At 46.7% G+C, this 56,200-nt stretch carries 62 protein-coding genes and 1 pseudogene (2 of these 63 running past the window's edge); 32 read left to right on the top strand and 31 right to left on the bottom strand.

All coding sequences use genetic code 11. The annotated features are described in order from the left end of the window. The 6 genes in view from QL223_RS03855 to QL223_RS03830 are tightly spaced (at most 24 nt apart) and all read left to right on the top strand, a layout consistent with a single transcriptional unit that may run on beyond the window. A protein-coding gene (locus tag QL223_RS03855; RefSeq protein ID WP_281543964.1) for an FAD-dependent oxidoreductase crosses the window boundary here: on the top strand, positions 1–508 show its final stretch. It extends 785 nt beyond the left edge of the window; 508 of the gene's 1,293 nt are visible here — the last part of the coding sequence; its start codon lies off the left edge, out of view; it ends in the stop codon at positions 506–508. After that, entirely contained in the window at positions 505–1,242 is a 738-nt protein-coding gene (locus QL223_RS03850) for a DUF1365 family protein (protein ID WP_281543963.1), read from the top strand. Before QL223_RS03855 ends, QL223_RS03850 begins: the two co-directional genes overlap by 4 nt. A 2-nt stretch (positions 1,243–1,244) precedes the next feature. After that, entirely contained in the window at positions 1,245–2,483 is a 1,239-nt protein-coding gene (locus QL223_RS03845; RefSeq protein ID WP_281543962.1) for a cyclopropane-fatty-acyl-phospholipid synthase family protein, read from the top strand. A gap of 24 nt (positions 2,484–2,507) precedes the next feature. Then, entirely contained in the window at positions 2,508–3,044 is a 537-nt protein-coding gene (locus QL223_RS03840; RefSeq protein ID WP_281543961.1) for a DUF2878 domain-containing protein, read from the top strand. Beyond that, positions 2,990–3,586, top strand: coding sequence for a chalcone isomerase family protein (locus QL223_RS03835; RefSeq protein ID WP_281543960.1), 597 nt, complete (start codon positions 2,990–2,992; stop codon positions 3,584–3,586). Before QL223_RS03840 ends, QL223_RS03835 begins: the two co-directional genes overlap by 55 nt. Then, complete coding sequence (locus QL223_RS03830; RefSeq protein ID WP_002535829.1) at positions 3,583–4,107, top strand: DUF3833 domain-containing protein; 525 nt, start codon at positions 3,583–3,585, stop codon at positions 4,105–4,107. The genes QL223_RS03835 and QL223_RS03830 overlap by 4 nt, the downstream gene beginning before the upstream one ends. On the opposite strand, the gene QL223_RS03825 is transcribed toward QL223_RS03830, so the two are convergent. Then, positions 4,104–5,735, bottom strand: coding sequence for a DUF2813 domain-containing protein (locus QL223_RS03825; RefSeq protein ID WP_002535830.1), 1,632 nt, complete (start codon positions 5,733–5,735; stop codon positions 4,104–4,106). The two genes, QL223_RS03830 and QL223_RS03825, sit on opposite strands and share 4 nt — an antisense overlap. Positions 5,736–5,977: 242 nt before the next feature. Between QL223_RS03825 and QL223_RS03820 the strand changes: the two genes are divergently transcribed. Continuing rightward, positions 5,978–6,883 (top strand): LysR family transcriptional regulator, encoded by a 906-nt coding sequence (locus QL223_RS03820; protein ID WP_002535831.1) that lies wholly within the window; start codon positions 5,978–5,980, stop codon positions 6,881–6,883. 65 nt (positions 6,884–6,948) lie between these two features. Beyond that, entirely contained in the window at positions 6,949–7,251 is a 303-nt protein-coding gene (locus tag QL223_RS03815; protein ID WP_002535832.1) for a Dabb family protein, read from the top strand. A gap of 73 nt (positions 7,252–7,324) precedes the next feature. On the opposite strand, the gene QL223_RS03810 is transcribed toward QL223_RS03815, so the two are convergent. Then, on the bottom strand, positions 7,325–10,006 hold the full coding sequence (locus tag QL223_RS03810; RefSeq protein WP_281543959.1) for a bifunctional acetate--CoA ligase family protein/GNAT family N-acetyltransferase: 2,682 nt from the start codon (positions 10,004–10,006) through the stop codon (positions 7,325–7,327). Further along, positions 9,981–10,238, bottom strand: a complete 258-nt coding sequence (locus tag QL223_RS03805; RefSeq protein ID WP_281543958.1) for a hypothetical protein — start codon at positions 10,236–10,238, stop codon at positions 9,981–9,983. The genes QL223_RS03810 and QL223_RS03805 overlap by 26 nt, the downstream gene beginning before the upstream one ends. Between QL223_RS03805 and QL223_RS03800 the strand changes: the two genes are divergently transcribed. Next, on the top strand, positions 10,237–10,785 hold the full coding sequence (locus QL223_RS03800) for an SPOR domain-containing protein (RefSeq protein WP_002535834.1): 549 nt from the start codon (positions 10,237–10,239) through the stop codon (positions 10,783–10,785). The two genes, QL223_RS03805 and QL223_RS03800, sit on opposite strands and share 2 nt — an antisense overlap. A 259-nt stretch (positions 10,786–11,044) precedes the next feature. After that, on the top strand, positions 11,045–12,046 hold the full coding sequence (locus QL223_RS03795; protein WP_281543957.1) for a D-alanine--D-alanine ligase: 1,002 nt from the start codon (positions 11,045–11,047) through the stop codon (positions 12,044–12,046). A 12-nt stretch (positions 12,047–12,058) separates the two neighbouring features. Here the strand turns inward: QL223_RS03795 and QL223_RS03790 are convergent, their stop codons facing one another. After that, entirely contained in the window at positions 12,059–13,021 is a 963-nt protein-coding gene (locus QL223_RS03790; RefSeq protein WP_281543956.1) for a tyrosine-type recombinase/integrase, read from the bottom strand. A gap of 264 nt (positions 13,022–13,285) precedes the next feature. On the opposite strand from QL223_RS03790, the gene QL223_RS03785 reads away from it, so the two are divergent. From QL223_RS03785 to yciH, 3 genes and pseudogenes are all read left to right on the top strand, one after another. Then, positions 13,286–13,639, top strand: a complete 354-nt coding sequence (locus QL223_RS03785; RefSeq protein ID WP_281543955.1) for a DUF3319 domain-containing protein — start codon at positions 13,286–13,288, stop codon at positions 13,637–13,639. Positions 13,640–13,833: 194 nt separating this feature from the next. Beyond that, a pseudogene (locus QL223_RS03780) lies at positions 13,834–14,055 on the top strand (DUF3319 domain-containing protein); the annotation flags it as partial. A gap of 192 nt (positions 14,056–14,247) precedes the next feature. Next, positions 14,248–14,574 carry a stress response translation initiation inhibitor YciH gene (yciH, locus tag QL223_RS03775; RefSeq protein ID WP_002535840.1) on the top strand — a complete coding sequence of 109 codons (327 nt, stop codon included), beginning with the start codon at positions 14,248–14,250 and terminating at the stop codon, positions 14,572–14,574. A gap of 76 nt (positions 14,575–14,650) precedes the next feature. On the opposite strand, the gene QL223_RS03770 is transcribed toward yciH, so the two are convergent. Next, the gene (locus QL223_RS03770) at positions 14,651–16,162 is read right to left on the bottom strand and encodes an alanine/glycine:cation symporter family protein (RefSeq protein ID WP_002535841.1); all 1,512 of its coding nucleotides are present in this window, start codon (positions 16,160–16,162) and stop codon (positions 14,651–14,653) included. Between the two features lie 675 nt (positions 16,163–16,837). On the opposite strand from QL223_RS03770, the gene QL223_RS03765 reads away from it, so the two are divergent. Then, positions 16,838–17,377 carry a hypothetical protein gene (locus QL223_RS03765; protein WP_281543954.1) on the top strand — a complete coding sequence of 180 codons (540 nt, stop codon included), beginning with the start codon at positions 16,838–16,840 and terminating at the stop codon, positions 17,375–17,377. A gap of 32 nt (positions 17,378–17,409) precedes the next feature. Here the strand turns inward: QL223_RS03765 and QL223_RS03760 are convergent, their stop codons facing one another. Further along, entirely contained in the window at positions 17,410–19,221 is a 1,812-nt protein-coding gene (locus QL223_RS03760) for a PLP-dependent transferase (RefSeq protein ID WP_281543953.1), read from the bottom strand. Positions 19,222–19,381: 160 nt separating this feature from the next. Between QL223_RS03760 and QL223_RS03755 the strand changes: the two genes are divergently transcribed. Next, complete coding sequence (locus tag QL223_RS03755; protein WP_281543952.1) at positions 19,382–19,846, top strand: Lrp/AsnC family transcriptional regulator; 465 nt, start codon at positions 19,382–19,384, stop codon at positions 19,844–19,846. On the opposite strand, the gene QL223_RS03750 is transcribed toward QL223_RS03755, so the two are convergent. Further along, on the bottom strand, positions 19,835–20,707 hold the full coding sequence (locus QL223_RS03750) for a LysR family transcriptional regulator (RefSeq protein WP_281543951.1): 873 nt from the start codon (positions 20,705–20,707) through the stop codon (positions 19,835–19,837). The two genes, QL223_RS03755 and QL223_RS03750, sit on opposite strands and share 12 nt — an antisense overlap. A gap of 449 nt (positions 20,708–21,156) precedes the next feature. On the opposite strand from QL223_RS03750, the gene QL223_RS03745 reads away from it, so the two are divergent. From QL223_RS03745 to QL223_RS03735, 3 genes are all read left to right on the top strand, one after another. Further along, the gene (locus QL223_RS03745) at positions 21,157–21,579 is read left to right on the top strand and encodes an antitoxin Xre/MbcA/ParS toxin-binding domain-containing protein (RefSeq protein ID WP_002535846.1); all 423 of its coding nucleotides are present in this window, start codon (positions 21,157–21,159) and stop codon (positions 21,577–21,579) included. Further along, positions 21,579–22,040 (top strand): RES family NAD+ phosphorylase, encoded by a 462-nt coding sequence (locus tag QL223_RS03740; RefSeq protein WP_281543950.1) that lies wholly within the window; start codon positions 21,579–21,581, stop codon positions 22,038–22,040. The genes QL223_RS03745 and QL223_RS03740 overlap by 1 nt, the downstream gene beginning before the upstream one ends. A gap of 641 nt (positions 22,041–22,681) precedes the next feature. Further along, positions 22,682–23,539, top strand: coding sequence for a delta-class carbonic anhydrase (locus tag QL223_RS03735; protein ID WP_281543949.1), 858 nt, complete (start codon positions 22,682–22,684; stop codon positions 23,537–23,539). Positions 23,540–23,642: 103 nt separating this feature from the next. Here the strand turns inward: QL223_RS03735 and QL223_RS03730 are convergent, their stop codons facing one another. Then, positions 23,643–24,029 (bottom strand): VOC family protein, encoded by a 387-nt coding sequence (locus QL223_RS03730; protein WP_002535850.1) that lies wholly within the window; start codon positions 24,027–24,029, stop codon positions 23,643–23,645. 44 nt (positions 24,030–24,073) lie between these two features. Next, on the bottom strand, positions 24,074–24,292 hold the full coding sequence (locus QL223_RS03725; RefSeq protein WP_002535851.1) for a DUF6500 family protein: 219 nt from the start codon (positions 24,290–24,292) through the stop codon (positions 24,074–24,076). A 440-nt stretch (positions 24,293–24,732) separates the two neighbouring features. Between QL223_RS03725 and QL223_RS03720 the strand changes: the two genes are divergently transcribed. After that, entirely contained in the window at positions 24,733–25,128 is a 396-nt protein-coding gene (locus QL223_RS03720; RefSeq protein WP_281543948.1) for an ACT domain-containing protein, read from the top strand. A 52-nt stretch (positions 25,129–25,180) separates the two neighbouring features. On the opposite strand, the gene QL223_RS03715 is transcribed toward QL223_RS03720, so the two are convergent. From QL223_RS03715 to QL223_RS03705, 3 genes are all read right to left on the bottom strand, one after another. Further along, positions 25,181–26,002 (bottom strand): hypothetical protein, encoded by an 822-nt coding sequence (locus QL223_RS03715; RefSeq protein WP_281543947.1) that lies wholly within the window; start codon positions 26,000–26,002, stop codon positions 25,181–25,183. A 151-nt stretch (positions 26,003–26,153) separates the two neighbouring features. Beyond that, the gene (locus QL223_RS03710; protein ID WP_039849546.1) at positions 26,154–26,465 is read right to left on the bottom strand and encodes a hypothetical protein; all 312 of its coding nucleotides are present in this window, start codon (positions 26,463–26,465) and stop codon (positions 26,154–26,156) included. A 175-nt stretch (positions 26,466–26,640) separates the two neighbouring features. Then, on the bottom strand, positions 26,641–27,129 hold the full coding sequence (locus QL223_RS03705) for a hypothetical protein (protein ID WP_002535855.1): 489 nt from the start codon (positions 27,127–27,129) through the stop codon (positions 26,641–26,643). Positions 27,130–27,431: 302 nt separating this feature from the next. Between QL223_RS03705 and QL223_RS03700 the strand changes: the two genes are divergently transcribed. Continuing rightward, positions 27,432–27,701: a hypothetical protein gene (locus QL223_RS03700; RefSeq protein ID WP_281543946.1), complete on the top strand. Its 270-nt coding sequence runs from the start codon at positions 27,432–27,434 to the stop codon at positions 27,699–27,701. 65 nt (positions 27,702–27,766) lie between these two features. Here the strand turns inward: QL223_RS03700 and QL223_RS03695 are convergent, their stop codons facing one another. The 3 genes from QL223_RS03695 to QL223_RS03685 all read right to left on the bottom strand — a co-directional run bounded on the left by QL223_RS03695 (position 27,767) and on the right by QL223_RS03685 (position 29,419). After that, positions 27,767–27,973, bottom strand: coding sequence for a hypothetical protein (locus QL223_RS03695; protein ID WP_165011552.1), 207 nt, complete (start codon positions 27,971–27,973; stop codon positions 27,767–27,769). 223 nt (positions 27,974–28,196) lie between these two features. Next, positions 28,197–28,823, bottom strand: coding sequence for an OmpA family protein (locus QL223_RS03690; protein WP_281543945.1), 627 nt, complete (start codon positions 28,821–28,823; stop codon positions 28,197–28,199). Between the two features lie 374 nt (positions 28,824–29,197). Further along, on the bottom strand, positions 29,198–29,419 hold the full coding sequence (locus tag QL223_RS03685; RefSeq protein WP_002535858.1) for a hypothetical protein: 222 nt from the start codon (positions 29,417–29,419) through the stop codon (positions 29,198–29,200). Positions 29,420–29,653: 234 nt separating this feature from the next. Between QL223_RS03685 and QL223_RS03680 the strand changes: the two genes are divergently transcribed. Next, positions 29,654–29,992: a cupin domain-containing protein gene (locus QL223_RS03680; RefSeq protein WP_039849581.1), complete on the top strand. Its 339-nt coding sequence runs from the start codon at positions 29,654–29,656 to the stop codon at positions 29,990–29,992. On the opposite strand, the gene QL223_RS03675 is transcribed toward QL223_RS03680, so the two are convergent. Continuing rightward, positions 29,993–30,211, bottom strand: coding sequence for a GDCCVxC domain-containing (seleno)protein (locus QL223_RS03675; RefSeq protein ID WP_082111363.1), 219 nt, complete (start codon positions 30,209–30,211; stop codon positions 29,993–29,995). Between the two features lie 292 nt (positions 30,212–30,503). Between QL223_RS03675 and QL223_RS03670 the strand changes: the two genes are divergently transcribed. Then, on the top strand, positions 30,504–31,898 hold the full coding sequence (locus tag QL223_RS03670) for a family 1 glycosylhydrolase (RefSeq protein WP_281543944.1): 1,395 nt from the start codon (positions 30,504–30,506) through the stop codon (positions 31,896–31,898). 67 nt (positions 31,899–31,965) lie between these two features. Here QL223_RS03670 and QL223_RS03665 read toward each other — a convergent pair whose 3' ends face one another. From QL223_RS03665 to hutW, 5 genes are all read right to left on the bottom strand, one after another. After that, positions 31,966–33,765 carry an ABC transporter ATP-binding protein gene (locus QL223_RS03665; protein ID WP_281543943.1) on the bottom strand — a complete coding sequence of 600 codons (1,800 nt, stop codon included), beginning with the start codon at positions 33,763–33,765 and terminating at the stop codon, positions 31,966–31,968. 119 nt (positions 33,766–33,884) lie between these two features. Then, positions 33,885–36,077, bottom strand: a complete 2,193-nt coding sequence (locus QL223_RS03660) for a TonB-dependent hemoglobin/transferrin/lactoferrin family receptor (protein WP_281543942.1) — start codon at positions 36,075–36,077, stop codon at positions 33,885–33,887. 142 nt (positions 36,078–36,219) lie between these two features. Beyond that, positions 36,220–36,753, bottom strand: coding sequence for a heme utilization protein HutZ (gene hutZ / locus QL223_RS03655; RefSeq protein WP_281543941.1), 534 nt, complete (start codon positions 36,751–36,753; stop codon positions 36,220–36,222). Continuing rightward, positions 36,750–37,274, bottom strand: a complete 525-nt coding sequence (gene hutX, locus QL223_RS03650) for a heme utilization cystosolic carrier protein HutX (protein WP_281543940.1) — start codon at positions 37,272–37,274, stop codon at positions 36,750–36,752. Before hutX ends, hutZ begins: the two co-directional genes overlap by 4 nt. 13 nt (positions 37,275–37,287) lie before the next feature. Continuing rightward, the gene (gene hutW, locus QL223_RS03645) at positions 37,288–38,679 is read right to left on the bottom strand and encodes a heme anaerobic degradation radical SAM methyltransferase ChuW/HutW (RefSeq protein WP_281543939.1); all 1,392 of its coding nucleotides are present in this window, start codon (positions 38,677–38,679) and stop codon (positions 37,288–37,290) included. A 165-nt stretch (positions 38,680–38,844) separates the two neighbouring features. On the opposite strand from hutW, the gene QL223_RS03640 reads away from it, so the two are divergent. The 7 genes from QL223_RS03640 (at position 38,845) to QL223_RS03610 (ending at position 44,536) form a co-directional block, all read left to right on the top strand. Further along, positions 38,845–39,612 carry an energy transducer TonB gene (locus QL223_RS03640; RefSeq protein ID WP_281543938.1) on the top strand — a complete coding sequence of 256 codons (768 nt, stop codon included), beginning with the start codon at positions 38,845–38,847 and terminating at the stop codon, positions 39,610–39,612. A 2-nt stretch (positions 39,613–39,614) separates the two neighbouring features. Beyond that, positions 39,615–40,331, top strand: a complete 717-nt coding sequence (locus QL223_RS03635; RefSeq protein ID WP_281543937.1) for a MotA/TolQ/ExbB proton channel family protein — start codon at positions 39,615–39,617, stop codon at positions 40,329–40,331. Continuing rightward, positions 40,328–40,744, top strand: coding sequence for a biopolymer transporter ExbD (locus QL223_RS03630; RefSeq protein WP_281543936.1), 417 nt, complete (start codon positions 40,328–40,330; stop codon positions 40,742–40,744). Before QL223_RS03635 ends, QL223_RS03630 begins: the two co-directional genes overlap by 4 nt. Beyond that, positions 40,741–41,595: an ABC transporter substrate-binding protein gene (locus QL223_RS03625; protein ID WP_281543935.1), complete on the top strand. Its 855-nt coding sequence runs from the start codon at positions 40,741–40,743 to the stop codon at positions 41,593–41,595. Before QL223_RS03630 ends, QL223_RS03625 begins: the two co-directional genes overlap by 4 nt. 9 nt (positions 41,596–41,604) lie before the next feature. After that, the gene (locus QL223_RS03620; RefSeq protein WP_281543934.1) at positions 41,605–42,648 is read left to right on the top strand and encodes an iron ABC transporter permease; all 1,044 of its coding nucleotides are present in this window, start codon (positions 41,605–41,607) and stop codon (positions 42,646–42,648) included. Next, entirely contained in the window at positions 42,648–43,412 is a 765-nt protein-coding gene (locus QL223_RS03615; RefSeq protein ID WP_281543933.1) for a heme ABC transporter ATP-binding protein, read from the top strand. Before QL223_RS03620 ends, QL223_RS03615 begins: the two co-directional genes overlap by 1 nt. 95 nt (positions 43,413–43,507) lie before the next feature. Then, on the top strand, positions 43,508–44,536 hold the full coding sequence (locus QL223_RS03610) for a Gfo/Idh/MocA family oxidoreductase (RefSeq protein ID WP_281543932.1): 1,029 nt from the start codon (positions 43,508–43,510) through the stop codon (positions 44,534–44,536). A gap of 230 nt (positions 44,537–44,766) precedes the next feature. Here QL223_RS03610 and chrA read toward each other — a convergent pair whose 3' ends face one another. Then, positions 44,767–45,915 carry a chromate efflux transporter gene (chrA, locus tag QL223_RS03605; protein WP_281543931.1) on the bottom strand — a complete coding sequence of 383 codons (1,149 nt, stop codon included), beginning with the start codon at positions 45,913–45,915 and terminating at the stop codon, positions 44,767–44,769. 637 nt (positions 45,916–46,552) lie between these two features. Here chrA and QL223_RS03600 point away from each other — a divergent pair. After that, positions 46,553–47,449 (top strand): LysR family transcriptional regulator, encoded by an 897-nt coding sequence (locus QL223_RS03600; RefSeq protein ID WP_281543930.1) that lies wholly within the window; start codon positions 46,553–46,555, stop codon positions 47,447–47,449. 61 nt (positions 47,450–47,510) lie between these two features. On the opposite strand, the gene QL223_RS03595 is transcribed toward QL223_RS03600, so the two are convergent. Further along, positions 47,511–48,623, bottom strand: a complete 1,113-nt coding sequence (locus QL223_RS03595) for a 1-acyl-sn-glycerol-3-phosphate acyltransferase (protein WP_002535885.1) — start codon at positions 48,621–48,623, stop codon at positions 47,511–47,513. Between the two features lie 232 nt (positions 48,624–48,855). Between QL223_RS03595 and QL223_RS03590 the strand changes: the two genes are divergently transcribed. Further along, entirely contained in the window at positions 48,856–49,506 is a 651-nt protein-coding gene (locus QL223_RS03590; RefSeq protein ID WP_281543929.1) for a hypothetical protein, read from the top strand. Here the strand turns inward: QL223_RS03590 and QL223_RS03585 are convergent. Next, positions 49,499–49,963 (bottom strand): hypothetical protein, encoded by a 465-nt coding sequence (locus QL223_RS03585; protein ID WP_002535887.1) that lies wholly within the window; start codon positions 49,961–49,963, stop codon positions 49,499–49,501. The genes QL223_RS03590 and QL223_RS03585 overlap by 8 nt on opposite strands. 107 nt (positions 49,964–50,070) lie before the next feature. Beyond that, the gene (locus QL223_RS03580; protein WP_281543997.1) at positions 50,071–50,604 is read right to left on the bottom strand and encodes a nicotinate-nicotinamide nucleotide adenylyltransferase; all 534 of its coding nucleotides are present in this window, start codon (positions 50,602–50,604) and stop codon (positions 50,071–50,073) included. A gap of 266 nt (positions 50,605–50,870) precedes the next feature. Here QL223_RS03580 and nadE point away from each other — a divergent pair, with 266 nt between their 5' ends. Beyond that, positions 50,871–51,707, top strand: coding sequence for an ammonia-dependent NAD(+) synthetase (gene nadE, locus QL223_RS03575; protein ID WP_281543928.1), 837 nt, complete (start codon positions 50,871–50,873; stop codon positions 51,705–51,707). Positions 51,708–51,935: 228 nt separating this feature from the next. On the opposite strand, the gene QL223_RS03570 is transcribed toward nadE, so the two are convergent. The 6 genes from QL223_RS03570 to QL223_RS03545 form a co-directional block, all read right to left on the bottom strand. Further along, on the bottom strand, positions 51,936–52,460 hold the full coding sequence (locus tag QL223_RS03570) for an HD domain-containing protein (RefSeq protein ID WP_002535890.1): 525 nt from the start codon (positions 52,458–52,460) through the stop codon (positions 51,936–51,938). Positions 52,461–52,572: 112 nt separating this feature from the next. Continuing rightward, a complete protein-coding gene (locus QL223_RS03565) occupies positions 52,573–52,725 on the bottom strand; it encodes a YoaH family protein (protein WP_002535891.1) in 153 nt (50 codons plus the stop codon). Between the two features lie 55 nt (positions 52,726–52,780). Then, positions 52,781–53,956, bottom strand: a complete 1,176-nt coding sequence (gene traF, locus QL223_RS03560) for a conjugal transfer protein TraF (protein ID WP_281543927.1) — start codon at positions 53,954–53,956, stop codon at positions 52,781–52,783. A gap of 199 nt (positions 53,957–54,155) precedes the next feature. After that, positions 54,156–55,040: a DUF2861 family protein gene (locus tag QL223_RS03555; RefSeq protein ID WP_281543926.1), complete on the bottom strand. Its 885-nt coding sequence runs from the start codon at positions 55,038–55,040 to the stop codon at positions 54,156–54,158. After that, a complete protein-coding gene (locus QL223_RS03550; protein WP_165011527.1) occupies positions 55,040–55,711 on the bottom strand; it encodes a response regulator transcription factor in 672 nt (223 codons plus the stop codon). Before QL223_RS03550 ends, QL223_RS03555 begins: the two co-directional genes overlap by 1 nt. Beyond that, on the bottom strand, positions 55,680–56,200 hold the end of the coding sequence (locus QL223_RS03545; RefSeq protein ID WP_002535895.1) for a DUF3404 domain-containing protein. The gene runs 922 nt beyond the window's last position; the window shows 521 of its 1,443 coding nt (coding positions 923–1,443); its start codon lies off the right edge, out of view; it ends in the stop codon at positions 55,680–55,682. Before QL223_RS03545 ends, QL223_RS03550 begins: the two co-directional genes overlap by 32 nt.

Genomic DNA, 56,200 nt, shown 5'->3' with positions numbered 1-56,200 from the left:
CTGCCACAGTGATCAGGCGCTTGCACTTCTGGCTGACCCAAGCAAATACGAAAAAGAGGTGCTTGGAGACATCGATTACCAGGACAATGATGTTGTTCTGCATACCGATGAAAAAATGCTGCCAGAACGTAAAGCTGCATGGGCGAGCTGGAACTATCACCTTGGCAAGAATGACGGACGCGAATCCCGCGCCGCTGCGCTGACCTACAACATGAATATCCTTCAGGGCATCAAGTCTCCTGAAACCTTCTGCGTGACGCTCAACCAAACCGATCACATCGACGAATCCAAGATCCTGAGAAGGTTCGTATATGCCCATCCGGTGTTTGACCAGAAATGTATCGCGGCACAGAAAAAACGCGAATTAGTTTCCGGTGTAAATAACACCTGGTTCTGCGGCGCATACTGGTACAACGGATTCCATGAAGATGGCGTTCGAAGTGCACTCGACGTTGTGGCAGGCATTAACATGAATGTTGAGCCAATGCCACTTCGGAGTGCGTCATGAGTGGTGACTCTCTCAGCGGCCTATTCGTCGGCAGTGTTCGTCACCGCCGATTTACGCCGGTAGAGCATGTATTTTCGTACCCGATGTTTATGCCCATGATTGATTTGGATGAAGTCGACTCGCTCACTAAATCGGTCAGGGGGTTCACAACCAAAAAATGGGGAATGGCGTCGTTTCACAGGCCTGACTACATGGAAGGTCGGGAGGATACGAAGAAAGCGGTTCAAGACAAAATCTACACGCTGACGGGGAAACGCTACAACGGCAAGGTATTAGCGCTTTGCCATCTCCGATACTTTGGCTTGTACTTCAGCCCAGTGAATTTCTATTACCTCTATGACGAGGAAGATCGTTGGACTTATATGCTTGCAGAAGTCAGCAATACGCCGTGGAACCAGCGACATTACTACGCGGTTCCTGCGGGTAGACATTGGGAGAACAATAAGGCATTTCACGTCTCTCCCTTTAACCCGATAGATCAAAAGTACGTTTGGAAGCTGCGTCCTGTTGGTAAAACAGCCTTTGTTCATCTCGAAACACATCGGGAAGGCCGGGAGTTTGACGCCACACTTGCCATGTCGAAGAAGCCATTCACTTCGTCTGAGCTCACCAAACTTATCGCAAAAACGCCCGTGATGACGATAAAGGTCGTGTTTTCGATCTACTGGCAAGCGCTAAAACTCTGGATAAAAGGCGCGCCGTTTTACGGACATCCTGAACAGGCAAAGGAGTAATTATGTATTCAAGCAATATCGAATCATCAGCCTGGCCAGTCACGAAGAAGGATACCTTCGCAAGAAGCATGTTGGTTTCCACGTTTGGCTACCTTGAAGGCGCTTCATTGACACTGGTCGATTTCGACGGGCAGACTCAAAAGCTGGGCGATCCTAATGCTGATCTTCATGCAGAAGTGATTATCCGCCACCCAGGATTTTACCGTCGTGTGCTGACAGGCGGCAGCATTGGCGCGGCTGAGGCATATATCGACGGTTGGTGGGATTCTCCCGATTTAACTGCTGTCATCCGTGCTGTGTGCAGAAACCTGCCGGCATTGGATCGACTCGAAAGCAAAGTGGGTTGGATTGCCAACATTGCAACCAAATTTGCGCACTGGAAAAACCGCAATACCAAAGAGAATTCGCGCTCCAATATCTCTGCGCATTACGATTTGGGCAACGATCTATATGAACGTTTCCTGGATCAGGAGATGCTTTATTCCAGCGGTATTTATGAAAGCGACACCGATACGCTCGAACGTGCGCAGTTCCTCAAAATGGATCGTTTGTGCCGACAGCTTAAACTGACGCCTTCTGACCACCTTTTAGAAATTGGCACCGGCTGGGGCGGTATGGCCATTCACGCGGCTAAACACTACGGTTGCCGCGTGACGACAACGACGATTTCCAACGAGCAATATGAATGGGCGAAAAGTTGTGTTGAGCAAGAAGGCCTAAGCGATCGGATCACGCTTCTAAAAGAAGATTATCGTGACTTGGAAGGGCAATACGACAAGCTCGTTTCTATTGAAATGATAGAAGCGGTTGGCAAACAGTTCCTGATGACCTACATCAAGAAGTGTGAATCTCTGTTAAAGCCAAACGGCCTGATGGCCATTCAGGCTATCACCATTGCTGATCAACGTTACGAGCACTACAGCAGCAATGTGGACTTTATTCAAAAACACATATTCCCAGGTGGTTTCCTGCCTTCCGTTAGCGTGTTGCTGGACCAATTTACCCGCCAGAGTGACCTTGTGGTGCGTGACTTGAAGGACATTGGCCTAGATTATGCCAAGACCCTTGAAGAGTGGCACCGGCGCTTCAACGACAACCTGACAGAGCTGGCCGAATTGGGTTATGACGAGCGTTTCGCCCGTTTGTGGCGTTATTACTTCTGTTACTGCGAAGGCGGATTCAGAGAGCGTACCATCAGCACTGTCCAGCTGGTGCTAAGCCGTCCTGATTGGCGCGAGTAGTTTTGATGTAAGTAAGGAGGAAGTATGCGAGTTGTCTTGATATCACTGGCGTTCAATGCTTATTGGTTCGCTGCTGTGCTGGGTCAAAACAGCATGCTTCCTTTCCTGGTGCTTGTCCTTATCGGTGCTGTGTTGCTCGATAGAGGCGTGTTGTTTGCGACGCCGCTTTTTACGCTGATCGGTGTGGCAGGCGACAGCGTATTAACCCACTTACAAGTGTTGAATTTCGACACCTCCTACATGCCTTTATGGCTTGGGCTCCTTTGGGCAGGATTTGGAACGTACATCTGGCTGGTTCGTGATTGGCTGATGGAAAAGCCGCTCTGGCTATTAGCCATTGTTGGTGCTGTCGGCGGTGCAGGGAGCTACTTAGGGGGAGAGCGCCTTGGAGCGGTTGAATTCTCAATGACGCTTGTAAACACTGCCCTTGTCCTTGCTGCTGCTTGGTTCATCTACAGTGTTGTTTTCCTTGTCATCTTAAAACGTCTTTCAGGGAAGGGGGAGGCATGTTCAAAATCACATCTTTCCATGACGGAAAAGTCGCTGGCCGAAAAAGAATAGCGGCACTTTTTTCTACGTTCGTCATAGCGTTCACGCTGTCTACACCAATCACAGCCAGCCCCACAGGTATGCAAACCTCAGAAGATTGGGCTTGGTGGAAACCTGTTGGCGCGGCATCTCTGACTTGGGGATTCTGGAAAATTTATGACAGCGAACTCCGCACGCCAAGTGGTCAGTTCGAACCCGCCAATGGTGATCCGCTAGCGCTTGTTATTACATACAGCCGCGACATTGATGCGGACGATCTTCTCGATGCAACAGTAGAACAGTGGGAACACCTTGGATTCAGTCAACAGCAGATTGAAGCATGGTTGCCGAACATGGAGGGTGTCTGGCCAGACGTCAAAGAGGGGGACAGACTGATCTATGTGCTTTCTCAGGACAAAGGCCAGTTTTTCTATCAACCCAAACAAGGAAAAGCTGAGCCAACAGGCACCCTGAACAATGCCAATCTCGCTAACGCTTTTTCCGCGATTTGGCTATCACCAGCCACTGCCTACCCATCACTTCGTCTAGCTTTAATTGGAGGAAATACTGAGTGAAGAAACTCATCGCTGCTTTTGCATTGATCACCGCATTGGTTGGCTGTTCTGCGTCTTTAGAAGATTACAAAGCGACAAGTCCCGCCTTTAATCTGTTTGAGTATTTTGAAGGAGAGACCTTGGCTTGGGGAATGGTGCAGGATTATACCGGCAAGCAAACCCGTCGTTTTGAAGTCAGCATTGTCGGCACCGTTGAAGGCAACAAGATCACCTTGGATGAAGACTTTATTTTTGATGATGGTGAAAAACAAAAACGGATATGGGCTATCACTCGGCTCGAAGACGGCAGCTACGAAGGCACGGCGGGTGATGTTGTGGGAATTGCGACGGGAAGTGAATCTGGCAATGCCCTGAACTGGGTTTACGATCTCAGTGTGGAAGTCGGCGACAGTACTTATGTGTTGACACTCGACGACTGGCTTTACCGTCAGGACGAAAAGCGAGCTTTCAACCTAACCTCAATGAAGAAGTTTGGTATTGAGGTAGGAAGGATCTCCATCTTCTTCGAGAAGCAGGATTAACCTGCTCCCCGCGCCATACTCACCACCCGCTGCACAATCCATCTCAGAAGCAGCGGGATATCATCTTCCAAATGTTCCTCCGTATATTCGATGATGGCTAATGCAGCATCGGGTTTGGCGTACTTTTTCAATGCACGCGCAATGATTTTCTTAGGAGCAATGTAGGTATTGCCCTCAATGTGTGCCATTTCCCGGAACAGCGGTTCGTATCCGTGGTTAAACAGGTAATGCTCGATGTCTCTGTCTGGAAGCACAGTCAGTCGGTGCTTTTCCTTTTCCCCGTCAAGTTTGCTCCGCGCGGTGTGGGCATATTTTTGGCCTGCCATGTCACCGTCTGCAATCACATGCCATTCCATGCCCAAAGCAATCGCAAGTTTTATCAGGGGTTTCAAGCCACTCTGTGCAAACTCTATCAGTTGGACACCTTCCGCCGCTAAGTCGTAGCCTTGAATGCGTGCCATCTCATTGAACAGCCAAACTTCTGTTTCACCTTCTACCAGAAGCCAACATCGAGCGAATAGGGCGCTTGGGCGGTGAAACCGGACATGGAAAGACACTCTACGTTCTTCGTCTTTGCTTAAACGATTCGGTGGTACTTGATGGGATTCTGTTTGTGTCGCGCCACGTTCCAAACGTCGAATACTGTTAAGTGGCACTGCAGACAGTAAATCACCACTGTTGGTGGTCAGGATTTTCTGCATTGGCATGATGCTGATAAGTCGCCACGCCTGATTAAGCAGGGTTGGATGTAGTCGGCTTTCCGGATCTTCGAAGATCACAATAGGACGGGCGTTGGCTTTGAGTTGTTTGGGCCCACGGGCACGAACAAAAGTACTTAGCAAGCCCATCAACAAAAGACGGCTGTGATTAGAGGTGTTATTCGCCACCATCTCGAGTGGATGCACGTAATTTGCACGCATGTTCAGGTGTCTGGAAGGTTCGATTTCCGCAGGTGAACGGTTGTGGCTGTCAAACGCAAAGTAATGGTCGAGCAAAGTTCTCATGGCCTTCAAGCCGCTGCGGACTTCGCCTTTGTTCACGTGACCGGGTTTCTGCTGCAGTCGTTTAACCGTATTTTCCAGCCGTTTTTCCAGCCTGGTTTTGTTGCCATTCAAATCAAGGTCGCTGTCGCGTAAACGACGTGCATCCTGAATACGGATAATAGGATGCAAAAGAATCAGCTTACGGGCGAGTGCTTCACTGTTTGGGGTCTCAATGACCTTTCCTTGCTCGTCGAGAAAGTCGCGGGAAATGGTGATCTTGCCGTCAACGTGAAGCGCATTGATGTGGAAGTCTAGCCGCCGAAGTCCGTTGTCGTCACTGCCGTTCCATACTTCATTGAACTGGCGGTAGCGGCGTGCTCTATGTTCACCGGAAAAGGTCTCAATCCAACGAAAAATGATCTGGATTTGGTTGGTTTGCGCGTTGCCAAGCGTATGGTCAATATGGAAATCAGAGCGGACAAATTCGTAATGCTCACCTGATGAGGGTAAACAAAGGGAAAGAGCGTCTAAGAGTGAACTTTTACCCCAAGCATTTTCGCCGATGAGCACGGTAAGCTCATCAAGACTTAAAGACAGGCGGCGAATGCCTCTGAAACCAGAAATCTCAATGCGGTCTAACTTCATAATCACCTCTTTATTAAGCCTAAGACACATAACGAGCGAGTGGAGGTGTGTGTTTCACGGTTTTACTGATGTAGAAGATTTTTCTGTTTTCTATCAGCTGATTGTGACACATTTGAAATAGTCATAATTTTTGGTGTATCCCGAAACGAATACAAAATGGCTCTTATCGGGTCATATAAAGACCTAAGCCCGAAACAACATCAAAAATGGCTTTGGAACTAGAACAAGGAACGAATTAACCCATGCTATCTTTCGAAGCTCTTCAAGTACTGGATGCAATCGACCGCAAGGGAAGCTTTGCGGCTGCAGCTGACTCTCTTAATCGCGCGCCTTCCTCTTTAAGTTATCAGGTTCAAAAGCTCGAACAGGAGCTGGATTTGGTGATTTTCGACCGCTCCGGTCACAAAGCGATTTTCACCGATGCAGGGAAATTGCTGCTTGAAAGAGGCAGGATCCTGATGAATGCCGCCGATGAATTGGTGGCGGATGCTAAGTCTCTGGCTCATGGTTGGGAGTTGGATATCACCATTGCTTTTGATGGTTTGCTCACTGCGAGACACTTTTTCCCGCTGGTGGATAAGTTGGGTAGAGAGGCCAGCACGCGTGTTCGTTTGCAGGAAGAAATCCTCGCTGGCGCCTGGGAATCTCTGGAAGAGGACCGCACGGATATTCTCATTAGCCCAAAACCGCCTGCTGCGCCTCCAGGTATTAAAATGCAGGAAATCGGCTTTTCAGATGGCTATTGGGTAGCGGCAGCGAATCATCCTATTCACCGTCATTCCAATCCGTATGATGCGGATGTTCGTCGTCTTTATCGCAGCATTTCTGTTGCTGATTCTGCGCGAAATGCCAAGACGTATACCTTCAATATTCTGGATGAACAACCACGCCTAACGGTTTCTTCGATGACAGAGAAATACCACGCTATTCTGGACGGTTATGGTATCGGAACCATGCCAGACTGGTGGGTGAATAAAGATATTGAAGAAGGGCGCTTAAAAGTCATCAAAGGCAGCGAGCCTTACAAGCTCTATTGGGTAATGGCTTGGAAGCGCAACCGTATGGGGAATGCGAAGAGCTGGATGATCCGCGAAATTCCGCGATTACTAAAAGTGATTCAGCCAATCCCGTCAGAGAAAGTAGGATAAACAGGACTCGCGGTTTTCTTTCACATCAATGGAAATCGCCTTTAAATCACTGCATGGAGCACCTCATGATCAGACACTTGCTGTTGGTAAAATTCAAACCGACTTCTAATGAAGCCGATCACGAAGAAATCCGGGAAGAGTTTATGTCTATGCCCGAACGTGTTGAAGGCGTCGTCTCTGTTGAGTGGGGGGAGAATGACAGCCCAGAAGGGAAAAACGAAGGTTACACCCATGTTGTCTTCATGACCTTTGCTAATGAAGAAGGGCGACAGAATTATTTGTTTCACCCTGAGCACGAGGCGTTGAAAGAAGTGTTTGTTCCGCACATTGAAGACATCATTGTGGTGGATTACACCTTACCTGCCTGAGATCGACGATTGAGATAACGAAAAGCCGCATTATGCGGCTTTTTTGGGTTTTGACTGCTTGTTCCGGAATTGCTTACAGCGCCATGTCCATCTCGACGATGCCGTCTTGCAATTGCACGTCAATCTCAAAGCCCACTTTCTGAGCCAGTGCGATCATCCCGGAGTTTGATGGCATGGTCATACCGTTGAAACGTTTGATGCCACTCACCCGACCATAGGTGATCACCTTCTCCATCAAAATACGGCCTAGGCCCATTCCTTTAAGATCAGAACGAACCAACACGGCAAACTCAGCATCTGTATGGTCTGGATTAGCGAGCGCCCGGACAACGCCCAGAATTTCATCGCTTCCATCATCCAAACGGTGAACGGCGACAAAGGCCATCTCACGGTCGTAATCAATTTGCGTCAGATTCGCCAAGGCTTCGTGGTTCAACTCGCCAACATCAGAGAAAAAACGCTTGTAGAGATCTTCAACGGAGACATGCTCGATGAAAGACTTATGGTTAGGTTCGTCTTCGGGAAGAATAGGACGTAGCAGTATAGCTCGGCCGTCTTTCAGTTCGGCACGTTCTTCCAGTTCTTTCGGGTATGGGCGAATCGCCAGTCGGGTGCTGCCATCGCCATCAAAAGGGCTCAGCTTGATAGAAGCATCCAACACAGTGAAGCTGTCGCCGGTCACGAGCAGTGGGTGGATATCCAGTTCAGTGATTTCAGGAAAATCAATCAAAACCTGTGACAGTGTCACGAGAAAATGACAAAGCGCATTCACATCTAAATTGTACGGATGGCCACGTTGGCGTAGCTTTCCACTTTTAATGGCACCGATGACCAAATACCTTGCAAGCGCCATGTTGAGTGGTGGAATGGCTACGGCTGCATCTCGGTTTACATCCCACTCGGAACCGCCTTCACCCAATAGAATCACTGGGCCAAAAACAGGGTCATGACGAACGCAAACGCGAAGTTCCTGTGAGCCCGCGCGGTTAGCCATGCTTTGGATTTGCAGGCCTTCAATTCTTGCCGTTGGGTAGGTCATGCTGACTCGGTTCAACATTAGCTGTGCTGCATTAGCCACTTCGGTGGCATTGTTTAAATCCAGCATCACGCCATTTACATCGGACTTATGAGCGATGTCAGGTGAACGAAGTTTAACCGCGACAGGATAACCGACCTGTTCCGTGATTTGCGCGGCTTCAGCAGCATCAGATGCCAACCAGGTTGCCATCACATTAATACCGTATTTTGAAAGGAAAGGACGGGCTTCATGGGTGGTTAAGGTGCGCAGATTTTCTTCCAGTGCCTGCTCAATAAGCGCTTTCCCACCTTCAACGTCATAATCTATTTGGCCGATAGAGGTTGGCGTTTCCATTAATTGCTTCTGGTTTCGCCTGTATTCAACCAAGTGCATGAATGCGGTAACAGCACTTTCTGGTGTGCGGTAAGCCGGGAAGCCTGCGTGGGCGAAAGCGAGTCTGGCTACGGTGGCATCATCACTTTCACCTTGCCAGTTAGTGAGAATATTGAAGCGCTTTGCACGTTGAGATTTTTTCAGCATGTCTGCCAGTGCTTTTGCCGTTTTTAAGCCAGGCGCAGTCACAGAGGGAGAATGAAGAATCAGCAGTGCATCGGCTTCATCACTCTCTAATAGAATCTCAGTGACTTTCTTGTAGCGTTCTGTGTCGGCATCACCCACGATATCGACAGGGTTACACTGAGACCAACTTGCAGGAAGGATGGCATCCAATTTGGCTTTGGTTTCTTCACTCAGTACAGCCAGTTTGCCACCCATTTCCAACAAGGTATCAACGGCCATCACCGCAGGGCCGCCTCCGTTGGAAATAATCGCTAATCGCTCACCACGCAGTGGTACAGAGTGCGAAAGGGTTTCTACTGCCGCAAACAATTCGTGTGTGGTGCGCACTCGCAGCATACCGGAACGTCGAATGGCAGCGTCGTATGCGCCATCGAGCCCAATTTCATTCTCCTGCAAGTGAGGAAGAAGCGATGCACCTTCAGGCGTACGCCCACTTTTTAGAACCAAAACACGACGGTTACGGGAAGCCGCTCTTGCAGCGGAGATAAAGGCGCGGGCATCTTGAATATTGTCGATATACAAAAGAATGGCGTCAGTTTTACTTTCGCGGCTCAGATAATCGAGCAGTTCGGGAAAGTCGATGTCACTGGCTTCCCCTAAAGAAATAAACGTAGAAAAGCCGATCCGGCGGTTACGCGCCCAATCCAAAATGGTGGTGCATACTGCAGCTGACTGTGAAACAAACGCGATATTCCCGCGGTTAGCAGGTATGGGAGAGAACGACGCGTTCAGATTCAACCAAGGCAGGATCAATCCGAGGCTATTCGGGCCAATCACCCGCATCGCGTATTGAGAGGCGATGTCTCTCATCACTTCAAATTCGCTACGACCGTCTTCTGCTTTGGTCTTTTTCATGCCGGCAGCCAGAATAATAGCCACCTTCACGCCTTTTTCGCCTAACTGGCGAATGAGTTCGCTGTTGCGAGAAGCCTGTGTGCAGAGAATGGCGAGATCAGGGACCAGAGGCAGAGCTTCAATGGTTGGATAAGCAAGGATCCCCGCCACAGCCTGATATTTGGGGGTAACTGGCATGATTGGCCCTTGGAAAGCGCCTGACTGTAAGTTGCGAATAATCACGTTACCTGCGCGTCCCTGTGTGTCAGAAGCGCCGATAACGGCAATTGATTTTGGTTTAAACAGCGTATCCAGGCTGGTCATTTTGCTCTCCGACTTGGTAACCCATAGACAGTTTACTGTTTTTCACGGCACGATGATTCAATCGGTTAGCGTGGCTGTGATCCGTAACTAAAAGCATCGCGTGATTGCCCACAAAGGCAAAATGATGTGTGACATGTGGCAGATACTTATCAGAGTGCGCTTGGTTTAAGTTGAATGAATGGCGGGGTGGGTACAGAATAAAGGCAGTGGCTCCTAAAAGTAGAATATTCATGAAGAAAATCCTTTCGATCGCTTTCACACTTGTGCTTGCTGGTTGTGCTGGTGGAACCAGTACCACACAGATTTTGACCCAGTCTTCGGAAGAAGAAGTTATGCCAGTGACTGACACCATGGCACCGGCTTCAAAACCAGAAATGACGAAACCTATGCCAAAACCGGTTGCAGCTGAGAAACCTAAAGCGCCAGCGCCAAAACCTGTTATGACGGCTCAGAAGAAACCTAAACCGGCTCCAAAGCCGGTGAAAAAACCTGCTGCAGCGTCAACCACGTACACCATTCAAGTGATTGCACTGAGTCATAACAAAGGCTTTAGTGAGTACATGAACAAATTGCCTTCCGATAAGCCGGTCTGGTCAAATAAAAAGATGGTTGATGGCTTACCGTGGTACACCTTGCTTTATGGCGAATTTAATTCGAAATCTGAGGCACAAAATGCGTTAAAGGCACTGCCGAATGATATCAAGCAATATGGGCCGTTTATCCGTTCATTTGCTTCGATTAAATCGTCTGCGAACCCTGAAGTTAAGCGTTTGAACTGAATGGCGGTATCGGAATAGTGATTCACAAAAAAGAGAGCTAATGCTCTCTTTTTTGTCGCCTTTAAAAAGTAATCGAGACAAAACGTTGGCTTCTCAGCCGGTGGTCGACGGGTTTTTGCGCGATCACGCAAAAATTGTCAGTTATTTGCGTTTGATTGAGTGAAAGCGCGAATGTGTTTGGGTATTGTAGTTGCCTCACGGATTGTGCGATTGGATTTGTTATCCCTGAACGAATTATCAGGGCGAAGTAGGAATGGTCATGAAACCAACTCAAGTATTGTTGCTGTGTGGTGGCGGTAGCGCTGAACATGAAGTATCGATGGTGTCAGCAAACTATCTGGAATCTGAATTAAAAAAGCTGCCATCCGTTTCAGTTATTCGCGTTGAAATCACCAAAGAGGAAGGCTGGAAAGACGGCCAAGGACAAGATTGCCGACTGAATCTTGATAAAACCCTCAAAGTGGGTGATGAGATCATTAATATTGATTATGCCGTCCCTTGTATTCACGGCTTTCCTGGCGAAACAGGAGATATCCAGTCCTTGTTTGAGCTTGCAGGTGTGCCATACATGGGCTGCGATTCGTCAGCCAGCAACGTCTGCTTCAATAAGATCACTTCAAAATTGTGGTTTGATGCGATTGGCATACCCAATACTCCCTATGTTTTCCTGACGGACAACAACGAAGAAAGTATTGAAAAAGCGGAAGAGGCTTTTGAGCGCTGGGGTGCGATATTTGTTAAAGCTGCGTGTCAGGGCTCTTCTGTTGGTTGCTATAAAGTGACGGATAAAAAAGCCGTGCGAGAATCTGTCGAAGGCGCATTTGGCTACTCCAATCAAGTACTGGTTGAGAAAGCCGTTCGTCCACGAGAATTGGAAATTGCGGCGTACCACTATAACGGTGAAGTCGTTGTCACGCGTCCAGGTGAGATTGCTTGTCCTGAAGACACTTTCTATACCTATGACGAGAAATACAGCGCGGGAAGCCATAGCCAAACGACCGTAGAGCCAGAAAATCTAACGGAAGATCAGGTTGAGAAAATGCGCGAATACGCTGAGAAAGCGTTTGTTCACCTGAAGCTCAAAGATTTGTCGCGTATCGATTTCTTCCTGACGCCTGAGGGTGAGGTGCTATTGAACGAAATCAACACCTTCCCTGGTATGACGCCGATTTCAATGTTCCCTAAACTTGTCGAGCACAATGGTCATGCCTTCTCAGAGTATCTGGCAAGTTGCATTCGCTCAGGCGTTAACGTCGGCTAGAGCTAACTGCTCCTAATCCTTATCGAGCTTACGTTTAAACTTATCCATTGCCTCGTCACGAGCTTGCTTATTTCCCACATATTGAGCTGGCATGGCGGGGCTTTTCCATCTTCCCTGTTGTTGGATCTCTTTGATAGTCAGACCTGAATCTGACAAGTCCTGACTCGCGCCAACCCGTGGTGATTGACCCGAAAACGTCAATGTACCTTGAACACCTAACTCTTCGGCTGCACGCCTGAAAACACGGTAAATCGATGAGTGATCCATGGGTGCATCACCAAGCTGTTGGTGTTTATTGATTCGGCGCAGCAATGGGCCTTCCGATATCGCCGTCATTTCAAACCATTGTTCAATCAAAGCCGAAGCTTCCAAAGAAAGCTCCATGACGCTATCTGAAATGCGGAGCGTATAACCGAGGTCGGTTTTCTCAATGTCGTCGTATTGGATAGCAGCCAGTTCGCTCCGTTTTAACATGCATTCGAAGCATAGGGTCCAAATGAGTAAGTCCCGGATATCTTTGAGCCGATCACTGTTGCTAAGTCTTGAATGTAGTGATTGAAGATGATGGTAATGAAAAGCGTTGGCTTGACCGGCTTCGTCTGCTTTCTCTCGGTAAAGTTTATTGAGTGTGAAGCGCACTTCTCTATGACGAGTTGGATCAGAAAGGGCATGGATACGATGCAACATCGAAATCGTAATGATATAGCGCTTAATGCTGGATGCTTTACGCGTTGTGGCTTTGCTCTCCACAAAGCGACGAACTGCAGTGACGGCAGCGGGCAGGGGGGAAACATTTACCTCTCGGCAATATTCAATAAATACCTGCCAATCGTTTTGAAAACTGAGTAGTGAATTCTTGCTATACAACCCGAGTGTCAAAGCTTGCCAAGCTTCTAAAGGCACATCTCCTTGTTTAAATAGGGAGATGCTGTTTTTGGCTGTTACCGGGTCAGAAATAGGGTCTATTTTTTTCACTTTAATGCACTATAACTTAAATTTGTTAATTCGATTATTCCATTTGTAAGGCGATATGGAAAGCGCGACTGATCACATAAACTCATGAAGAATTGTCAGTATTTCTAGTCTAACAAAAGTCAGAAATTTGGTTGTTAACGTTATTTTGGTCTAATTTACATAGTGATACGTGGTTTGTTTCATATCATTCTTTAATTTGTATCCAAGACGGGTTCTACAAGGAGGTAGCAAGCGCTTGGATTTTGCTCCAAGAGTAGAGAGTCGATGAGAAAGCGCTTATATCATCGTGGATACAACATCGAGCTGGCTGATGAAAAGACACAACAATACAGTGCCCGTTTAGGTGGCAAGCGTGTGACCGGTACTTTGCTGGGTGTTAAACAGTCTATTGATTGGTGGTGTGAAACCAACGTTGTTTGTATGCCGGATGAATTCGAAAAACGAGAATTCAATGCGCCTAAAGAGAAGAAGACGGAAGAGTACAAAGGCATTCAAATCATGATTGACAGCCCAGAAGATGAAAAGGGCTGGTACATGATGGTCAGGGGAAAACTCTTGAAAGGGTCTCTTCCTGCGTTGAAAAATTTTATCGACAAAAAGCTCGTTACCAAGACTTAATGCTTTTGTTGCCAACCATTTATCGAATCGTGTTTAAGACGATAAATCTTAGGCAGATATCACGTTAATTGTCGAACTATCCATTCTTTTTCATTAAAATCGCCCCGATAACAAATTTATACTCAATTTTCTTCTAACTGCCTGATCCTTGGCGGTTAAGTCAATGGGTAAGTAATCCATAGAACAGGTAGCGAATGAAAAAGCGATATTCTCATCGTGGTCATACTATTGAATGTAAGGACGATGTTTATACGTCAATTGTCGCAGGAAGAACGGTATCCGGAACGATGCTGGGCGTAAAACAGTGCATTGACTGGTGGTGCGACACGAGGATTTTCCGAAAACCCTCTGAATTTGGGCGACAGACTTTTCGCTCTGCTCAGGGGCCTTCAACGGAAATGTACAAAGGCATTCAGATTATGAGTGACGATAAACAACCAGGGCTTTGGTACATACTGGTTCGTGGGCAGCTTCTCAAAGGCCCTTTACCGAAGATTAAACAGTTTATCGACCAAAATGCGCTTTCACGCTAATTCCGTCGTTAACGTATTCTGATAGCGCCAGTTTTGATAGCATTGGCGCTATCAACAAGCGTCAAAGAGTGAAATATGAGAGACGATAACAGCCGCCTGGTGTATTCAACCGATTCCGGGCGTATTAAGGAAGAAAAGCAGGCGCCAGTTCGTGAAAAAGGCGACGGTATCGTTCGGATTCAGCGTCAAACCAAAGGCCGCAAGGGCAAAGGGGTTTGTCTGGTGACGGGGTTGGAGATTGATGATGCCGCACTGAAATTGGTCGCCGCTGAGCTAAAGAAAGTTTGTGGTTGTGGCGGTGCCGTAAAAGATGGCGTGATTGAAATTCAAGGTGATAAGCGTGACCAAATCAAAGCGTATCTTGAGAAGAAAGGTCACACAGTCAAACTGGCTGGCGGTTAATTTTCCTTCCAGAAAGACATAAAAAAAGAGATGCCAAATGGCATCTCTTTTTTGTTATGCAAGAGGGGTTGTTCGATTAGCCTTTGTAGCGTTGGATAGCACCGCTTTCCAGACGCGCCAGGTAATCGTTCATGTCCGCTTTGATTTCTGGAACCAGACGGTACAGACCGACGATGTTAACCAGAGCCATTGCGAAGATCATTGCATCAGAGAAGTCGATAACTGGACCCAGGTTCATCGATGCACCGATAACAACGAAGACGCAGAACATGACCTTGAAAATCATTTCAGCACGCTTGCTCTCGCCGAACAGGTAAGTCCAAGCTTTCAGGCCGTAGTAAGACCAAGAAATCATGGTAGAGAACGCAAACAACACTACTGCGATAGCCAGAATGTATGGGAACCATGAGATTGATGCTTCAAATGCTGCTGAAGTCAGTGCAACACCGCTCAGCTCCTGACCTTCATACAACTGGCCGGTAATGATAATAACCAGAGCAGTCATGGTACAGATAACAACGGTATCGATGAACGGTTCCAGCAGAGATACGAAACCTTCAGACATGTGTTCTTTGGTTTTTACTGCTGAGTGAGCGATTGCCGCAGAACCAACACCCGCTTCGTTCGAGAACGCGGCTCGTTTGAAGCCCTGAATCATGGCACCGATAACACCACCTGCGACACCTTCACCAGTGAATGCACCGTTGAAGATTGCGCCGAATGCTGCACCTACTTGGTCGATGTGCATCAGGATGATAATCAGAGCTGCACCAACGTAAACAATCGCCATGAAAGGAACGACTTTCTCAGTCACTTTCGCGATTGACTTGATACCACCGATGATTACTACACCAACGATAACCGCCATGATAAGACCAAACAACCAGCCTTTATCCGCGAAGAAAGACATGTCGCCACCGGTAACGCCAACAACTTGTTTGAACGCCTGGTTAGCCTGGAACATGTTACCGCCACCCAAAGCACCGCCGACCGCACAAACTGAGAATAAAACGGCGAGGGTACGACCAAATGCTGGGTTACCTTTGTTAGCCAGACCTTTGCTCAGGTAGTACATAGGACCACCGGAAACAGAACCATCTGGGTTAGTGTTACGGTATTTTACACCAAGCGCACACTCTACAAACTTGGTAGACATACCGAGCAGACCCGCAAGGATCATCCAGAAGGTTGCACCTGCACCACCGATAGAGATTGCCACAGCAACACCAGCGATGTTACCAAGACCAACCGTACCGGAGAGTGCTGTTGCAAGGGCCTGAAAGTGCGAGACCTCACCTGGCTCTTTAGGGTCTGTGTAGTCACCTTTAACAAGGCGGATTGCATGGGTGAATCCACGAACGTTAATAAAGCCCAGATACAGCGTAAAGATGACAGCGGCAACAACCAGCCACATTACGATCCATGGCGCTTCAGCATCTAGAAAGGGGAGTGGAACAGAGGAGAAGATCATACCCACGAATGGGTTTACAATTGGAGCGACTATTTCATTGATTGCTTCATCGATCCCTGCCGCAGAGGCTGAGCTCGCAAACAACGAAAGTCCAGCAGTCGTCATTATACGTTTCATTACCGAGTCCTTTTCTTTTTTATATAGCTTCATACTTACCGCAATATGCTGTGTTACATGATTGTTAACAAACATTGCGCTGCGGATTATTTCACGTATAAACATATTTGCAATATATTTCGACCCCTCGATTTTGCATTTTTTATAACAAGATAAAGCGCTCACACTTTTCTAACTTCACTCCCCTTTGATAATTTATTCCGCGAATTTTGTTCGATAGAAAATAATGCCGACAGGTGGTGTATAAATAACTGTGCAAATATAGTTTTTGCTTTCTTTAATTCATTCAGATGCCTGCAAGCGCTTTCTCGTGGGGCATTCATTGCACCGCTGTAAAGCAAGCTGATAAAGGTTGTTGTTAACAGATGAATTTAAATAACTATTTCATCAATCCTTAAATATGGCATGTGAAGCAATATTGAGAACCAATTAAATTGGTAAGAAATTAACACTGGAATTAGAAAAGTATTAAGCCGCAAATATTCTGGTCATTCTTATGTATGAAACAAACTAAATTCCTAGTAAATGTTTAGGCGAAGTAAAATAGGATGGTGAGATTGGATGGTTTTTAATCGTTCGAATCTGATAATTAGTGATAGGTATCACATTAAGAATATCTATCCGATTAAGTTGGTTTTTTAAGCATAATTAGTCATTTTATTATCCTATTCAGTCATGCTGTGGTTAGCTAAGTTCACTGCTTCACCAACGCTGATCTTCCTGTCGATTGTCGTGGGTACGATAGCGTCTGATGTGGTGATGCAGAAACAATCCGAGTCGAGTCGGGTGCTTTTAACAAAGTACTTGGAAGTGCTGCCGTCTATTTCTTTGGAAATGGTTAAAGCACAAAGTGCACTGGAAGCATCTGATGGCACAGTACTCGTTCCCCAACAAGTGAATATGCTTGAAGATACGCTCGCCAAGTTGCTCACTAGCCAATACTCAACTTTCGAACACCGAAGACTTGCCATGAAAATTGAGATCCTTCGTGCCAGCCGAATGACCAGCGATGAGTATGAAAGAGAGCTTCACCGTATTGGTGATGATGGCTGTGAGCCAAATACCCAATTAGTCAATCAAATTGCTAAGCTTGAACCACTGACACTTAGACCTCAGTATCAGGTTACCCTTTGTTATCTTAACAGTGATGGTACAACCATGACGTCCAGTGCTTCATCCTTAGACTTGAGCGCAAGTGAAGAGCTGGAGCCATAGCAGCCTATCGTATTTGACCATGTTGCCAATTCTCATTGAATCAATGTTGAGTAATTTGGAAGGTGTTCAACAAAGCGCTGCTGCACATCCAAATACGTTTTTCTATAGATATCATCAATCTTATCTGCGGCTGGGAAGAGAGCTGAAAATCCCGGGTGCTTCAGGTCTATCGTCATTTCCGCCGCCCGCTGCATATGAGCGATAAAAACTCGCGGGTCTTCTAAACCCACTGCAATACGCAGTGTTGTCGGTTTAATACCTGCTTCATTCAGAGCTTCTTTGGAAAGTTCTGAATGTGTTGTCATCGCAGGGCACAATGCAACTGTGTTGGTCTGTCCAAGGCTGACCTGCATACCAATGGCAGGTTCAAGCATGTCAAAAAATTGCTTAAATGCGGTTTGTTCAATGGCTTTGCGGTCAGCTTTGCCTTCCATGTCGATAGTGAACAAGGAAGCCGGTAATCCCAGGCGCATTTGAGATTGCATTAACGCATAGTTTGGGCTTTCAGGCAGAGCAGGGCATGACACGTTGATATCGGGGTGAAGTGCGAATATGCGCGCCAGAGACAGGGTGTTGATGGCTTTCTGCAGTACACGTAATTCAAACGTCTTCATCCCATTAAGAACCTCAAATGCTTTGTCAGCATCGAGGAACGCGCCTTTGATGTAATAAACGTTCCAGAACAGAGTGTTATTCCAGTTAACTTCACGCTCCTTTCCACTTGGTGTTTTGCATGTGACGCTGTCACCTTTCGGGATAAACATATCCTCATTCCGGCCAATCACAACACCTGCTGTTGTGCTTCCAGAACCCGCCAATTCCTTCGTGTACGAATGAATGACGAAGTCCGGACGTTCCATCGGATCACTTCTTTTCAACACAGGGTGGAGGAAGGGCGTGCCCACTGTGGTGTCCACCATGATGGTCCAATCACGTTCATGGGCCGCTCGGCTGATGCCAGCAACATCGAGAACGAAACCGTGAGGGTTGCAAGGACTCTCGAGATACACATAGATCTTACGGCCAGCTTTTATTCTGTCCGCATATTTCTTTTCTGCTGCATCCATGGCTTTAGCGAAGGTCACTTCATCGTAGCCATCCACCCATTCTATCGCCACGTCCAGATTAGAGGACTTGCGATACCAGTCTTGGAGTAGTTGGTAACTGCCGCCATAAATATTTCGCGAGGCCAGCACGATATCTTCGCGTCCAAGCAGGTGACTTAACAAACCATCAATTGCTGCCATCCCTGAGTTAAAGTTCCAAGCGAGATATTGGTCTGCCATGTCACCGGCTTCGATATCGACGATGTGATTCGCCAGCGCTATCGATGTTGGGTTCAGCAATCGGGAATAGATTTCGTGCAGGGGCTCCCTGCCATTAAAGGCATCTTCTACCCATTCAGTACAGGCAAATAAATAAGTCGCAGTACGTGTGATTACAGGTGCTGCAGAAAAAATAGCCGCCACATTATCAAAAATAGGGTAAGCGCCTTTAGCAGCGAAATGCCCGTTTTTGGTTGCGATGGACTTGTAGGTTGCGCGCATTGGGTTCTGTAGGTTGTCGAGAATTTTTGCTAACTGAAAAGACAGAAACCGTTTAGCGTTAAACCATGCAATACGATCGTTTCTGTCTAAATCATTCAGCCCATCCAACGTAATGGCCCAAAGATCGTGTGTATGATGATTCGCTGTGTATAAGGTGGTGGCAAGTGAGACCAGCGCTTGACCGAAATCTGACTTCGTATCTATGCCGAAGTGTTTTGCCTGCTCGGTGGCTAAAGATGCCGCATCTTCCAGCTTTGTCGTATTTCGTAAAGGACTGAGTTGAGTTGCTTTATTCATCGCTAATCCCCTTAACTACAGGTCGTTTAGGTATATAAGGATCACATTAGCCAAAGCAGCGATAAGGATGATTGCGAAATCCCTCCTATAATTGTTAACAAATGGCAGATCCTGCCAATACTAGAGTTTTTAGCGCTAGTTATGGAGGTTATAACAGGGTATGGAGCATAATCTTGACAGCATCGACAAGAAGATTTTGGACGAACTCCAAAAAGAAGGGCGCCTGACCAACCAAGAGCTATCAGACCGTGTTTCTTTGTCCCCATCGCCTTGTTTACGTCGTGTTAGAACACTGGAGAAAAAGGGGATAATTACTGGCTATCATGCCCACATTGATCAAGAAAAATGTGGGCTACCCATTAATGTCTTTGTATTGGTTAAACTCGAAAAACCGACCGAAGATAATATGGTCAAATTTGAGTCGTTGATCGAACAAATGGATGAGGTATTGGAGTGCTTTCTGATGACAGGCACTCACGACTACCTACTTCATGTCGTCAGTGAATCACTCAAAACATATGAGCGGTTTATTCGCAGAGAGTTGACCCGTCTTCCCAATATTGCAGCCATTGAATCCAGTTTTGCTTTCGGGCAGGTCAAAAAGCGTTCCCGTTTACCCATCTAACCGTTGTCGTTTTAATTCTTGCTTGAACAAATCGAGAAGGGCTTTGGCTCCTTGTGTCAGACGCCTTCCTGGCCAACTGGCAAAAATATAGATATCAGGCATGACAACATGATCAATTTTCTCCAATCGGCCTTTTTCCAGATAGGGTTTTGTGGGAAGGCCAGTGAATAGAGTGGCTCCTAGTCCGTCATATGCCATTTGCTGTGCGGCTATGGCATTGTCAGACGCTGCAACCGTTTTTAGCTTAAGCATAGTGTCCGTGCTTCTTAGCTTCATCTCTTTAGTTTCCGGCAAACGAAGCAAGCGAATAAAAGGAGCGCCTTCTGGATACATACCGTCGTGGATGTTCTGAATGATCTCAGGAGAAGCAGCCAGGAAAGGACGAGTTTTCATGATCACATCTTCATGACTATCTGCTTGGCCTTGAAGTTTTCCCACACGAATAGCCAAATCGATGTCTGCTTCAGACATATCCATGACCTGATCAGAAGCAAACAATTTCACTTCCACATTCGGGTATTCCTTATTGAAGCTTGATATAACGCCCGGCATCAGATGGGTGCCAATATCCACGGGCGTGGTAATAGACAACACCGAAGGAATGGCGTCAGGATCGATATCCTCGTTCACAGTGTCGAGTAAGGTGTAAACCAAGTGGTGATAGCGTTCATACGCTCGTTGGCCAGCATTAGTGAGTTTCATTTGTCTGCTTTCGCGGTGGAACAACTGAACATTCCAAATCTCTTCTAAATATTTGAGAGATTCACTAATCCTTGACGGCGCAATTCCCAACGCTTCTCCAGCATGCGTGACAGATTGGTTCGACACGACTGCTAAAAAGTGGGAGATGGGCTTTATCATTGACAGAGATTTCTTAAAAGACGTCATGCTTCACCTAACTTTCCAGAATCCGTAATGATTTATACAAATATCACTGTTTACGATATCAACTTGAGTGAGCACACTATAAGCGCAATGTGAATATGCCTTGTATTAATTGTGGTTATTATATATTCCCGCAGCAATGTTAAGGTTAGTTCAATGCAACTGCGTAACTCCGCTACAGAGCTACCCCTCTTGCTCATGTAGCTAATCAAATTAGTACCTTTTTGCCAACTTGCGGCTTATAAAATGTAAGCCGCATTCTTTTTCAAGCAAGCGCTTGCACAGAAAAATATACTTAAATTCAATTACCTTAGGCTGTCATCTTTTGGACTTCATATATTCTTTTGCCTTTCTCTACGACAAGTGGCGCTTTACAATACGACAAATGGCGCACATAATTTAACCAAAGCTTATGGGAGGTTGGTATGTACGCAGAGCAGTTAATGTCGCTTGGTATCGTAAAAGAGGGCCAAGTCATCAATCAGGATATGGAACTGGATATCATCCGCCACGGACTGAAAGTTAAACATGCGCGCAAGGTCATGAAAGAAATGGCCATGAGCAGTGGCGAGTGGGTCACTTTGATTGGCCTAAGCCCAAGAAGCCTCCAGCGTAAAAGCGATTCAGACCTTTTGACACCTTCGCAATCAGAAAAGACACTCGCTATTCGTCGCGTTGTTGATCTGGCCGTCGAATATTACGAAGACCGTGCAACAGCGCTGGATTGGCTGAAAACACCACAAGTGGCTTTTGGTGGGAAAGCCGCTGTTGATTATCTGGATACCAACACCGGCATTCAATATGTAGAAAACGTGCTTAACCGCCTGATGCATGGCATGACCGCTTAATGGAAGTATTTCGACTCTCCGTAAAGAGGTTTGCAGATCTCAGTGGGATGGGGGGCATGTTTGGATCTGGCCGTTGGCATCAGAAAGGCCAACCCATTCTCTACACTGCAGGCTCACGCTCTCTGGCTGCGCTTGAACGTTTTGTTCATGAAAGCCCAGTTCAAATGCCTCCTTTGGTCATGATGACCATCTACATACCCGACGATCTACCAATCAAACGTGTCTCTGAACAAGAACTCCCAAATGGTTGGGACGCAGTGCCAGATGCAGATACGTCACGTAACTACGGAACCGCCTGGCTTCGAGAAATGACGACACCAGTTATTCAGCTTCCATCAGCGATCATCGCCAGCGAATACAACTTCCTGATCAATCCCGCGCATCCTGACAGTCACAAAGTCAAAATCATCGACCAACGCGATTTCTATTACGACAGCCGTCTCAAGCGAATGACGCGTTAGGAAAGTCATTCCAAACAAAAGCGCTGATGACGCAGCAACGGTCAGCACTTCTTCAAAGATAATTGCAGAGACGCGAAGAGCTCAGTTGGAACAGAATGATCCAATATGAGCGTCTTAGAGAATGGGTAATTATCTATTTTATGGTAAATAGATAATTACGTTTAATAGACTGAAATATTTGAAGAAAGTGGGCAATGACAGACGTAGGAGAGTCAGATTTGGCGTAGCTGCATATCTTATTTAACATAAGATAGATAATGCGCACTTAGGCATCGCTAGTTAGCCGCTAGATTTCGGCAGAGTTTACACGAATTGGTATTTGAAGTTTGGATACTCTGAGTCTGAGTTAATAAATACAACCAAAACAAATCTATACTCGCGCACTCACCAAACATGACTCCTCCCACAGACGCATAGCAGTTTGATACATCGAATTGCTTCAGTTCAGAGAATTACTCGTAAAGATTTGAGACTGGCCAGCTTCCACTATGAACATCTGAGCTGACTTTCGTTACTCTCGTCATGTGTTCTCAGTAAACGGAAAACTGCCTTAAGGACATGTGAAACTATCAGGTTGTTTTTTCACAATGAATTCCATGGGAACACCTATCGAACTATTTCAATTAATAAGGGATAAACCAATGAAAGCAAGCAACCTTTGCATCATTACATTGGCTATGACAACGTCGTTCGGTGTGTTGGCAAAAGACGCAAACGCGCCGGTATCAGACGCTGTTATTTCTGAGCAACGTCAAGAGTTGGCTGAAAACACAGAAGATGAAGGATTTGGTCCTCAATCACCGCGTGATATTGATTCTAAAGCAGGCAATAACACCACTTTGTTCAGCACGGCACCGTCTTACACAGAAATGAACCTGTGTAACATCCACTTCCACAAAAATGCCGAGCATAAAGGTGGCGAATTTACGGTTTATGCAGGAAATGGCGATGGTGAAGGCTACCAGACTGGTTATCGTTACTCTGGCAAGTTGTCAGATGCTGAACTCGCACCAGTAAAAAATAAGGTTTGCCCGAGTAAGCATGGCGACCTGAAACCTGGTGATACCATTGAAGTTCACTATGTTCACTCAACGGCGCAGGTTGAACCCGGCCCGACGCTTGGTGCGTGTTTGAGTGATGCCAACAAAAACCCGCAGCTTCGTGTAGAAACGCAGGTTTACGTGCTGGTGAACGATAAAAATGCTTACGACTTTGAAGAACTGACAGAGCATGAAGTTCAGGATGGCGTGCATCAGGCGGTTGCGATTCCTACTAACACGGGCAAGCCAATTCAATACATGGGCTCAACCACAGGCCCTGGCTACAACGAGAAAGGATCGCCATTCCAGGTGACTTGGAGCGTTCGTCCGAAAGTGGCGAAAGTAAATATCGAATCCGTTGGCGAATGGTGTGAAGGCAATGTCTTTGACGAAGACCATGCGCACGGCGTGCGTAACCTTGTAGTCAATAAAGATCTACTGTCAGAAATCGTTAACTAAGGTTCTCTGAACAAGGGCGTAGACAGTGTTATGCGCCCTATTCTTCTTACTGTTTTGTTTGCCTTAGTAAGACAAAAAGAAATGGCGCTTTCGCGCCATTTTTCTATTCGTAACAAACCGCTTGGAGCTTATTTCCGTCTGGATCTCTAACGTAAGCAGCGTAGTAATTCGGCCCATAGTGCTCCCTTAAACCCGGAGCCCCTTCATCCGCGCCACCATTGGCCAATGCTTCAACGTAAAACTCATCGACCGCTTCACGGCTTGCCGCTTTAAAGGCGACGTGTGTACCGTTGCCCCAGGTTGCAGGCCTGCCATCAAACGGCTTGCAGAGATACAGGAACGGCATTTGGTCATCTTTGGCGTAAAGCGGTGGTTTACCGGGTGGTTTGGGTACACGTGTCATTCCCAACGGCTTTAATACCGAATCGTAGAAAGCTGACGCTCTTTCATAGTCATTAGTACCCAGTGTGATGTGGCTGATGATAGACATGTCTGAATCCTTATTTTCTTTCGCTCGGTACCGCTGAGCCTGATTTATCTGTCGTTTTCGACCAGGGTGATAACGTCCCGAGCTTTAACAAAATGGTCTAGTTCGTGAGTTTTTATCCACCAAGTCGCCGCTTCCATGAGTAGTTCTGGGTCATCATTTTTGTTCGCAAAGAATGCATAAAAGGAGACGTTTACGTTATCTCCTTTCGTCAGGATTTTCTTTTTACAGACCTCAATAACTTTTGTGCGCAATGAATCTCTCATGTTTTACCTGAATTAGGGCTATTCGAATCGCAATACTGTATATAAATACAGCCTATGTTGAAAGTGGCACTTGTGAGAATTTGAACCACCCTACACTTCTTTTGAATCTAGGGGCTGTTGACCTTTGGTGATGATTTTTGCAGCAGTTTTTGGGAGTTTATGCAAGGCCGAGGCTTCGATGTGTAGCTAGCCTACATGAGAAGTCGATAACGCAGCAGAAATTCCCCACAAACGCTGCCCGAAGGGTTCGACTGCGCGTCCCGTACTCTAAGCGTTTTATGCTTTGTTGAGGTGTATTTGCTTAGAATGACTAGGCGGCACACACCTCGCCGCGCCTAAAACGCTTATAGCGAGAACAAAATTTAACCACCAAAGGTCAACAGCCCCTAGGGACGCGATACATTGAATGGTATTGATAGGACGTTGATAGTGAGAATTGCATGGCGGGAACTGTTGATTTAAATGCCCTTTTAGATTCGATGAAGCCAGAGCTGATGCAAGATGAGTTTGTATTTTGCACCGTTTCGGGCGAGCTTGCAGATTTTGTTGAGCTAGCCCCACTGGCTACGTTTCAGGAAAACGAAGGTTTGACCTTATTGCTGGAGAAATCAGTCGCCGACTCTGCAAACATGGTATTTGAAGGTGTCTACCGCCAGATAACCCTGACGGTGCATTCAAGCCTCGATGCCGTGGGTTTAACGGCCGCAGTATCAACGAAGTTGGCAGAGAAAGGCATCAGTGCCAACGTGCTTGCCGCCTACTACCACGATCATATCTTTGTGCAGGCAGAAAAAGCGGAAGCAGCGCTGGCGGCATTGCTGGAGTTTTCCGTCTGAATAAACTGGCTTCTAGTGAGAAGATGCCGGTTTTACTATGAAAGTCCGAAGGTCAATCTAGCGAACTCGTTTCGCAATATTTGCGGAGATCTTCACCTACCTTAAGCTTGTGGCTTTGTGCTAAATGGAAGTGCACTAGCATCAACAGATCACTGGCGAAATATCTCTCGAAATCATCTGCGTCATTTTCAATGCATATTGCTTCACAGCGCTGTGCATGTGTTCGCGCTTCCTCATATCGGCCTGCTTTAATGAAGCTCATAGCCAGTCGGTATTCAGCACGCTCTTCTTGCATCCAGCCTCCTGCAACTCGCCAAAACTGTAAAGCCAGTTGCGCTGCTTTTGTCATTTGTTGGTCTTGCTCTATCGAGCGCTCTTCCAACCTTTCAAACTGACACGCTAAGTTATTACCCGTGATAGCAAGAGCACGCGCAAGGGGTTTTGATACTGAACTCGTGCTAACGCCTTCCGTTGCCATCGTTAACCATTGAGAGGCTTGAGCTGTGTTTTCTAATGCGGCGTACTCATTGGCAATTTGTGCAGACACTCGATGCTGGTCATCGATCGCCAAATGGCTCATGTCGGAAAGCTTTTTGGTATGAAAGTAATCTGCCACGACTTGCGCACGAAGGCTTGATGGAAGATTTGCTCGGTTAGGTGGCAAGGATGACAGTAGGTGTAATAGCTTATCAGGAGCGTACAGGTGCCCTATTGCTGTATGGAGCAATAAGGTCATCGCAGATTCGGTTTGCTCTGGTTCCAAGCTACCTAACATAGAGGCCATCGAATCAAAAACCGCGTTTGGTTCTGACTCATGTTTTTGCCATCCTTGGTTCAATAGTGAATTGAAATCTTGTTCTTTATTGTTCGACATACCGACTGTCCTTGTCCTTTTGAGTCTTCATTATGAGGTTTGAACAGGCGTAGTCGATCGCGATGCAAAGGCTCTGGAAGGACGTCACTATTTTTCTAGTGACTAAAAAGCATTAATAAGCAGATACATAGGTGGTGCCTCAAGTGCTAGGCTACTGGACCATGATGGGTTTACCTTCAGAAAGTACAACAAAGTACTCTCCTCGCATAAATACCCCTAACACTTTATTGCTGCTGATGTCTTCCCAGGCTGCACCATCATCAGATTGTGAAAATGCGTCGATGAACATCAACTTAACGTATTGCTCATAGGTCAGTACTTCGCGCTTCACGAAGCCACCAAATGGATAGTAAATCAAACTGCCGTCTCTCAAGTAGGCAGGGATCATCTGACCTTTTTGGTGCTCGTCAGAGCCGCTCATCACAACGGCTTTATAATTGTGTCGGTATCGGATTGCAGGCATAACAATAAATACTGTTTATATACACAGTATAATTCTACTCTGTTTATGAAGAACGGCAAGCGGCTTTGATTAGACGGTTAACGGTAACGGTCTCAATTTCAGCGTTCGGGTATATGGACTTGTAGTGAAGACTGGTGAGAGTGGCGGATAGTCACCCGCCTAGATGTGAAAACTTCTATTTGTGATTCAGCAGCATGATGATGTCGTCTAACATCTCTTGCTCACCCTGCTTGTTCATGGGGTAACTCATGTCGACTTCTAACTCTTTCGCAAACTTTTGGAAGTATTTTGGAACATGAGAAAGGATGTAATCAGAACATTCACAGTGTTTGTTGTGGATAAAGTTACGAATAATATGCTCGTAATCAACGTCTACATCACTCCCTGACACTCTATCCAAGAAGAACTCTCTCTTGTTGTCTTCCAAAAAGCGGATATAGCGGTTTTCAGTGAGGTATTTGTCCAGTAGTGCTTGCCTGATACAGGCCAATACAATACGTGAAGCTCGCTTAGGCTTTGTCTCGCCAGATTCTTTCAATGATTCAAGAATCCTAGCTTCAAGGTATGGTGCATACTTTTTTTTATCGAAGAAGTCTTCTTCCACACGGGTAAAAAACTTCTCAAACTTCTTCTTGCGAATCCAATTCGTCAGAATCCATTTCATAGGCTTTATAGTCTTGGGTCTGTTAACGGCGCTAACCTACCACTGTTCCATGCGTATTGGTTAGATCTATGAAAAAATTTTGCGCTTTGAGCGCCATTTTTTAATGGTTTAACCATCAGAGTATAAATAACTGCTGAAGAATTGATGTGATCTGAAACAGAGTCGCTCATTGCGTTACCACTTAAATATGCCAATAGTTGGGTATGTTTGGGATCTTTATATAGTTAACAACAGATTAGATGCGATTTAATAGCTTATGTAACGTACTTGTGACAGAGAAAGTAAAGGTGTCGGGAGGCATCATGACAACGTTTGCACTGGGCCGAAAAATCATTATCAACGAAAGCTCCCTGGAGTATGACTGGATCAGACGACAGGTTGAAGAAGGCACAGAAAGATCGGAAATCATTGGCTCGATATTACGGTGTTTTGGCGGCGATGAAGAGATAGCTGAGCTTTTCTATTCCATTGCCTTGGGGGAAAGTTCGCCTGGCATTTTACTGACACACTTAAGCTTGTGCGATTGGTCACCGACACCAGATCTAGAGCATGAACTGCTAGAAAAAATGTAAGCAAAAGAGGATGGGCTTGCCCCATCCTCTTTATTCGATTCGGTATACAGAGGCAGTGAAGTCTATTACTGCTTAAATACTTCCATCACCATTGGAACGACTTTATACCAAACCGCGGCGCCGATACCCACCCAAACCAGTAACCAAAACAAGCGTGAGAGCCATGTATTTCGTGAGTGATAGCGGGCTGGATCCGGTTCTCCGCACCCTGGGCAAGATAACGCTCGTTTGGATACCTGTTTTTCACAAACCGGGCAAGCTACTAATGGCATGTAAACCTCTTATTCCTTTTTGACTCTTTTATAATGATCGTCCGCGATATCAATTCGTGGGACGTTAGGTGATACATATTATTACGAGTCGCTTCACCTAACTAGATAGTTCGCGTAGAAATCACTGAAACGATCAAGTTCCTGAGAAAATTCATGAAAAACACATACTTTCTGACGGGAATGGCGTGAAGGGGAAACCGGGCAGCTTCCCCTTGATAAGGGATCAGGCTTGGTTTGGTACGATTTGGACCTCGACACGTCGATTCTTTGCTCTACCTGATGAGGTTTCATTGGAAGCGATGGGTTGGGTTTCGCCATACCCCGTCACATACAAACGCTGTGCGTTGACCGCCGAGCGAAGCAGATACCCTTTCACACTCTCAGCACGTTTTTCGGACAAAGTGATGTTATATGTAGCATCACCTGTGCTGTCCGTGTGTCCTTCTATGCTTAGGAAGGTTTTATCATATTCGTTCATGACCCGGGCTACTGCATCAAGAGATTGGTAGAAACCCGGCGTGATGTCACTTTGGTTGGTGCCGAATGTAATATTAGAAGGCATCACCAGACGGATATTGTCACCTTCGCGTACAACTTCGATTCCAGATCCTGACAACTCTTCACGAAACGCGGCTTCCTGTTGGTCCATATACTGGCCGACAGCAGCACCTGCCAATGCGCCAATCGCAGCACCGATAAAGATACGTTTGTCTTTATGGTTGCCGGTAGCTTTTCCTAATACCGCGCCAGTAGCTGCCCCGATGGCTGCTCCTGTCCCTGTGTTTGAGGCACAGCCTCCAAGCACCAGCGAAGCTGTAAGTAAAGTCACAACAGGAATAGATTTACGCATAACAATATCTCCTTCTTTCCACCCTCATACTTCGAGGGGCTCTACTCAGCCGGCTGGGCCGAGAATATGCGTATTGATAAGGCCGCCAATCATAGATATCTGTAAGGTCCTGATTGTCAGCACATTGCAAACTTAATTTACAATTGAACACTGTTTTATATCCACATTGTGTATGACTACGGAATTCAAGATTGATTCAACGGACTAAAGGAAAATGACTGAGTTATTTTGACCGCGAATTTGTGAGGGTTAGCGAAAAGCGTTTAATCTTATGTAGTTATGACTGAAATATCGAAAACTATATAAGTTATAGTGCGTTAACTGTATTAAAATTAAGGAGCAGTTGACGTCCCTGCTCCTCTTACAACGGCGACTTAATCACCGAAGTCGTGGACTGCGAGCTGGTAGATGTCGACTGGATCAACCCACTCAACCGTACCACACACAGTACAAGTGCACTCAGTATAGTCTTTATAATCGCCACCGGTTGGTGGTGTTGTCAGTGCACGAATAGCTGGATCATGGTGAGCTTGCTCACGTACTTCATGTCCAGTTTCTTTTTTGCAGCTCGCGCAGTACCAAGTGTGTACACTCATCGTTATCTCCTTGCTTTAAATCTTGCTCCGTCGCGGTGAGTGTAATTTCATATAACCTCCAGTTTGTGATGCAATATTGAGACATGGAGCAATTAGTCGGAAATAGACTTTTTCCGGCCACTTTTTAGCAAAGTAGTCAGCATGACGTAGGTGTTTCTAGGCAGTTCCCAATGTGTTTACACGTTGCGTTAATGCTTTATGTTCAACAGGTTGCTCTCCATGGGGTCAGAAAAGATGTTCAAACAAGGAAACCTCTTTAAAAGCTTGCCAAATGCCAGAATTAACGAGGTTTTTGAAGATTTAGTCAAACACCCGTTTGTCAGGATTGAGAGAATAGTGTCGCGAGGACAAACTTCTCCTGAGACAGGTTGGTACGATCAAGACGAAAATGAATGGGTTGTCGTGTTACAAGGCAGCGCTGAATTAACGTTTGAAAGTGGCGAAGTCATGCCTTTGCAGGCTGGTGATCATGTCAATATTCCGGCCCGCACCAAACACAAGGTGAGCTGGACAGAACCCGAAAAAGAAACTGTTTGGCTGGCAGTATTCTACCCATCTGTCGATGCTGAGTAATCAATGGAGTTGGTCAGTACAACGCCCTTTAACTTGTGACTGCGGACATGAGGCATCACCATAAGCGCAAAACACACAGCACATACCATCCTGAACTATCAAAACCTCACCACAACTCTCGCACTCGTAATGCTGTAGAGGTGTGTCGATCGGCATGAGTTCTGACTTTACGTGTCCGCATTTTGGGCAGGTTATGTTTGATTTCAGCAGTACTTTCATTGGAGAAAATGCCCTTCTATTGAGATGTTCATCAGTAAGCGTGGAACACCTTGAAGACACTTGCCAGCACCAGACGCCAATTGCGTTAGATTCAACCATTAAAAGATGTAATTCCAGATACAAATGCCTTCCTCTTTTCATTTTTTGACACTTTAAACAGACAATTTGTGGATTCATGTTATTCAAATGAGGAATCGTTTTAGGTTCAAAAACTCTCTTTTTCCGTCCCATAGAGTTGTCCATACTGATGCCTGTCCACACTATCGTTGAAACCGTGAAATCAGAGGTTCACATGACGTTATTTCCGAAAGATTTTCTATGGGGCGGCGCCATTGCGGCCAACCAGGTTGAAGGTTCTTATGCTCTCGAAGGCAAAGGCCTTTCGACGTCCGACATGCTCCCCTCTGGGATTCTAAGCCCACACCAAACCCGCCAAGAACGCACGCCGGGTATTAAAGATGTGGCCATAGATTTCTATAACAGATACCCAGAGGACATTGCCCTTTTCAATGAAATGGGCTTCAACTGCCTGCGTCTTTCCATTGCCTGGACCCGTATTTTCCCGAACGGTGATGAGGAATCACCTAACGAGGCTGGCCTCGCCTATTACGACCGTATTTTCGATGAATTGGCTACACACAATATCCAGCCTTTTGTGACGCTCTCACATTATGAAATGCCTTACGCTCTGGTAGAAAACTATGGAGGCTGGGCAGACCGACAACTGATCGGCTTCTTTGAGCGGTATGTCAGTACCGTTTTCGAACGGTATAAGGACAAAGTTAAGCTCTGGCTGACATTCAATGAAATCAATATGTCGCTGCATGCGCCTTTTACCGGCGTTGGGCTTCAGGAAGATGCCAGCGAGCGGGAAATCTATCAGGCGATTCACCATCAGTTGGTGGCCAATGCAAAAGCGGTGAAGCTCTGCCATGAGATTATTCCAGACGCTAAGATCGGTAACATGCTGTTGGGAGCTATCAATTACCCATTTACTTGCAACCCAGACGACGTCATCGCTGCCATGCATGAGAATAACAAATGGCTGTTCTTTGGTGATGTTCAGACGCGCGGCAAATACCCGGGCTACATGCTTCGTTACTTCAGAGAAAATGGTATCGAAATCGCAATGGAAGATGGCGATCTGGATGTGATCGCCAGTGCTTCAGTCGATTTTATCTCGTTCAGTTATTACGCCAGCGGCTGTGCGAGTGCTGATCCTAAACAAAAAGAAGTCGGCAATATCGTCGCCAGTGTGCCAAATCCTTATCTGGAGAAGAGCCAATGGGGCTGGCTCATCGACCCGAAAGGCCTACGTATTCTGCTGAATTTCCTCTATGACCGTTACCAGAAGCCTCTGTTCATCGTTGAAAATGGACTAGGCGCAATCGATGAATTGGATGAAAACGGTGAGATTCAGGATGACTACCGCATTGCTTACCTTAATGACCATTTAGTTCAGGCAGGTGAAGCCATGTTAGACGGTGTGGAGTTAATGGGATTCACAACGTGGGGACCGATTGATCTCGTCGCGAATTCCACCGCGGAAATGCGTAAACGTTATGGTTTTATTTATGTCGACCGACACGACGATTTCAGTGGCTCTCTCGAACGAAAACGTAAGAAAAGCTTTTTCTGGTATCAAGACGTGATTAAAACCCAAGGCGCTTCGCTGACAGTGAAATAATCCGTACCGCTCCGGCAAGTAAAAAGCCCTGCTGATGCAGGGCTTTCGTTTAAGGCGTTGTTTGTAATTAACCGACTTGGAGGTTGCCATACAGGGTTTGATAAACCCCCTCTTCCTGCACCAGTTCGCTGTGGTTACCGCTTTGTGCAACCTTGCCATCTTCCAGTACATAAATCAGGTCGGCTTGTTTCACTGCAGACAAACGGTGCGCCACAATCAGTGTGGTTCGGCCTTGAAGGAAGTTATTCAGCGCCTCATGCAACGCTGCTTCTGTTGCAGTATCCAGCGCAGAGGTCGCTTCGTCTAAAATTACCAGTTTCGGATTGGTCAGAATCATACGGGCAATGGCTAAGCGCTGACGTTGGCCGCCAGAAAGCTTGAGACCTTGCCTGCCCAGCTGGGATTCCAAGCCGTTATCCAGCTTATCGATAACATCGCTTAACTGAGCAATTTCCAGTGATTGCCAAAGCTGATCGTCGGAGAAATCAGTTCGTCCTAATGTCAGGTTTTCACGCAATGTATCGTTGAAGATCATCGGTTGTTGCAAGACCACGGCCGTATGCTGGCGCAGGGTTTCATAACCAATCTCTTCGACAGGTTTGCCATCAATCAGGATTTCACCGTCAGATTTGCGATAAAGCCCCAGCAGCAGCTGAATCAGTGTGGATTTACCGCCACCTGATGCGCCAACCAGCGCCACGCGCTTGCCTTGAGGAATATTCAGAGAAAGACCGTTCAACACCGTTTTCTCACTGTCGTAACTGAAGGTCAGGTCGCGACATTCCACGCCAAAGGTGTCTTTGCTTTCCAGCGGATCTTTCTCGGATGCGTTACGTGGCTCTTCATCCAGAGCGAGTAAACCGTTCAGGCGTTTCATCGCTGCAGAAGCACTGAACCAGGCGTATTGAATACCCAAAAGTTCTTGAATCGGGCTTAGCATAAACCAAAGATAACCAAACACCGCGAAGATCTGGCCAATAGTCAGGTCGCTGAACAGTACCATCAGCATCGCCGCCGCACGGAACAGCTCAAAACCGATCAGGAACATCAGGAAGGAAACGCGCCCCGCCGCTTCTGACTGCCAGGCGTACTTGTCAGCGTCGTGTCGAATCGCTTCGGCATCTGTCTTCAGAACATCAAGGTAAGCACGTTCACGGTTAGCAGCACGGAGCTGATAGATGCCATCCAGCGTTTCTACCAGACGTTGCTGGAACCGCTCAAAAGATTGGTTTTCCGCCTTTTTAAGGTGCTTAACGCGTTGGCCCATTTTGCGTGAGAGGTAGATGACCAGCGGGTTAACCAGCAATATGAATAAGCCAAGCGCCCAGTCGAGCCATAGAAGGATAATTGCCGTGCCAAAGACCGTCAGTACACCGACCACAAAGCGGCTCAAACTGTTGCCAAGGAAAGAGTCGATAGTCTCGATGTCCGTCACCAGATGAGAACTCACTCCGCCGCTGCCACGCTCTTCGTATTCTTTCATACTGATGCGGCCAAGTTTATCGAGGAGTTGCTGGCGGATATGGCAAGTGATGGACTTGGAAACCAAAGTAAACTGACGGCTTTGCCAGATATTCAGCGCCTGGCTGACAATCCGCATCACAATCACCAGTATCAGCACCATGACGATATAACTGGCTGGTTGCTGCAGTGACTCGGGCAAAATCTGGTTGAAGAAATTCACCCCACCGGCAGGCTTGTTTAGCAGCACCTCATCGACCATTAGCGGCATAAACAGAGGAATTGGCACGCTGATGAGCGTCGCACAGATAGCGATAAGGTTGGCGGTAATCAGGCGTTTCTTGTGCTTTTTCGCCTGCTCAATCAACCAACGTGTCGAAATGGTTGTTAGCGTACTGCTAGTCACTGTATCTCCAGAATTCTTTGTCATTTTTTAATTTTTCTAATGTTGAGTCTATACCCTAGCCGCAACCGAAAACACCCCAGAGAAATCCGGGGTGTTTATCGTCAGGGGTTAATCTGCGGTTAGAACACGTATTCGGCTTCTATACCCCAGTTACGTCCTGGTTGCGTGCGACGATCAAGTCCGTCAGTAGTTGATTCCGCACCAATCAGGTCGTTGTAGTCCCAATATTTCTTATCGAAAGCGTTAAACAGACCGGCACGCAGCGTCAGATCGGTCATCGGTCGGTAGAATGCTGTTACATCGGTTACAGCGTAACCTGGTGCATTCACGTTTTCAGTCCCGTTAGCGTTACTCCAATCAGAACCGGATTTACCCGCAACAGCTTTCACTGACAACTTACCACCGTAAGTGTTTTCAACGTCGGCATAGCCCAGCGCTAAGTAGCCTGTAAGCGGCGAAACAGTATCCAGTGCTTCCCCGTTTTCTTTGTCTTCACCTTGGGTGTAAGCCACGCTCATATCACTGTAAAGACCTGTCGGGGCGCCAAATAGAACATCCAATGCAAGATGTGTTTTCAGCTCAGCACCATAGATTTCAGCTTTGCTGATGTTCTCTTTGGTCCAAAGTTCTTTACCCTGGCCGTTGTCATCTGCCAATTTGTGCGTTTCGATAAAGTTCTTGTAGTCGTTGTAATAGACCGAGAACTCAATGCGACCGAAGTCCTGAGTGAAGCGCAGACCAGTTTCATAACCAATGCTCTCTTCCGGCTTCAGGTTAGGGTTTGCCTCGAACACAGCTCCTCTAGCAGCGTCAGTTTCGTAGAAGTAGTACAAATCCTGAAGCGTTGGCGCTTTGTAACCCTGGCTGACGTTACCGAAGCTGCTCAGGCTTTCGGTCCAGTGATAAACCGCACCCAGTTTTGCTGTTAACGCGTCACTTTTTGACTTTGGATTATCTTCTGAAGCTTGTTTTGGCTCTGCGGTAAACTTGTCGTAGCGAAGACCCGCATTCACTACCAGTCGTTCTTCCAGGAAGAAAGCTTGATCCTGTACAAATATGCCCCATTTCACTGACTCTGCGTTTGGCACTTCACCGGTTTTATCTACTGACGTACCCGCTTTGTAGCCCTCTAGGTAATAATCGCGGTAATCCAGATCAAACTCGTTAGTGATGTAATTCATGCCATAGCTGATTTCGTGGAAACTGTTCTCAAGTTCAATAGCCTTGTCGAACTGAGCATCAAACTGGGCGCTCTTATCTACACCGTTACGCATACGCTGGCGGTAGCCATGACCAAATGACGCTGGCGGCTGTGGCGTTTCGTCAAAGGTGTTGTGATTACTTTCACTTTCCAACGCGGTCACTTGCCACTTCAGGTGGTCGAACGCGACGTTGTTCGCTTGCCATTCATGCTCGAAGGTTACGCGCTTGCGCTTGTCTTCATCACTGGCGCTGTTACGCGTATATACGAAGCCTGGCATGATTTCATAGCCTTCGTTAGACAGCACCAGCCCATCTGCTTCTCGGTTATAAATCTCACCGGTCAGGCCTATTCGATGCGCATCATTCAACTGATAGAAAGCTTTCAGCAAAAGGTTGTCTGAGTTGATATCAAATGGGTCAGCCTGTCCACGTTCGCGGCCTTCAATATCAGCACCACTGCCGTGGGTCGCTGTTTCGTGACCATCGCGATGTGTGAAAATCAGCAAGGTTTCCAGATCGCCAGTACGGTTTGCCAGAGTTGCAGTCGCTTTGTAGCTCTCATCAGCACTGTAGTAACCGCCTTTAACGCTGGCATAGGTGTCATCACCCTCAGCGACCAGAAGGTCGCTCGGGTTCTTGGTGCGGATGATCACGGCACCGGCCAGTGCATCACTGCCGTACAGGCTGGAGGCTGGACCTTTGCTTATCTCTGCACGCTGCAAGGTGTCGGTCTCAACAGTGTTGTTGTATTTGCGCATCACATCTGCGCCTGGGTTGAACGATGAAGGTTGTTCAACACCATCCACCATGGTTTTTACGTAGTTATCACTCAAACCACGAATATTAAAGCCTGAGTTACCGAAACGACCCGTGCCCGGCATCGACACACCCGGCTCATTCGCAATCGCCTGCTCGAGGTCCTGAGCAAGGTTCTCTTCGATTGTTTCGCTGTTCACTACGTCAACAGAAGCGGCTACATCACTGATGTTTTGCTCACTTCGGGTCGCAGAGACAACCACTTCGTCAAAGGTATAAACGTCTTGGGCTGAAGCTGTGCCCGCACAGAGAAGGCCGACCAAAATCGCCAGCTTGTTTTTCTTGATAGTCATAATTTCCACTCTTTAAACCGCCTGAGAAATCCCAATCAGTTTTCTTCAGGCAAAAGAAACCTACTCACACTGGTTCCCGTGCGATTTTTATAGTTATGGGAGGTGATATCAGGCCCTCAGAATAAGAGCCTGATAAAAGAGATTAAGCGTTCTCTTCTTTCATCTTCTTCACGTGACCTTCATTCAGGTGGATCACGGAAAGCATGTCTTCGCCCGACACATCAAATGCCTGACCGAAGCCTTTCACGTAACGGCCGATGACTGGATTTAAACGGTAGAGGTTGAAATCGCCAAGTTGGCTGAGGTTATCGATCATCTCGCCAAGACGAGCACTCATTACCTGAATTGCCGTTTTCCAGTGTTCTGAATCACGCTCAATAAGTTCTGCATTGGTGTCAAATGACAGACGACGTCGCGCAAAGATGGAGCGAGCCTCGCTTTCGTCTTCGATCATCATGATAGAGACGGCTTTGCGGTGCTTGAGATTTTGACCATGGGTAGCAAGATCCGACACCAGAATGTAGTAACCCATTTCAGAGAAAGCGAAAGGCGCATAGCTGGTATGTGGTTTACCTTCTTTGTCTACAGTACCCAATTGCAGCGTATTGCGAGAATCACGAAACTCCTGAATTTCAGGGCCTAAACGGTTTTGTAGACGTTCTGCTTTGTCACTCATTTTGCCAACTCCTGCTTCATGGCGTTAAACAGTTCAATTTGTTCTGGGAATAGCTGACGCTTTTTGTCACGGCCAAGGTAAATCTTGAATACACAATGGCCAGTGCTGTCGAAGAAACCAATATAGTGGCTCTCGGTACCGCGGAATGGCTTGCTGACAAACGCAATGTCAGAGACCAAATCCAGACGAAGATGACCGTGTAACTGGCCTTCGCGTCCCATTAGGTTGTAGTAACCGTGAGCAACTTTGCCTTTTGGAAAGGCCGCTTTAAATTCAAAAACAGAACCACCAGAATGAACGATGGTGGTGACCTTACCCCATACTGGCATTGCTTCCAGAATGGTCTGCGCAAGTTCACCCTTCACGTGGGAAATCATACTTTCTGGGAGTGCCAGCGTAATTTCACCTTCCGTCAGTTTCAGTGAGTCCACCATGTTTGATACTGGTGTGTGCTCATCCTGAGCCAGATATTCAGCCACGCGCTGTTTGATTTCTTCCGTCACGATGATCGCTTTTTGCATCGTTTAACTACTCCTAAGCTGCGACATTTGCCGCTTTTCTTTGCACTTTCTGCGCTGTTTGGTTTTGTAATACTTCAATCAGATTTTGGGCCAGTGTGACCGCCCAGAACTGTCCGGCGAGAGTCAGCGTGAGATAACTTCTGCCATTTTCATTCTTTTCAAGATAGACCAGACCGTTTTCCTGCCACGCTTCGAACAAGGGAGACAGCGCTTCAAACGAGCCTTGCCCTGCCACTGAATCCAACTTGTGTTGAGCCAGCACACCGGCATCAAAACCGCTTTTCACTTCAGCAGACACACCTCTATCGGCAGGCGCCAGTGTCATAATAGTGACAGGGTAACGAAAATCATTGATCGCTGAGATGTAGGTATCCATATCGCGGGTTTGCATCATCTGACAGCCATTGACATTGCCACCAGCCCCTGCTCCTAAAGGCATGATCTCCGCAGTTGTTTTCGCTAACGAGTTGTAAATACTACGTTCGCGGTTGTCTGAAGACCAGTGGTTAACGCTGAGACGTTTCTGATGGTGCTTCGCCATGAAATTCACGCCCATCTCAAACATACTGGCCTTCATTTGTGTATCTGCCGGATACGGCAATTTGCCCTGCTCAACCAACTTTGCCATTGGCAAGCCCTGCATTTCGATAAGCTGATACAGGTCGACACCATGGGCACCGGACTCTAGATAGTCATTCAAGTCCTGCAGCCAGATATCCAGAGTTTGGTGAGGCAAGCCATAAAGCAAATCGAGAACAATAGGTGCCGCGTTGTATTTGGCTAATTGCTGGATTTTGTCCAACACCACTTCCCGGTCATCAAGGCGCTTCGCACTGCGACGGACCTGAGTGTTGAAGCTCTGAACGCCGAACGAGAAGCGGTTAACGCCCCCTTCCAGTGCCGCTTCAAATTTGTCCAATCCAAAACGGTTGATACGACCTTCGAGTGTGATTTCGCAGTCCGGTGTCAGCGGAAATTGGCTGCGGATATCAGAGACGATCATTCGGATTTGTTCGCCACTAAGATCGGTTGGGGTTCCTCCGCCAATGTATACCGCTTGGAACGGCGCTGACTGACTCCAGACTTGCGAGGCTTTCCATCGAATTTCTGCGCGCAGTGCTTCAACGTAGCCTTCAATTAATGACTTGCTGGATGCGTATTGGAAGAAGTTGCAGTAGGTACAACGCACGCGACAAAACGGAATGTGAATGTACAGACAGCGTGGCGCATGCGCCGATGACGCTGGGATTGCATGTGCTTTTTCAAGCGTGGTTTGGATATCTTCAGAATTAACTGAACGCATCATGCCACCGGCATGCGCACTCTTCTTGCGTTGAAAAGCAAAACGAAGTGGATCAGGTGTTCTTAGCCCGACCAATTCCGGATTGTGAAGATCAACATTCATCTCATTTTGCAACCTTTAACATTAACAGCGTCAAACTGCGAGCTGTTTCCTAGTGATTTCAATCATATTCATAAAAGATAATAATGCAACTGATAATTGATCTCATTAGCATTTCATGCATAATGCACCTAATCACTTATTAAAATCAGTTCTTCAGGAGTACGTGTGAACACTCGACGGTACGTAGTTTGTGGTGTCGTTTCAGTTGCACTGCACAGTTTGGCGATTTGGGCTCAACCGCCCTCGCCTCAATTCACAATTAACGATGCCAATACGGGTAACCGTGTGGCTATCCAGCTCATTGCGTCGACGAAACAGGTACCAAAAGAGCCAGAGTCCGCTCCTGTCGAAGACCCGCCACAGCAAGAAACAACAAAGCCAGAACCTAAACCGGTTAAATCTCCTTCAGTAAAAAAGGAGCCACCAAAAAAGGCAGAAATCCAACCTCAGAAAAAGGTAAAACCAGAGGTCAACACGCCAAAAGAAACCAATAAAAAACCACTTGAGAAGGTGACGAAGAAGGAACGCAAAGAAGAGAAAACCAAGCCTCTTCCGCCGAAAAAACCAATAGAAAAACCAGAGGAAAAAACGGAAGAGATTGCTGAGGAGATAAGCGAAGAAAACCAGATGACTCAGGCAAAGTCATCTTCTCCTATGTTGGTCGAAAGACCCACATTTAAAGTCCGCCCTTCCCAACCTAAGTACCCGAGAATGGCAAAACGTAAAGGGATGGAAGGCACAGTGCTTATAGAAGTCTGGCTGGACGAAGAAGGCAATCAAACCAATCGCTCCTTACTGAAGAGTTCAGGGTTTGAATTGCTTGATGGCGCTGCAATGGATGCGGTGAAAAAGTGGCGCTTCAACGGCCACGAAGAAAACGGCGTCGCCTTGGCGCACAGAGTAAGAATTCCTGTTCGTTTTAATTTGGATTAATCATGTTCGACTTACAATTTTTCACGTCAATCCACGCTCAACTGGGCATAATGACCTGGCCTTTGACACTGCTTTCCGCACTCATGTTGATGCTAATCTTTGAGCGCATCGTTTTCGTTGTCATGAACACCAAAACGGGCAGCAAGCCTTTACAAAAAGAGATCTACTCACTTTCGCTGACCAATGACAAACAGCTTGAAACGTATGTAGAACGTCATCAGCAGGACAAAAGCACCCTATCCCAAGGGATCTGCATGCTGATCAATCATCGTCATTTCACTAAATCTTTGCGTGAAGAAGCTGTTTCTATCTGGCTGCAAAAGAAACGCCGTCAATTCACTGCTGGTCTCAAATTGCTGAACATTATTGGCGTGCTGAGTCCTTTGATTGGTCTGCTGGGAACCGTTGTAGGCCTGATTGAAATGTTTAAAGGACTTTCAGCCACACAAGGTGGTATTTCACCTGCAGAATTGGCCGATGGCTTGGGATTGGCGATGTCTACAACGGCAGCGGGTTTGCTGATTGCCCTACCAGCTATTGCTTCATCACAAGTTTTTGCGCTGTGGGCAGATCGCACACTGGCAAAAATTGAATACGTGCTGAACCACTTCAACCTGCATCTCGCCGGTGTTTCATTCGATGAAAGCGCGGATTGTCCGAAGCATTGCAAACCTTGCGCTGGTTCTGGCTCAGAGTCACAGAGGGAAAGCGCCGCATGATCCGCTCTCAACCAGAAAGTGAATCAACATCATTCACGCCGGATCTCACGCCGTTGCTGGACATTATTTTTATCGTGATGGTGTTTTTGCTGCTTACGGCAAACATCCAAATTAAAACCATGGATATCGCGATTCCCCAAACCAATGATTCAGAAGTTCTGGAATCTCCAAATCGTGAAGTTATCGCCATCAACGTGTTGAGTGGCGAGCCTTCATGGGCGCTTCAAGGTGAGCCTCTTCACGACTGGGAAACCTTTACGACACAGCTTCTGGAAGCTATTCAGCAAGCCCCTGATAAACCGGTGGTGATCGCAGCGGACAAACAAGCCAATGTGGAAAGCATGCTTAAAGTCCTCGCCTTCATGCAAAACAACAATATCAACGCCACCAATATTGTGATGGAAGAACAATGAAAAAGAATTTCAAACTTGGCGCAGCTGCGCTGCTTTTTACTGGCTTATTTACTTCATCGGCGTTCGCCCAGGATGCAAGGATCATCAGCGCTGGCTCAACCGTCACTGAACTTTTGTTTGCACTAGGCGCAGAAAAAGAAGTGGTTGCAGTAGATTTAACCAGCCGCCATTACCTTGATGGCAGAGAGATTCCCGTATTGGGTTATCACCGCCAGTTATCAGCCGAAGGCCTATTAGCACTAAGCCCTACCCATCTCGTGGGCTCGCCAGAGATGGGGCCGGAAACCACGTTGAACCTATTGAAATCGGCAAAAGTCGATGTTCAAAAGCTGCCAACAGGGACATCCATTGAAGACTTTAATCAGCGCGTGGATTCAGTCGCGTCGATTACTGGCACCGAAGTCAAAGGCGCTGAGATTAAAGCGGATGTAGCAAAGAAAATTGAAATGCTAAACGCTTCTGCACCTGAAAAACGCCCTTCAGTGATGTTCATGATGATGTCTGATGGCCGCCCATTGACCGTCGCGGGTGATGAAACCACGGTGAACACTGTGATCGAGCTGGCTGGCGGCATGAACCCTGCAGCCAAAGAAACCACCAGCTACAAGCCGCTGTCTACCGAGTCGATCGTAGAGATGCAGCCTGAATACATTCTGGTATCAGAACGCACCCTTTCGCAGGTTGGCGGTATTGAAGGTATGGTGAAACAGCAGCCTTTGTTAAGCGCAACACCCGCATTCAAGAACGACAACATAATCCCTATTTCTGGCTACGCAATTCTGGGTGGCTTTGGGTTGGCAAGCCTAGATCTCGCTACCGACCTTAACAAACGCATTGTGGCTGGTGAGTAGTACATTTCCATGAATGATTTGCTGACTCGCCGCGTTTCAGCGCGGTGGATGATGATCGTTTCTTCGATCTTGTTGTACATCACTGTCGTGAGCTCAATTACTTTGGGGCCGATGAATATAGGCTTCTCAGACAGTTTGAAAGCACTACTTCCCGTTCAATCGGACCTTCCTGACTATGTCTCTGTAATCATTCAGGAAGTCCGTTTACCACGTACTCTTCTGGCCATTGCTGTAGGCGGTATTCTTGCGATGTGCGGGACCGTCATGCAGGGGCTTTTCAGAAACCCACTGGCAGATCCCGGTATTATCGGGGTGTCTGCCGGTGCTTCCCTTGGAGCAGCCATTGCAATTGTTCTATTTGGTGGCGTGATTACCCATACGGCATTTCTGGTGCTGGGTACGGTTCCGGTATTTGCTTTTCTGGGTGGTGCGCTGACAACCTTCGCAATCTATTATATGGGCACCAGTAGTAACGGCACATCAGTCACCATCATGTTACTCGCTGGCGTTGCACTTGGCGCGATTGCCGGTGCTGGCATGGGGCTTCTTAACTATTTTGCAGACGATCAGGAACTTCGCGACCTTTCTCTTTGGACGATGGGCTCTTTAGCAGGCGCTTCATGGGATGCGATTGGGTTGGCTTTTGTTTCATTAGCCGTATTGGGCCTCCTGTTCCAACGCTACGCAAAACCTTTGAATGCCTTGCTGCTGGGTGAAGCTGAAGCCCGTCATCTAGGCATTAACGTCCAATCGCTCAAGCGCAATCTGATCCTTCTCACAGCTGCAGGCGTTGGCGTGACAGTTGCCCTTTCCGGCATGATTGGTTTTATCGGCCTTGTTGTTCCCCATATTGGACGCATGCTAACTGGCCCGGATCACCGCACTCTCATTCCGGTTTCAGCGATTTTAGGTGGTTTGGTACTGCTGGCATCAGACATGATCGCTCGCACCATTGTAGCACCACTTGAAATCCCGGTAGGCATTATCACAGCGGCTCTAGGGGCGCCTTTCTTCCTGGCATTGCTGCTTAAACAAAAAGGTCGTTTGGCATAATGGGTATTGATATTCGACAAGCGTCGCTCACGCTGGGTAACAAGGTTCTACTGGATAACTTCAGCACGTCTTTCAAATTGGGTGAGCTAACTATTATTCTTGGACCAAACGGAACCGGTAAAAGTAGCCTGCTTAAACTGATTAGCCGCGAATGGCCATGTAATGGCGAACTTCGCTTCTATGGAAAATCCGCGAAAGATTGGAAACCTGAACACCTCGCCGCATCGATGGGGATACTCCCGCAGTCCAGTAGCCTGACGTTCGCCTTCACTGCACGGGAAGTAGTTGAATTGGGCGGGCTGGCGTTGAGTGCATCCCAAGCCGAACTCGCTGAGATCGCATCTGAGAATATGGCAAAGACCGATGTACTTCATCTTGCTGACAGGCTTTACCCAAGCCTTTCCGGGGGCGAGAAGCAGCGCGTACACCTCGCCCGCGTGCTAACACAAATAGCAAAATCTCCAAGAGACACCATATTGATGCTGGATGAACCAACGAGTGCGCTGGATATTGGCCACCAACACAAGACTTTAAGCTTGGCGAAAGAGATGGCACAAGCCGGATCGGCGGTGATCGCCGTGATCCATGATCTCAACCTTGCTGCACAGTATGCAGACCGTATCTTAATATTAAATGAAGGAAAAATAGCGGCAGATGGCATCCCAACAGATGTGCTGACGCCTGAAATAATCGAGGAAGTCTACGGCTGGCCCGTCTCTGTTATGCCTCATCCAACGGGTGATTATCCTGTTGTACTGGCTTGACGTTAGCAAACTCTGTAAGCGGCCCTCTGATGAGGGCTTTTTTATATATGCTCACGTATACTAGCGCTAAACGAACACAAAACAAGGAACGACAAATGATTCGTACTGGCATAGTAGGATTTGGCTTTGCTGCCCAGACTTTCCATCTTCCTTTTCTCTCTATTCATCCAGATTTCGAACCCGTCGCGGTTGTTTCTTCAAATCATGATTTAGTGGCAGAGAAACTCCCCTCCGCGGCGTACTACTCAAACATTGAAGAAATGCTTCGTGATGCAGAGTTGGATTTGGTCATTATCACCACGCCAAACCACACGCACTTCGATCTTGCCAAACAATCGCTGGAAGCGGATTGCCATGTATTGCTCGAAAAGCCCTTTGTCGTGAACAGCGGACAAGGACTTGAGCTGATCAAAATCGCTAATGCTCGCGGTAAAATTCTTTGTCCTTACCAGAATCGACGCTGGGATGGTGACTTCCTTACAGTAAAAGCGTTGATTGAATCTGACGAACTAGGACAAGTTCGTGTATTCGAATCAAACTTCGACCGTTTTCGGCCTGAAGTTCGTCAACGCTGGCGTGAACAGGCAGGAGAAGGATCGGGCATTCTATATGACTTGGGTTCACATCTAGTAGACCAAGCGCTTCACTTGTTCGGCTCCCCCTTAGCGGTCACCGCTCATTGCAAAGCGATGCGTCCACAATCTCAAGCTACCGACTACTTCAAGATGACGCTGCATTACGCTGACAAAGAAGTGGTGTTGAATTCCAGCCCATACCGTTCAGGCAAAGGCTCTCGCTTTGTCGTTCAAGGAGACAAAGCGACTTTCTCATGCTTCGGTTTGGATATTCAGGAACAGCAATTGCGTGACGGTGTCACGGTAACGAATTCAGAATTTGGCCGCCAGCAACATATTGGAAAGCTTGAAATCGGTGACAACGTCACAAAGAAAGATATAGAATTGGAACACGGTTGCTACTCTGAGCTCTTTGCCAGCCTGGCATCCGCCATTTTGAACGGCACTACACCACCAATCGACCCTTATGACGCGGTAAAAGGTATTTACGCGTTAGAACTTGCCCAACATGCCTCAGAGGCAGGCAAGACAGAGCGATGGGAGTTTTAGGCTTCTACCAAAGCGCCGAGAAATTTCGGCGCTTTAATATCATCAACCAGTGTCATTTCTTCTTATCCTCTCCCTAAAGAAATTTGCCAAAATTCATCAAGTAACACCACGCTAATACTGAAAAGTCATGTTCAATCCAAATAGTTATAGTGCGTTATGATGGATGAATTAATTCCCTAAAAGTAAAAAGCCCGCATTCGCGGGCTCAATAATCAGTGACCAATTTGGTGTTACATCATGCTCTTAGCAAAAGAGTAAACCAGCATACCTGCAAGCAGCCAGAATACTGACAAATTAAACTTACGCAGAACCGTAAAGCCAACAATCACTGCCACGATGTCAGAAACACCATGCACGGCCGACATCCAAACTGGTTGGTAAAATGCTGCAACCAGAAGACCAACCACTGCTGCATTAATCAGTACCACGGAACCAGCAAACTTGTGATGGTTCATCACAGCCTGCCAAACAGGAATGGCAGCAAACAATAGCAATGCCCCAGGAAGAAATATCGCAATGGTTGCTACTGCACTGCCCAGGAGTGGATTGATCCCTTCCATTGAAGCACCAATGTAGCTCGCAATGGTAAACATCGGACCCGGAACCAACTGTGCGGCTGCGTAACCTTCAACCAAAGCATCCCCAGAAACCGAATCGCCAATCAAAGGTTGTAACAGTGGAAGTACAACGTGACCACCACCAAATACAAAGCTGCCAGCTTGATAGAAGTGATTAAACAGGCTGATAACCGGTGCAGTGCTCAGAGCAGGAAGTACCAATAGCGCAGCAAACACGCCGAAAAGAATGACTGTTTGCTTAATACCTGCTGGCTCTTTGGCTTCAGTCGCTACTTCTGGCTTACGAATAAACAACCAACCAAGAATACCGGCGATAAGTATTGGCATCGTTTGAGCCACAAGGCCAGTCTGCCAAAGGATCCAACCAGCAGAGGCCACACAAACAGAAAATGTGACAGCGTCACTGACAAACTTTCGTGCCATCGTCCAGATAGCATCAGCTACCACTACCACTGCCAACAGTTTTGCAGCAGAGATAAGTAGAGCCAACGCCGAAGACTCCCCTAGGCTCGCGCTGTACATAGCTGCTGCCGTTAATAAGGCAAAAGATGGGAAGGTAAAGCCAATAAAAGCGGCAATTGCCCCAATGTAGCCCGCGCGATGATAACCAATAAACATCCCTAGCTGACTGCTCGCAGGGCCAGGAAGGAACTGACACAAGCTCAGCGCTGTTGAGAATTTATCCTCTTCAATCCACTTACGCTTTTCAACAAACTCTCTTTGAAAATAGCCAATATGAGCGACAGGACCACCAAAGCTCATACATCCCAGCACAAAGAAACGAAACAGTACTTCTAACATCCGAAAACAAACCTCCTTAATGAACCAGGCCATTGATGAGTTTCACATCAAATACCTGAATTTCTGCCGCAATTTTAAATCTCATGCCCCATGAATAGAAACAATTCTTATCAATCCTTCATATCGATTTGATTAATTCTCTATTTAGTCATGTTCACGATCTATTCAAAGTAACGACAAAAGATCCTCTAGATCTGTAGGTTTACAACAAATGTACGTTAGTACTCACTTACATGGACTCGTATTGTTTCCACTTGAAAACAAACCATATAAAGCATTGTTATAAAATAACTTTTCAAAATCAAAACCAAGAATTTGGCTATCAACTCATTTCGTAAGTCCCTTTCAGAACACGATCTGGAATCTGTTTTGGGCAGGTTCAGCACTAGAGTGCGGATCATTGAACACAATCCTTACGCAGCTTCTTCTAGCCTTTTGGTTGAATGAATTTTTGATGACAAAAGCGCAGAAAAACGTTTTTCATGCCCCTCCTCTCCAAATTGAAGGAATGTTGGCAGAGACCTACTACCTTCAAATTTAAATAAAGGAGTTTCATCTGCTTGTGACAACGTCACTCAATGAATTCGGAAGAGATGTGATACGCTATCCGCCTCTCGATAACTAACGAAAATTCCATATGTTAGATAACCTTCAGCAAATGGTGGTCCTTGCGACTGTAGCGCATGAACAGCACTTCACCCGTGCTGCCGAGTACCTTGGGATTTCAAAGTCTCAAGTCAGTAAGCAAATTCGCTATCTCGAAGAACGATTAGGTGTTCAGCTGGTTCAAAGAAATACCCGCTCTGTTGCCCTAACCGAAGCCGGCGAGCAATATGCAGCCTTCGGGCGCCAGATTGTCGAAACCATGCAAGACGCTGAAGCCATGGTTGCTGGTTTTAGAAATGAGGTTTCTGGAAGATTAAAGGTTGGCGTTGCTCAGTCATTTGGTAATGCCCAGATCACAAAGTTACTTTCTACATTTCAAGCACAGTTTCCTGCCCTCGAGTTGGAAGTACATTTATTCGATCACCGTCCAAACCTTGTTGAAGATGGATTTGATTGTTGGCTGGCTATTCATGAAGCACCACCAGAAGGAATGGTTGCGAGAAAACTGGGCGACTGCCAGTTTAAGTTGGTAGCCTCACCGGCATACATTGAGGCAAACGGTTCACCCAAACACCCATCCGACCTTCGCGAACATAACTGTATTACCTATCAAAGTGTCCAGCGCACTTATGATCAATGGCCATTTCAACGAGATGGTAGCGAGCAATCAGTGACTGTCAGAGGATCTTACCGTATCAACAATGCCCCAGCGGTTTTGGAAGCGACCAAATCAGGTGTAGGTATCGCTTATATCGCTACTTATCTATTAGATAGTGAAATTGAAAACGGTGAATTAAAAGTATTAATGAAGGATTGGAAGCCGACAATGAAGCTACCTGTTTATGCGGTCTATCCACGCCGAGAATACCTGGCACCCAAGGTTAGACACTTCGTAGACTTCCTTTCGGAAAATATTCGAGTCGTTTAAGCTGATAAAGTAAAAGGGGATGTGACAATGTCACACCCTCTTTTCTATCAATAAATCAATGTTATGCGTCAGCTTTTTTGTCGGTTGGCATGGCGTACATTGCCTTGACGATCTTAGCTACGCCTTCAGGCAATGAAGAAAGCTTGCTATCAAACTGGGCGCGGTCACTATCAGTGATTGAGCTGTGCTCTTTGCCCGCAGCAATGTAGTTTGCTGGGAACAAGTGATAGTTTTGATAAATCTGGCGATCAATTTCTGCAGCCAGCGCTTCAGGTGAATCGAACTCGTTACCTATCACGTCACCAAACTCGACATGGATTCTGCGTTTCTGGCCAACAATACCCTGAACGATGCTTTCGATATCTTCAAACTCACCTTTTTCATATCCACCTTCTTGCTGCTTACGGTAAAGCTCGTTCGCTTTTGCTGCATCACATGGATCGTTTTCGTAAGAGATAGTCACCGGAACAATACGCAGCGAAGCCACATAATCAGCGAATTCAATTTTCTGGCGACGCCCTTCCATGAAGAACATTTTCAAAATCGCAGGATCAGTTTTATCGTTGCCGTCTTTTGCACGACCTTCTCTCTGAGCAATCCAGATAGACTGCTTCTCATCCAAAGAGGCTTTGATGTAAGCAGATAACTGACCCAACGCCTTCATCATTTCTCTTGGGCCTTTCGCAGAGCGCTTAACGATGAAACTCTTATTCAGTTTCATCAGTTCAGTTGCGCAAGGCTTTTTAAGCAGGTTGTCACCAATGGCGATGCGAACCGTATCAAACTGATTCTCATGCAGACACCAGTTGACCATCGCTGGGTCCATCGCAATATCGCGGTGATTAGAAACAAACAAATAGCTGTTGTTAGGATCCAATTTGTCCAAACCACTTGTCGTCAAACCTTCTGACGTACTTTTAATCATTGAGTCCATGTATGTAGCGATATGGAGCTGAACGTCGCGAACAGTTTTGATTTTGTTCCACTTGGAATGTAGGTATCGCTTCAAGATTGGTTTAAGGAGCCAACCTGCTATGCCAGAAAACTGTGGAAAGCGGTACTTTAAAATGGCTGAGATGAATTCTTCATCTTCGATCAGACGATCAATCGCACCAGGCACTTCATCGTCATTGTATGGACGAATTTCTAAGAAAGGATCGTTAGTTTGTTGCACGTGATTCTACTTGCTCCGATAAAAACCGCGCCATTTTACGCGGATATAGGATTTCGAACATTGTTTTAATCAGCATTATACAGAGGTTGGAGGTCTTACCTCATTTCCCTTGCTAATGATTGTAACAATGCGGAGGATTTTTGGACAACAAAGCACGACTAAACCCTCTCTTTGCTTGATCTCATTTTGAAAACCCAACACTATGTGCGCCTCGCAATGAGAGAAAGTTAAAATGAAGCAAGCCATAGAATATTTTTACCAAAAAGCTGACTACCTAAATGTCGGCCCTCGAAAAAAACAGCCTCAGTCTTCCTATATTTTGGTTCACCAAGGTTTAGTTCTAATCCGCCTTGGCAAAGTAGAACTCCCGGTTTGTAAGGGACAAGGCTTCTGGCTACCTTCCGGTTGCCTGAGTGCGGTCACCGTATTACAAAACTCCGTGATTTCTTCTTTTGATTTCTCTGTTCGATCCACAGTATCAATGCCTAATTCAGCTGGTTATGTTTTGCCATCTTTGTTGGTAGCGGGTATTGCGGAGCAACTGGGGCAAACGGTCGACAATAGCTGGGATGGTGCATATGGCAGGTTGCTGCGCTGCGCGCGCGATTACTTCTCTTCTGTCACGCCGGATGACAAGTATGATACCAAGACCTTGCAGTTAGCAGATGCCATAGCCCGCCTTGATGGCAGCGAACGACTCAAGTGCAGTGAAGTTCTGCAATGTACAGGCTATGGTGAAGACCAGATTGCGCTGCAACTGAAAGTAAGAGACTGTGTAAAGAAAATGAAGTCGGGCAAGAAACTGACAAACATTGCACAGCAAGCATCAATGCCTGAAAAGGAGCTGATGCTGCTGATAGAAAGAACGGTTGGTGTTATTTAATTGGCACCTGCATTTGCAGTAGAAACTCGGTATTGGTGTCTTCATGCCATCGCATATCCAACCGATACCGGGTATCGCTGCTATTAGATTCAGTGGTAAAACTGAAGTTCAAACCGTGGTTTAAAATCCAATCTTCCATTCCAATCTCAGTAAAGCTTTGCTTTTGATACTCTTCCGGTTTCCAAACACCAAACCCGTAGTATGAGGCTCCAGTTTGTGTGGAAAGGAAGTGTGGTATGTCCCAATCATGCTTCCAGCTGTCCCAGATAGTTGGTATTACCTGATCTTCCACCTGCCATTCAATCACGCTGCGATTTTGCGATTGTGAAAAGTTGATGGATTCAACGACATCTACATCGTCAATGGCATTGCCGGATTCAATAAAAGCAGCCGAAACAAATGACGGCGTAACAATAAAAGCAGCCGCCATCAATTTTGGTATCAATATAGAAATCATGAGTATGCATCTTCCCTTGCTCTATCGTGCGCCTCCAAATTGCCTATCGCGTCGGGATTTCGCTCAAGGCTATATCAAAAAATCTGCGCCGATAAAGTCATTGTTTCTTATAACTGGCTGAAGTCTTCAGACCTCAATTTGTTAGCCAGTGCTGGCGTGGTCAGGTCATCAATGGATTCCCCTGCCAGCAATCGCTCCCTGATCGTCGTACTCCTGACGGGTAGACTCTCAGGACAAGCAAGTACGTTCCATCTTTGCAAAATCTCTGCCGATTTGTGGAACTTGGAGAAGTTTAAAAGATTATCAGGCCCAAGTACGAAGGTGAGATCAGAATTGGGATGTTGCTGCTGAATATGGTTAAGCAAAGCCCAAGTAGTCACAGATTCTTCTGCGTATAAGGTTTCTTCTTCTCGGTAAAGCGTTAAATTTTCACAGTTTGAGTCATCAATGAAATCACTGACCCATTCACAGCGCTTAGAAAAATCTGCCATTTGTTTACCCCAAGCATGAGCATAACTTGGCACTAATAAAACGCGGTCGAAATGACTCAATCGCTGGACGACGCTGAGGTGCCCAAAACTAGGTGGGTTAAATGCGCTGCCAAAGATGGCAATGTTTTGCCGTAATTCCGTTTTACTCATTTCTTCTTGTATTGTTCTGCATCCATTCTCTATTGATAACCGATTCAATCAGCCCCCTTCAATCTATTTGCAGCGAAATCGAGATTGGATGAACAAGAAACCATCTGCCTAGCCTGTTTTTGCATCATTTTGGTGAGAAGAACACATGACCCACGCTCTAAAACGGGGAAATCTTCGCTAAGAGAAGTTTGAGATAAGAATGATCATGATTTTGCGCGTAGGATGTTGCAGAATAAACAAAACATGTCACAAGGGTCTGTCTTGAAATGGAACAAGCTATCCGCGAAGAAATGCGAGTATTGCCAACAATCGATGCTGAATTTGAAGTTCAGCGTCGTATCACCTTCATCAAAAACCGTTTGAAAGCCTCTGGCACAAAATCTTTGGTTTTGGGCATCAGTGGCGGCGTCGACTCTTCCACATGTGGTCGTCTAGCGCAATTAGCCGTTGAACAACTGAATGAAGAAACAGGTTCATCTGATTATCAGTTCATTGCTGTGCGTTTACCTTACGGTGTTCAGAAGGATGAAGATGAAGCCCAGTTGGCACTAAGCTTTATCCAACCAACACACTCTGTCAGCGTGAACATTAAAGATGGTGTTGATGGCTTGCATGCTTCAACACTGACCGCGCTGGACGGCACCGGTTTGATTCCAACAGACAATGCCAAGGTCGATTTCGTTAAGGGTAATGTAAAAGCACGTGCTCGTATGGTCGCACAGTACGAAATCGCAGGCTTGGTTGGCGGCTTGGTGCTGGGAACAGATCACTCTGCTGAGAACATCACCGGCTTCTATACCAAGTTTGGTGATGGTGCTTGTGATTTAGCGCCTCTGTTTGGCCTAAGCAAACGTCAAGTTCGCCAGTTAGCTGCTCATTTAGGTGCACCTGAACTCTTAGTAGTAAAAACACCTACCGCTGACCTTGAAGAGCTGTCACCACAGAAAGCAGATGAAGATGCACTTCAACTGACTTACGACGAAATTGATGATTTTCTGGAAGGCAAAGCTGTTGAAGATCGCGTGAAAGATCGTTTGGTGGCTATCTACAATGCCACACAGCACAAACGCCAGCCAATCCCGACTATTTACGACGACGAATAAACTCGTCTTTAACAACAAAAAGCGCTCTTGATGAGCGCTTTTTGTTTGTCTGCAGTATCTGATACCAATCGTAGTAAATATCTGTTCATCCTAGCTTGTTAAAATGCTCGATAACTGCGTTGGGAAATTTGACTGTAGAATAACTACTTATCGAAATTTCCCGCCTTATTCTCGAGCATTTTTCCTGCGCTATTTCTGATCACCTACTTACTGTGATTGGTATGAGATTTAATATCGGGCTATCTTGTCCCCGACTTCAATCAGCATATCCAATTCCCACCAAATCATTTCACACAAGCCATATCGATAGGCAGCTTTGCGAAATTCAGAATGTTCCTTCTGATACATCAAGAATTTTGCCGGATGGAAAAGCCGGCAGGCTTTCACATTGGATAATCGATCGCAAGCTTTGACGATCAATGCTAGTTTCGCGGCTTCATCGGTCTCATCAAGTTGGAGAAAACGCTGATTGAGTTGTCGCTTTTTCTCTCCTCTGTCACCCGCCACCGGATCCGTAAGGTAACTGACAGACAACGCAATCTTATCGCCAAAATCTTGGACTAACTCATCGACGCTTGTCGTTGTGTCTTCCAGCACATCGTGCAGTTGAGCCACGATCATTGCGTTGATCCCAAACGGTTGTGCCAGTTTTTCTACATCATCTAAATGCACGTGGTACGGAAATTCTCCGTAACGTTGCCCTTCGTGACGAGCACGAGCGAATGTCTTTGCCAGCATTAACCGATCGTTCAACGTCGCTCCTTTATCTTGCTTATTCCCATATAGAAAAAATGGTTAAAAATCTTGCCTCTAGGATAACGTCAAGCCAGAAAAAGAAAACGGCCATTTATTGGCCGCTTTCACATTAATCATCTTTTTTCGACGCTTCGCGCTCTCGAATCTCATTGGCCACTAACATGATGGCCTCACCGCTGCTCATGCCCTGTGCCATTAAAGCGTGAATACGCTCGGCTGCTTCTTGTTGTTCAGCATGGCTCAGTGTTGGCATACCGTTCATTGTCGACCTCGAAATCACTCTGTTTCAGAAGTCGCACATTCTACTGCCAATTACCTTAGAAGGTAAATGCCAGTTGTGCAGAACCGCCATAGCTATTGCTATCAATGAGCTGGGCAGCAAGATCAAAGTGAACGGTATTGAATGGCGATAAGCCAAGGCCGAGCGTGACTGTACCATCCAAGGTGTCTTCCAAATCGTTGATGTACCCTGCTCTGAGCTGAGCCCAACCGAACGCATTAAACTCAGCGCCTAGACGCACTAGCTGAGTATTGTCGACAATAGCTGGACCACTTGGCGCTGAGAAGCGTTTTTGTTCATTCAGGTCCACATCAATAGCTGCAACAAAAAGGTCTGTAACAAACGCACCACCCACGGTATAAAGTGGCTCGATATGATAGGTGTACTCACGCGTGTAGTTTACGGTTTTGATTTCCTGTGAAATCAGGTTTTTTGCTGCAAAACCAACACGGAAAAGTCCTGTTTGCCATACTGCACCTAGATCTACGTTAAACGCACTTTCTTCGGTACGGTTAGCATCTGAATCCCAGTCGTCCCCTTCGAAGTTATTGATGTCAACTTCATAGTGGTAGGTGTAATACTGCTGGGTTTTAGGTGTCACACCGACAGCAATACGCTGACCTGCAAGTTCAAGGTTACCCGCCAGAGCCAAACCTACATCTACAACGCCAAATGCCAAAACACGACCTTTGGACGTTAATGAAGAAGGTACATCACCAGAGCCTGTTGTGCTACTGATCGCGTCAACATCCGCTTGAGATACTTCCGGTATAACGATGGCCTCTGTATAGCCTTTCACAAAAAAGTTGCCTGATATTGTCGATGTTGGCACTGCAATCGCGCCACCAATACCTCCACTTACATAAGCTAGCTTATTGTTTAAATTACTCAATGCATTAGCGGCATTATCGCGATTTTCAGTATTTGTCGGATCATTGGTAAATGTGTCATAGACATCCCCAAAATCTTCCATGGCGTCTACCAGTTCATCTGGGTCACGAACCTGAATACCAATAACGGGGAAAAGCACACCGAATGCGCTATCAGGATCCATCGCAACGAGCGCAGGGTTATGAAAGCCGGCAGAAAGGTAATCCGCGGCGGCCGTACCAGCACCACCCATTGCATCAATTCGGGTATCAATACTGTAGTTAGCAGACAGCGCAGGCAGGGAAGTCAGCGCAATGCTGAGTGCAAGTAAGCTCTTTTTCATGGCAAGAATTCCATCTCAATGGTTCAAAGGCGGGAGACACGGTGAGCATGTGTACTCAAAAACGGCATTGTGTCTACTTTCTATACAAATCGTAGTAGAAGCCAATTGGCAATAAAGAGACAATTCTTGAAGGTGTGACAGTACTCAAAAGTATGTGTTGGTTTATTGATAGAAGATCAAAGAAATAAAGTTAAGAAACCTATTCTTGATTGGGCTTTAAAGAAAGTTCTCTGAGATCAATATCAGGCAAATCAATAAATCTGGCGATTCTTTGAACATCCTCAAACAAGATTGCCCCCTGCCACCGCCTTTCTATCAGAGCGACAGAGAACCAATATTGTCCGTTCGGGACATCAATCACTGGCAATGAGGTAGGAAGGTTTTTGTCCTTTTCATCAGACCATATAGGTGCATCCTGCCCCACGTCGGTCTGATAGAGATTCATCGACAAGAAAGGTCTAGGACAGGTGCTTTTTAAGTCTGTCGGCGGTGCGATCCGCCAGCTGCGACTGTCTTTCCAACTGATTTTCTGAATGGGCTCAGGCTGTGACACCAGCACCCAGGAAGACCAGCTCTCACCTTCGGTTGACGTAAGTTCAAGCTTATAAAGACCAGCATGAACAGCACCAGAGAGCCCTTCTATATCTAGTTTGAAACGGTTAGCGTTGTCCGGGGTTAAATTCGAGACCACCAGTTTAGTATCTGGCCACTCCGAAAAGGTGACGTTAGCGACGCCAGAATCTGACGAGCCATAGATAGAAAACTGATAGTAGACCCTGTTCGGTGTCTGCACCGTTTCACGACGAATGACAACCGCTTGAAGCCATTTCGGTAATGACAAAGTACTTAAGCTTCTGCCGCAATCCTCGCTGATTGCTAGAGACAGTAACTCAGTCAGGTGTCTTTGTTCTGTATCCGTTTTTTCCTGTTGCCAAGCTTCAATCATGGCTTCAAAGCTTTGGGCGGTATTCCCCTCAAGCAAGCGCTGGTGGGCAGACGTCAGCGCGTCTGAACCACTGAACCACGCAGCAGAGCTTCCAAACGGAAGCATCAGGAATACAAAGAGAGATACCGCCTGCTTCATCAGTGCATTTTCATCCGGTAACCAACACCACGCAGTGTTTCGATCTCTACCTCGGGCAACTTTTGGCGGAGCTGCAGCACGTGAGTGTCGACCGTACGAGTCGTTGGGTAATGGTTGTAACCCCAAACCTGATCCAGAAGCTCATCACGAGTGAATACACGACCCGCGTTTTTGGCGAGAAATGCCAGCAAATCAAATTCAGTTCGCGTCAGGATAACTTCACTTTCAGAGCAAATAACTGAACGTGTAGAAAGGTTAATTCTCAGCTTACCGACCGCAATGTCGTCAGCTACACTCTCCCCTTCAGTAACAGGACGGCGAAGATGCACGCGAATTCGCGCCAGCAGTTCTGCTTCTGCAAAAGGTTTAGTCATGTAGTCAGTCGCGCCTGAGTCTAGGCCACCAACGCGATCACGAACCGACACCATCGCCGTTAGCATAATGATCGGTACGTCTTTAATTTTTTTCCATGCCGGCAGCCATTCCATAGAATCGCCTTCCGGTAGTTGACGATCCAAAACTACAAGATCAGCCTGCGCCCAAAGCGCTTCAACTTTACTTGCACAATCTGCGTACAAGCATTTGTATCCGTTTTGTTCCAAGCTGGCGAGAAGACCATCCGCCAGGTTAGCATCATCCTCAACCAGCAACAGAGTCGTTTGTTGGGTCACAAGGTATCTCCAAAGTAAATGTGGTTGGCGGCCCAGACAATGTCAGCCTGCCCCCCATTCTTTCTATCATTGCTTCAACAATTGTCAGACCAAGCCCGAGGCCTTTTTCGCTGACAAAAGGTTTTCGAATTGTTTTCCAGTCTTTCGCGGTCAACCTTCCCTGATCCTGCACTCGGATAGCGAGTTGACCGTTATTAATTTCGGCAAACACCACGACGGGTGTTTTCCCGTATTTTTTGGCATTGCTTATAAGGTTGTCGAGTGATGTCGTCAACCAGTAAATGTTGACCGCTATCGGTCCATCTTCTTTGACCTGCAATTCTACCTGACGCTCTTCACAGAGGTAACCAAGCCAATCTTTCAAGGAAGGAATGCTCTCTCTGACAAGTTGCTGCTGGTTTGACTGCAGGTAATCTTTGCTTGCCTCGGCCAATTGTTTCAGACGCATAGAATCTTCACAAAGGCGACGAAACTCATCATAAAGAGGCT

This window comes from Grimontia sp. SpTr1 (genome assembly GCF_947387585.1).
In the GTDB taxonomy this organism is placed as follows: Bacteria; Pseudomonadota; Gammaproteobacteria; order Enterobacterales; family Vibrionaceae; genus Enterovibrio; species Enterovibrio indicus.
The sequence above is the reverse complement of the archived record's forward strand: the minus strand, read 5'-3'. Positions and strand labels throughout refer to the sequence as shown.

Excerpts from the sequence above, each read along its gene's own strand:
- QL223_RS03850 (WP_281543963.1), top strand. The coding sequence starts at position 505 with ATGAGTGGTGACTCTCTCAGCGGCCTATTCGTCGGCAGTGTTCGTCAC.
- QL223_RS03845 (WP_281543962.1), top strand. The coding sequence starts at position 1,245 with ATGTATTCAAGCAATATCGAATCATCAGCCTGGCCAGTCACGAAGAAG.
- QL223_RS03840 (WP_281543961.1), top strand. The coding sequence starts at position 2,508 with ATGCGAGTTGTCTTGATATCACTGGCGTTCAATGCTTATTGGTTCGCT.
- QL223_RS03835 (WP_281543960.1), top strand. The coding sequence starts at position 2,990 with ATGTTCAAAATCACATCTTTCCATGACGGAAAAGTCGCTGGCCGAAAA.
- QL223_RS03825 (WP_002535830.1), bottom strand. The coding sequence starts at position 5,735 with ATGAAGTTAGACCGCATTGAGATTTCTGGTTTCAGAGGCATTCGCCGC.
- QL223_RS03820 (WP_002535831.1), top strand. The coding sequence starts at position 5,978 with ATGCTATCTTTCGAAGCTCTTCAAGTACTGGATGCAATCGACCGCAAG.
- QL223_RS03815 (WP_002535832.1), top strand. The coding sequence starts at position 6,949 with ATGATCAGACACTTGCTGTTGGTAAAATTCAAACCGACTTCTAATGAA.
- QL223_RS03810 (WP_281543959.1), bottom strand. The coding sequence starts at position 10,006 with ATGACCAGCCTGGATACGCTGTTTAAACCAAAATCAATTGCCGTTATC.
- QL223_RS03800 (WP_002535834.1), top strand. The coding sequence starts at position 10,237 with ATGAAGAAAATCCTTTCGATCGCTTTCACACTTGTGCTTGCTGGTTGT.
- QL223_RS03805 (WP_281543958.1), bottom strand. The coding sequence starts at position 10,238 with ATGAATATTCTACTTTTAGGAGCCACTGCCTTTATTCTGTACCCACCC.
- QL223_RS03795 (WP_281543957.1), top strand. The coding sequence starts at position 11,045 with ATGAAACCAACTCAAGTATTGTTGCTGTGTGGTGGCGGTAGCGCTGAA.
- QL223_RS03785 (WP_281543955.1), top strand. The coding sequence starts at position 13,286 with ATGAGAAAGCGCTTATATCATCGTGGATACAACATCGAGCTGGCTGAT.
- yciH (WP_002535840.1), top strand. The coding sequence starts at position 14,248 with ATGAGAGACGATAACAGCCGCCTGGTGTATTCAACCGATTCCGGGCGT.
- QL223_RS03770 (WP_002535841.1), bottom strand. The coding sequence starts at position 16,162 with ATGAAACGTATAATGACGACTGCTGGACTTTCGTTGTTTGCGAGCTCA.
- QL223_RS03765 (WP_281543954.1), top strand. The coding sequence starts at position 16,838 with ATGCTGTGGTTAGCTAAGTTCACTGCTTCACCAACGCTGATCTTCCTG.
- QL223_RS03760 (WP_281543953.1), bottom strand. The coding sequence starts at position 19,221 with ATGAATAAAGCAACTCAACTCAGTCCTTTACGAAATACGACAAAGCTG.
- QL223_RS03755 (WP_281543952.1), top strand. The coding sequence starts at position 19,382 with ATGGAGCATAATCTTGACAGCATCGACAAGAAGATTTTGGACGAACTC.
- QL223_RS03750 (WP_281543951.1), bottom strand. The coding sequence starts at position 20,707 with ATGATAAAGCCCATCTCCCACTTTTTAGCAGTCGTGTCGAACCAATCT.
- QL223_RS03745 (WP_002535846.1), top strand. The coding sequence starts at position 21,157 with ATGTACGCAGAGCAGTTAATGTCGCTTGGTATCGTAAAAGAGGGCCAA.
- QL223_RS03740 (WP_281543950.1), top strand. The coding sequence starts at position 21,579 with ATGGAAGTATTTCGACTCTCCGTAAAGAGGTTTGCAGATCTCAGTGGG.
- QL223_RS03735 (WP_281543949.1), top strand. The coding sequence starts at position 22,682 with ATGAAAGCAAGCAACCTTTGCATCATTACATTGGCTATGACAACGTCG.
- QL223_RS03730 (WP_002535850.1), bottom strand. The coding sequence starts at position 24,029 with ATGTCTATCATCAGCCACATCACACTGGGTACTAATGACTATGAAAGA.
- QL223_RS03725 (WP_002535851.1), bottom strand. The coding sequence starts at position 24,292 with ATGAGAGATTCATTGCGCACAAAAGTTATTGAGGTCTGTAAAAAGAAA.
- QL223_RS03720 (WP_281543948.1), top strand. The coding sequence starts at position 24,733 with ATGGCGGGAACTGTTGATTTAAATGCCCTTTTAGATTCGATGAAGCCA.
- QL223_RS03715 (WP_281543947.1), bottom strand. The coding sequence starts at position 26,002 with ATGTCGAACAATAAAGAACAAGATTTCAATTCACTATTGAACCAAGGA.
- QL223_RS03710 (WP_039849546.1), bottom strand. The coding sequence starts at position 26,465 with ATGCCTGCAATCCGATACCGACACAATTATAAAGCCGTTGTGATGAGC.
- QL223_RS03705 (WP_002535855.1), bottom strand. The coding sequence starts at position 27,129 with ATGAAATGGATTCTGACGAATTGGATTCGCAAGAAGAAGTTTGAGAAG.
- QL223_RS03700 (WP_281543946.1), top strand. The coding sequence starts at position 27,432 with ATGACAACGTTTGCACTGGGCCGAAAAATCATTATCAACGAAAGCTCC.
- QL223_RS03695 (WP_165011552.1), bottom strand. The coding sequence starts at position 27,973 with ATGCCATTAGTAGCTTGCCCGGTTTGTGAAAAACAGGTATCCAAACGA.
- QL223_RS03690 (WP_281543945.1), bottom strand. The coding sequence starts at position 28,823 with ATGCGTAAATCTATTCCTGTTGTGACTTTACTTACAGCTTCGCTGGTG.
- QL223_RS03685 (WP_002535858.1), bottom strand. The coding sequence starts at position 29,419 with ATGAGTGTACACACTTGGTACTGCGCGAGCTGCAAAAAAGAAACTGGA.
- QL223_RS03680 (WP_039849581.1), top strand. The coding sequence starts at position 29,654 with ATGTTCAAACAAGGAAACCTCTTTAAAAGCTTGCCAAATGCCAGAATT.
- QL223_RS03675 (WP_082111363.1), bottom strand. The coding sequence starts at position 30,211 with ATGAAAGTACTGCTGAAATCAAACATAACCTGCCCAAAATGCGGACAC.
- QL223_RS03670 (WP_281543944.1), top strand. The coding sequence starts at position 30,504 with ATGACGTTATTTCCGAAAGATTTTCTATGGGGCGGCGCCATTGCGGCC.
- QL223_RS03660 (WP_281543942.1), bottom strand. The coding sequence starts at position 36,077 with ATGACTATCAAGAAAAACAAGCTGGCGATTTTGGTCGGCCTTCTCTGT.
- hutZ (WP_281543941.1), bottom strand. The coding sequence starts at position 36,753 with ATGAGTGACAAAGCAGAACGTCTACAAAACCGTTTAGGCCCTGAAATT.
- hutX (WP_281543940.1), bottom strand. The coding sequence starts at position 37,274 with ATGCAAAAAGCGATCATCGTGACGGAAGAAATCAAACAGCGCGTGGCT.
- hutW (WP_281543939.1), bottom strand. The coding sequence starts at position 38,679 with ATGAATGTTGATCTTCACAATCCGGAATTGGTCGGGCTAAGAACACCT.
- QL223_RS03635 (WP_281543937.1), top strand. The coding sequence starts at position 39,615 with ATGTTCGACTTACAATTTTTCACGTCAATCCACGCTCAACTGGGCATA.
- QL223_RS03630 (WP_281543936.1), top strand. The coding sequence starts at position 40,328 with ATGATCCGCTCTCAACCAGAAAGTGAATCAACATCATTCACGCCGGAT.
- QL223_RS03625 (WP_281543935.1), top strand. The coding sequence starts at position 40,741 with ATGAAAAAGAATTTCAAACTTGGCGCAGCTGCGCTGCTTTTTACTGGC.
- QL223_RS03620 (WP_281543934.1), top strand. The coding sequence starts at position 41,605 with ATGAATGATTTGCTGACTCGCCGCGTTTCAGCGCGGTGGATGATGATC.
- QL223_RS03615 (WP_281543933.1), top strand. The coding sequence starts at position 42,648 with ATGGGTATTGATATTCGACAAGCGTCGCTCACGCTGGGTAACAAGGTT.
- QL223_RS03610 (WP_281543932.1), top strand. The coding sequence starts at position 43,508 with ATGATTCGTACTGGCATAGTAGGATTTGGCTTTGCTGCCCAGACTTTC.
- chrA (WP_281543931.1), bottom strand. The coding sequence starts at position 45,915 with ATGTTAGAAGTACTGTTTCGTTTCTTTGTGCTGGGATGTATGAGCTTT.
- QL223_RS03600 (WP_281543930.1), top strand. The coding sequence starts at position 46,553 with ATGTTAGATAACCTTCAGCAAATGGTGGTCCTTGCGACTGTAGCGCAT.
- QL223_RS03590 (WP_281543929.1), top strand. The coding sequence starts at position 48,856 with ATGAAGCAAGCCATAGAATATTTTTACCAAAAAGCTGACTACCTAAAT.
- QL223_RS03585 (WP_002535887.1), bottom strand. The coding sequence starts at position 49,963 with ATGATTTCTATATTGATACCAAAATTGATGGCGGCTGCTTTTATTGTT.
- QL223_RS03580 (WP_281543997.1), bottom strand. The coding sequence starts at position 50,604 with ATGAGTAAAACGGAATTACGGCAAAACATTGCCATCTTTGGCAGCGCA.
- nadE (WP_281543928.1), top strand. The coding sequence starts at position 50,871 with ATGGAACAAGCTATCCGCGAAGAAATGCGAGTATTGCCAACAATCGAT.
- QL223_RS03565 (WP_002535891.1), bottom strand. The coding sequence starts at position 52,725 with ATGAACGGTATGCCAACACTGAGCCATGCTGAACAACAAGAAGCAGCC.
- traF (WP_281543927.1), bottom strand. The coding sequence starts at position 53,956 with ATGAAAAAGAGCTTACTTGCACTCAGCATTGCGCTGACTTCCCTGCCT.
- QL223_RS03555 (WP_281543926.1), bottom strand. The coding sequence starts at position 55,040 with ATGAAGCAGGCGGTATCTCTCTTTGTATTCCTGATGCTTCCGTTTGGA.